This is a genomic window from Alkalihalophilus marmarensis DSM 21297 (assembly GCF_000474275.2).
GTDB lineage: Bacteria > Bacillota > Bacilli > Bacillales > Bacillaceae_D > Alkalihalophilus > Alkalihalophilus marmarensis.
In genome coordinates, this window is record NZ_ATAE01000038.1 from 56118 (window position 1) to 113501 (window position 57384).

General features: G+C 41.4%; 61 protein-coding genes, 2 pseudogenes and 2 riboswitches (2 of these 65 running past the window's edge). Of the genes and pseudogenes, 12 read left to right on the top strand and 51 right to left on the bottom strand.

Annotated features, from left to right (window positions below; genetic code table 11):
- The 4 genes from A33I_RS14140 to A33I_RS14155 all read right to left on the bottom strand — a co-directional run.
- A protein-coding gene (locus tag A33I_RS14140) for an L-lactate dehydrogenase (RefSeq protein ID WP_022629003.1) crosses the window boundary here: on the bottom strand, positions 1-263 show its 5' end (the start). Its footprint begins 685 nt before the window's first position; 263 of the gene's 948 nt are visible here — the first part of the coding sequence; its start codon is at positions 261-263; its stop codon lies beyond the left edge, outside the window.
- A gap of 251 nt (positions 264-514) precedes the next feature.
- On the bottom strand, positions 515-1363 hold the full coding sequence (gene dapF, locus A33I_RS14145) for a diaminopimelate epimerase (RefSeq protein WP_022629004.1): 849 nt from the start codon (positions 1361-1363) through the stop codon (positions 515-517).
- Between the two features lie 28 nt (positions 1364-1391).
- Positions 1392-1631 carry a hypothetical protein gene (locus A33I_RS14150; protein WP_022629005.1) on the bottom strand — a complete coding sequence of 80 codons (240 nt, stop codon included), beginning with the start codon at positions 1629-1631 and terminating at the stop codon, positions 1392-1394.
- A 115-nt stretch (positions 1632-1746) separates the two neighbouring features.
- Positions 1747-1983 carry a YuzB family protein gene (locus tag A33I_RS14155; RefSeq protein WP_012960307.1) on the bottom strand — a complete coding sequence of 79 codons (237 nt, stop codon included), beginning with the start codon at positions 1981-1983 and terminating at the stop codon, positions 1747-1749.
- 222 nt (positions 1984-2205) lie between these two features.
- Between A33I_RS14155 and A33I_RS21475 the strand changes: the two are divergent.
- A pseudogene (locus A33I_RS21475) lies at positions 2206-2367 on the top strand (TetR/AcrR family transcriptional regulator); the annotation flags it as partial.
- A gap of 411 nt (positions 2368-2778) precedes the next feature.
- Positions 2779-3849 (top strand): FAD-dependent oxidoreductase, encoded by a 1071-nt coding sequence (locus A33I_RS14160; protein WP_031311672.1) that lies wholly within the window; start codon positions 2779-2781, stop codon positions 3847-3849.
- A gap of 605 nt (positions 3850-4454) precedes the next feature.
- Here the strand turns inward: A33I_RS14160 and A33I_RS14165 are convergent.
- Positions 4455-4760, bottom strand: coding sequence for a YuzD family protein (locus A33I_RS14165; protein ID WP_022629007.1), 306 nt, complete (start codon positions 4758-4760; stop codon positions 4455-4457).
- Between the two features lie 81 nt (positions 4761-4841).
- On the bottom strand, positions 4842-5594 hold the full coding sequence (locus tag A33I_RS14170; RefSeq protein WP_022629008.1) for an SDR family NAD(P)-dependent oxidoreductase: 753 nt from the start codon (positions 5592-5594) through the stop codon (positions 4842-4844).
- Between the two features lie 133 nt (positions 5595-5727).
- Between A33I_RS14170 and A33I_RS14175 the strand changes: the two genes are divergently transcribed.
- On the top strand, positions 5728-6021 hold the full coding sequence (locus A33I_RS14175; RefSeq protein WP_411809986.1) for a NifU family protein: 294 nt from the start codon (positions 5728-5730) through the stop codon (positions 6019-6021).
- A 73-nt stretch (positions 6022-6094) separates the two neighbouring features.
- Here A33I_RS14175 and A33I_RS14180 read toward each other — a convergent pair whose 3' ends face one another.
- The 5 genes from A33I_RS14180 to yutH all read right to left on the bottom strand — a co-directional run bounded on the left by A33I_RS14180 (position 6095) and on the right by yutH (position 10969).
- A complete protein-coding gene (locus tag A33I_RS14180; RefSeq protein ID WP_022629009.1) occupies positions 6095-6325 on the bottom strand; it encodes a transcriptional regulator SplA domain-containing protein in 231 nt (76 codons plus the stop codon).
- An 89-nt stretch (positions 6326-6414) separates the two neighbouring features.
- Entirely contained in the window at positions 6415-7335 is a 921-nt protein-coding gene (thrB, locus tag A33I_RS14185; protein ID WP_022629010.1) for a homoserine kinase, read from the bottom strand.
- Positions 7332-8396: a threonine synthase gene (gene thrC / locus A33I_RS14190; RefSeq protein ID WP_012960314.1), complete on the bottom strand. Its 1065-nt coding sequence runs from the start codon at positions 8394-8396 to the stop codon at positions 7332-7334. The genes thrB and thrC overlap by 4 nt, the downstream gene beginning before the upstream one ends.
- A 3-nt stretch (positions 8397-8399) precedes the next feature.
- On the bottom strand, positions 8400-9695 hold the full coding sequence (locus A33I_RS14195; protein ID WP_022629011.1) for a homoserine dehydrogenase: 1296 nt from the start codon (positions 9693-9695) through the stop codon (positions 8400-8402).
- 236 nt (positions 9696-9931) lie between these two features.
- Positions 9932-10969 (bottom strand): spore coat putative kinase YutH, encoded by a 1038-nt coding sequence (gene yutH, locus A33I_RS14200; RefSeq protein ID WP_022629012.1) that lies wholly within the window; start codon positions 10967-10969, stop codon positions 9932-9934.
- Between the two features lie 145 nt (positions 10970-11114).
- Between yutH and A33I_RS14205 the strand changes: the two genes are divergently transcribed.
- Positions 11115-11621 (top strand): phosphatidylglycerophosphatase A family protein, encoded by a 507-nt coding sequence (locus A33I_RS14205; protein ID WP_022629013.1) that lies wholly within the window; start codon positions 11115-11117, stop codon positions 11619-11621.
- Between the two features lie 313 nt (positions 11622-11934).
- Here the strand turns inward: A33I_RS14205 and A33I_RS14210 are convergent, their stop codons facing one another.
- From A33I_RS14210 to A33I_RS14220, 3 genes are all read right to left on the bottom strand, one after another.
- Positions 11935-12702 carry a TIGR01457 family HAD-type hydrolase gene (locus tag A33I_RS14210; protein ID WP_022629014.1) on the bottom strand — a complete coding sequence of 256 codons (768 nt, stop codon included), beginning with the start codon at positions 12700-12702 and terminating at the stop codon, positions 11935-11937.
- Between the two features lie 50 nt (positions 12703-12752).
- Positions 12753-13403, bottom strand: coding sequence for a helix-turn-helix transcriptional regulator (locus A33I_RS14215; protein WP_031311675.1), 651 nt, complete (start codon positions 13401-13403; stop codon positions 12753-12755).
- A gap of 95 nt (positions 13404-13498) precedes the next feature.
- Positions 13499-13945, bottom strand: a complete 447-nt coding sequence (locus tag A33I_RS14220; protein WP_022629016.1) for a DUF86 domain-containing protein — start codon at positions 13943-13945, stop codon at positions 13499-13501.
- Between the two features lie 244 nt (positions 13946-14189).
- Here A33I_RS14220 and glpX point away from each other — a divergent pair, with 244 nt between their 5' ends.
- From glpX to A33I_RS14235, 3 genes are all read left to right on the top strand, one after another.
- Complete coding sequence (glpX, locus tag A33I_RS14225; RefSeq protein ID WP_012960322.1) at positions 14190-15161, top strand: class II fructose-bisphosphatase; 972 nt, start codon at positions 14190-14192, stop codon at positions 15159-15161.
- A 65-nt stretch (positions 15162-15226) separates the two neighbouring features.
- Positions 15227-15493: a DUF3055 domain-containing protein gene (locus A33I_RS14230; RefSeq protein ID WP_012960323.1), complete on the top strand. Its 267-nt coding sequence runs from the start codon at positions 15227-15229 to the stop codon at positions 15491-15493.
- Between the two features lie 51 nt (positions 15494-15544).
- Complete coding sequence (locus A33I_RS14235) at positions 15545-15841, top strand: hypothetical protein (RefSeq protein ID WP_022629017.1); 297 nt, start codon at positions 15545-15547, stop codon at positions 15839-15841.
- Between the two features lie 28 nt (positions 15842-15869).
- Here A33I_RS14235 and A33I_RS14240 read toward each other — a convergent pair whose 3' ends face one another.
- Positions 15870-16199: a YutD family protein gene (locus tag A33I_RS14240; protein WP_285839997.1), complete on the bottom strand. Its 330-nt coding sequence runs from the start codon at positions 16197-16199 to the stop codon at positions 15870-15872.
- Between the two features lie 151 nt (positions 16200-16350).
- On the opposite strand from A33I_RS14240, the gene A33I_RS14245 reads away from it, so the two are divergent.
- On the top strand, positions 16351-16992 hold the full coding sequence (locus A33I_RS14245) for a YhcN/YlaJ family sporulation lipoprotein (RefSeq protein WP_022629019.1): 642 nt from the start codon (positions 16351-16353) through the stop codon (positions 16990-16992).
- 524 nt (positions 16993-17516) lie between these two features.
- On the opposite strand, the gene A33I_RS14250 is transcribed toward A33I_RS14245, so the two are convergent.
- Both A33I_RS14250 and lipA read right to left on the bottom strand, forming a co-directional pair.
- The gene (locus A33I_RS14250; RefSeq protein WP_022629020.1) at positions 17517-18809 is read right to left on the bottom strand and encodes a homocysteine synthase; all 1293 of its coding nucleotides are present in this window, start codon (positions 18807-18809) and stop codon (positions 17517-17519) included.
- Positions 18810-19170: 361 nt separating this feature from the next.
- Positions 19171-20085 carry a lipoyl synthase gene (lipA, locus tag A33I_RS14260; RefSeq protein WP_022629022.1) on the bottom strand — a complete coding sequence of 305 codons (915 nt, stop codon included), beginning with the start codon at positions 20083-20085 and terminating at the stop codon, positions 19171-19173.
- Between the two features lie 196 nt (positions 20086-20281).
- Here lipA and A33I_RS14265 point away from each other — a divergent pair, with 196 nt between their 5' ends.
- A complete protein-coding gene (locus A33I_RS14265) occupies positions 20282-21301 on the top strand; it encodes a M23 family metallopeptidase (RefSeq protein ID WP_022629023.1) in 1020 nt (339 codons plus the stop codon).
- Positions 21302-21339: 38 nt separating this feature from the next.
- On the opposite strand, the gene A33I_RS20305 is transcribed toward A33I_RS14265, so the two are convergent.
- The 12 genes and pseudogenes from A33I_RS20305 to A33I_RS14320 all read right to left on the bottom strand — a co-directional run bounded on the left by A33I_RS20305 (position 21340) and on the right by A33I_RS14320 (position 33467).
- Positions 21340-21456: a methionine/alanine import family NSS transporter small subunit gene (locus A33I_RS20305; protein ID WP_012960333.1), complete on the bottom strand. Its 117-nt coding sequence runs from the start codon at positions 21454-21456 to the stop codon at positions 21340-21342.
- Positions 21456-22985, bottom strand: coding sequence for a sodium-dependent transporter (locus tag A33I_RS14270; RefSeq protein WP_022629024.1), 1530 nt, complete (start codon positions 22983-22985; stop codon positions 21456-21458). Before A33I_RS14270 ends, A33I_RS20305 begins: the two co-directional genes overlap by 1 nt.
- A 341-nt stretch (positions 22986-23326) precedes the next feature.
- Complete coding sequence (locus A33I_RS14275) at positions 23327-24874, bottom strand: Na+/H+ antiporter NhaC family protein (protein ID WP_022629025.1); 1548 nt, start codon at positions 24872-24874, stop codon at positions 23327-23329.
- Positions 24875-24999: 125 nt separating this feature from the next.
- Positions 25000-25176: riboswitch (Lysine riboswitch) on the bottom strand.
- A 68-nt stretch (positions 25177-25244) separates the two neighbouring features.
- Positions 25245-25991: a sporulation protein YunB gene (yunB, locus tag A33I_RS14280; protein WP_022629026.1), complete on the bottom strand. Its 747-nt coding sequence runs from the start codon at positions 25989-25991 to the stop codon at positions 25245-25247.
- Between the two features lie 72 nt (positions 25992-26063).
- Positions 26064-26549 (bottom strand): dihydrofolate reductase, encoded by a 486-nt coding sequence (locus A33I_RS14285; RefSeq protein ID WP_022629027.1) that lies wholly within the window; start codon positions 26547-26549, stop codon positions 26064-26066.
- Positions 26546-27340: a thymidylate synthase gene (locus tag A33I_RS14290; protein WP_022629028.1), complete on the bottom strand. Its 795-nt coding sequence runs from the start codon at positions 27338-27340 to the stop codon at positions 26546-26548. The genes A33I_RS14285 and A33I_RS14290 overlap by 4 nt, the downstream gene beginning before the upstream one ends.
- A 15-nt stretch (positions 27341-27355) precedes the next feature.
- Positions 27356-28456 (bottom strand): HD-GYP domain-containing protein, encoded by a 1101-nt coding sequence (locus tag A33I_RS14295; RefSeq protein ID WP_022629029.1) that lies wholly within the window; start codon positions 28454-28456, stop codon positions 27356-27358.
- A 148-nt stretch (positions 28457-28604) separates the two neighbouring features.
- Entirely contained in the window at positions 28605-28916 is a 312-nt protein-coding gene (locus A33I_RS14300; protein ID WP_022629030.1) for a YunC family protein, read from the bottom strand.
- 81 nt (positions 28917-28997) lie between these two features.
- On the bottom strand, positions 28998-30368 hold the full coding sequence (locus tag A33I_RS14305) for a bifunctional metallophosphatase/5'-nucleotidase (protein ID WP_022629031.1): 1371 nt from the start codon (positions 30366-30368) through the stop codon (positions 28998-29000).
- Between the two features lie 13 nt (positions 30369-30381).
- Positions 30382-31206, bottom strand: a complete 825-nt coding sequence (locus A33I_RS14310; protein ID WP_022629032.1) for a sulfite exporter TauE/SafE family protein — start codon at positions 31204-31206, stop codon at positions 30382-30384.
- Between the two features lie 44 nt (positions 31207-31250).
- Positions 31251-32099, bottom strand: coding sequence for a DUF72 domain-containing protein (locus tag A33I_RS14315; protein ID WP_022629033.1), 849 nt, complete (start codon positions 32097-32099; stop codon positions 31251-31253).
- 1038 nt (positions 32100-33137) lie between these two features.
- Positions 33138-33467, bottom strand: a pseudogene (locus A33I_RS14320) (HNH endonuclease).
- Between the two features lie 751 nt (positions 33468-34218).
- Here A33I_RS14320 and A33I_RS14325 point away from each other — a divergent pair.
- Entirely contained in the window at positions 34219-34794 is a 576-nt protein-coding gene (locus tag A33I_RS14325) for a hypothetical protein (RefSeq protein ID WP_022629037.1), read from the top strand.
- Between the two features lie 49 nt (positions 34795-34843).
- On the opposite strand, the gene A33I_RS20630 is transcribed toward A33I_RS14325, so the two are convergent.
- The 19 genes from A33I_RS20630 to A33I_RS14415 all read right to left on the bottom strand — a co-directional run bounded on the left by A33I_RS20630 (position 34844) and on the right by A33I_RS14415 (position 53949).
- Positions 34844-35143, bottom strand: a complete 300-nt coding sequence (locus A33I_RS20630; RefSeq protein ID WP_152976480.1) for an ArpU family phage packaging/lysis transcriptional regulator — start codon at positions 35141-35143, stop codon at positions 34844-34846.
- A 742-nt stretch (positions 35144-35885) separates the two neighbouring features.
- The gene (gene sufB / locus A33I_RS14340; RefSeq protein WP_012960344.1) at positions 35886-37283 is read right to left on the bottom strand and encodes a Fe-S cluster assembly protein SufB; all 1398 of its coding nucleotides are present in this window, start codon (positions 37281-37283) and stop codon (positions 35886-35888) included.
- A 54-nt stretch (positions 37284-37337) separates the two neighbouring features.
- On the bottom strand, positions 37338-37775 hold the full coding sequence (gene sufU / locus A33I_RS14345; protein WP_012960345.1) for a Fe-S cluster assembly sulfur transfer protein SufU: 438 nt from the start codon (positions 37773-37775) through the stop codon (positions 37338-37340).
- Complete coding sequence (locus tag A33I_RS14350; RefSeq protein ID WP_022629040.1) at positions 37765-38985, bottom strand: cysteine desulfurase; 1221 nt, start codon at positions 38983-38985, stop codon at positions 37765-37767. Before A33I_RS14350 ends, sufU begins: the two co-directional genes overlap by 11 nt.
- Entirely contained in the window at positions 38985-40292 is a 1308-nt protein-coding gene (sufD, locus tag A33I_RS14355) for a Fe-S cluster assembly protein SufD (protein WP_022629041.1), read from the bottom strand. The genes A33I_RS14350 and sufD overlap by 1 nt, the downstream gene beginning before the upstream one ends.
- Positions 40293-40377: 85 nt before the next feature.
- Positions 40378-41163 (bottom strand): Fe-S cluster assembly ATPase SufC, encoded by a 786-nt coding sequence (gene sufC / locus A33I_RS14360; protein ID WP_012960348.1) that lies wholly within the window; start codon positions 41161-41163, stop codon positions 40378-40380.
- Positions 41164-41413: 250 nt separating this feature from the next.
- On the bottom strand, positions 41414-41563 hold the full coding sequence (locus A33I_RS21590; RefSeq protein ID WP_180316873.1) for a YuzK family famiily protein: 150 nt from the start codon (positions 41561-41563) through the stop codon (positions 41414-41416).
- A gap of 219 nt (positions 41564-41782) precedes the next feature.
- Entirely contained in the window at positions 41783-42169 is a 387-nt protein-coding gene (locus tag A33I_RS14365; RefSeq protein WP_012960349.1) for a carboxymuconolactone decarboxylase family protein, read from the bottom strand.
- Positions 42170-42277: 108 nt separating this feature from the next.
- A complete protein-coding gene (locus A33I_RS14370) occupies positions 42278-43132 on the bottom strand; it encodes a MetQ/NlpA family ABC transporter substrate-binding protein (protein ID WP_022629042.1) in 855 nt (284 codons plus the stop codon).
- A 13-nt stretch (positions 43133-43145) separates the two neighbouring features.
- On the bottom strand, positions 43146-43814 hold the full coding sequence (locus A33I_RS14375; RefSeq protein ID WP_012960351.1) for a methionine ABC transporter permease: 669 nt from the start codon (positions 43812-43814) through the stop codon (positions 43146-43148).
- On the bottom strand, positions 43807-44832 hold the full coding sequence (locus A33I_RS14380; protein ID WP_012960352.1) for a methionine ABC transporter ATP-binding protein: 1026 nt from the start codon (positions 44830-44832) through the stop codon (positions 43807-43809). Before A33I_RS14380 ends, A33I_RS14375 begins: the two co-directional genes overlap by 8 nt.
- Positions 44833-45007: 175 nt before the next feature.
- Positions 45008-45120, bottom strand: a riboswitch (SAM riboswitch).
- Between the two features lie 71 nt (positions 45121-45191).
- Positions 45192-46466 (bottom strand): MFS transporter, encoded by a 1275-nt coding sequence (locus tag A33I_RS14385; RefSeq protein ID WP_022629043.1) that lies wholly within the window; start codon positions 46464-46466, stop codon positions 45192-45194.
- 121 nt (positions 46467-46587) lie between these two features.
- A complete protein-coding gene (locus A33I_RS14390; protein ID WP_012960353.1) occupies positions 46588-46824 on the bottom strand; it encodes a YusG family protein in 237 nt (78 codons plus the stop codon).
- Between the two features lie 108 nt (positions 46825-46932).
- Positions 46933-47322, bottom strand: coding sequence for a glycine cleavage system protein GcvH (gene gcvH / locus A33I_RS14395; RefSeq protein ID WP_022629045.1), 390 nt, complete (start codon positions 47320-47322; stop codon positions 46933-46935).
- Between the two features lie 124 nt (positions 47323-47446).
- Positions 47447-47803: an arsenate reductase family protein gene (locus A33I_RS14400; protein WP_012960355.1), complete on the bottom strand. Its 357-nt coding sequence runs from the start codon at positions 47801-47803 to the stop codon at positions 47447-47449.
- Positions 47804-47839: 36 nt separating this feature from the next.
- Complete coding sequence (locus A33I_RS20905) at positions 47840-48007, bottom strand: hypothetical protein (protein ID WP_012960356.1); 168 nt, start codon at positions 48005-48007, stop codon at positions 47840-47842.
- Positions 48008-48526: 519 nt separating this feature from the next.
- Positions 48527-50311, bottom strand: coding sequence for an acyl-CoA dehydrogenase family protein (locus A33I_RS14405; protein ID WP_022629046.1), 1785 nt, complete (start codon positions 50309-50311; stop codon positions 48527-48529).
- A gap of 48 nt (positions 50312-50359) precedes the next feature.
- Positions 50360-51541, bottom strand: coding sequence for an acetyl-CoA C-acetyltransferase (locus A33I_RS14410; RefSeq protein WP_012960358.1), 1182 nt, complete (start codon positions 51539-51541; stop codon positions 50360-50362).
- 26 nt (positions 51542-51567) lie between these two features.
- A complete protein-coding gene (locus A33I_RS14415; protein WP_022629047.1) occupies positions 51568-53949 on the bottom strand; it encodes a 3-hydroxyacyl-CoA dehydrogenase/enoyl-CoA hydratase family protein in 2382 nt (793 codons plus the stop codon).
- A 430-nt stretch (positions 53950-54379) separates the two neighbouring features.
- On the opposite strand from A33I_RS14415, the gene A33I_RS14420 reads away from it, so the two are divergent.
- Both A33I_RS14420 and A33I_RS14425 read left to right on the top strand, forming a co-directional pair.
- Complete coding sequence (locus A33I_RS14420) at positions 54380-54688, top strand: hypothetical protein (protein WP_022629048.1); 309 nt, start codon at positions 54380-54382, stop codon at positions 54686-54688.
- A 48-nt stretch (positions 54689-54736) separates the two neighbouring features.
- The gene (locus A33I_RS14425) at positions 54737-55108 is read left to right on the top strand and encodes a spore coat protein (protein WP_022629049.1); all 372 of its coding nucleotides are present in this window, start codon (positions 54737-54739) and stop codon (positions 55106-55108) included.
- A gap of 264 nt (positions 55109-55372) precedes the next feature.
- Here the strand turns inward: A33I_RS14425 and A33I_RS14430 are convergent, their stop codons facing one another.
- The 3 genes in view from A33I_RS14430 to A33I_RS14440 are tightly spaced (at most 13 nt apart) and all read right to left on the bottom strand, a layout consistent with a single transcriptional unit that may run on beyond the window.
- Positions 55373-56509, bottom strand: a complete 1137-nt coding sequence (locus tag A33I_RS14430) for a mannitol-1-phosphate 5-dehydrogenase (RefSeq protein WP_022629050.1) — start codon at positions 56507-56509, stop codon at positions 55373-55375.
- A 1-nt stretch (position 56510) separates the two neighbouring features.
- Positions 56511-56945, bottom strand: a complete 435-nt coding sequence (locus tag A33I_RS14435; protein ID WP_022629051.1) for a PTS mannitol transporter subunit IIA — start codon at positions 56943-56945, stop codon at positions 56511-56513.
- Positions 56946-56958: 13 nt separating this feature from the next.
- On the bottom strand, positions 56959-57384 hold the end of the coding sequence (locus A33I_RS14440; RefSeq protein ID WP_022629052.1) for a BglG family transcription antiterminator. 1716 nt of this gene lie beyond the right edge of the window; the window shows 426 of its 2142 coding nt (coding positions 1717-2142); its start codon lies off the right edge, out of view; it ends in the stop codon at positions 56959-56961.

Consider the following 57384-nt stretch of genomic DNA (forward strand, 5'->3'; position numbering starts at 1 on the left):
GGACCTTGGTTAGCTCCAGCACAATTTACGACAAGATCAGCATCCTTGCAATCCTCGTAGGTTCCAGCCCATATATTCATTGGAGAAGAAAACGGCATGCCGTGAAGAAGATCAATCGCATCTCCTTCCGCTTTTCCGTGATTTAGATCGATGATTACTAAATCTCTGACAAATCCTTGATTTAGTAAAGCAAAGGCGTAACTTGCTCCAACAGAACCTGCCCCTATTAAAACTACCTTCATGCTTTTCAACTCATTAATCATGTCATACCTCCTCGTAAATATCCCTTAACTCCCCCTTAGTCTATGTTAAAAAATGTCTAAAATCTACCACTTCATATAAATAGTTACGTCTAACTTGTGAAACATTTCACAAACATAAATGTAAAAAAGGAGCCTTCTTGGATATGGGGTGTCAAATCGTAACCGAATTGACACCTAACTTAGATGACCAAGAAGGACTCGATAAATATTTTAAATAAAACCAGAAACTAAATCAAGTCATAACAGACAACTTATTTACGTTCAAATACACCTTCACAAATAACTTCAGCTGCACCGGTCATTAACACATCTCCTGACTCGGTCCATTCAATCTCAAGGTCTCCCCCGAGCAGATGCACCGTTACAGATTCCCCTTTATTAGAATGTCCATTCAGGATTGATGCAACGACTGCAGCACATGCTCCCGTCCCGCAAGCCTGCGTAATTCCTGAGCCTCTCTCCCACACACGAAAATGGAGCTCTAACTCGCTAACAACCTCTACAAATTCTACATTTACCCATTCCGGAAAACGTTCATCTTTTTCAATAATCGGCCCTAATGTATCAACTGGTGCTTGGTTAATATCTTCTACAAAAAACACTCCATGCGGATTCCCCATTGACACAGCTGTAAGCTCAAGCTTCGTTTCAGCGACTTCGAACGGCTCTGCTACTATTTTATCCGTTGATGGACCTAGCATCGGAAGACTCTCTCTAGTTAGACGAGGCTTGCCCATATTGACCGTCACCGTATGAACGCGCTCTCCTTCTGTATGGACTGTTGCCGTAACAAGCCCGCCTAATGTTTCAATTTGGAATGTTTGATCTTTAACATATCCATGTTCATAAGCAAATTTTGCCACACAGCGAAGGCCGTTACCACAATTTTTTGCTTCTGACCCGTCATTATTAAATACTCTCATTTTCACAGGCGCAACGTTTGAAGGGCATACCAGGATCATCCCGTCAGAACCAATTCCTTTATTTTTGTCAGCAACTTCTACAGCTAATCGAGCCAATTGCTCTTCTTCTAATGTTTCTTTAAATAAATCTACGTAAATATAGCTGTTTCCAAGGCCATGCATTTTCGTGAATTTCATCTAGATCCCTCGCTCATTTATTTACTGGTTATTTTCTTAATGGCTCATCTGCCCAAAAATAATCGTCGTCTGCTTCTAATATCGTAATTTTACTACGGCAGCACGGCATAATTAAGATCGTTTTGACACCTTCTATAGCTTGCTTATAATCACGAGGCTTCATATGGGTCAAGACTTGCTCTTCCTCACAGAACGGACAAGAGCTCACATAAATGTCCTCAAATTGCCGCTCATATGGCAATGTATGTTGAAAAGGTATCACATCCATATTCCACACCTACTCTCTTCTCTTCAATTGGTCGTGTTCTTTTGTTCGCTGTTCGTTATATAGATTCAGCTCCAGACGTACAAAAGAAGCTTCTAGATTGTCTAGAAGCTGACTATTAAAACATAGGATTTTCCTCTAAATACGTGTAGATATTTTCTACAAGCTCTTCATTTGTTTCACCAGAAATATATTCTCCATTTACAAGCGCAAAAGGTGTGACAGCACAACTGCCGCAATTTCCTAGACATCCGTATTCAATAATATCTAGATTAGGGTCACGCTCTAGCTCTTCCATCGCCTTTTGAGTGCCGCTTGCAAGATTACTTAAACAAAATTCGATAATAGGACGCATCACTTTCACCTCAAATTTCTTGTCTATAATCCTACTCGGATGCGAACTATAAGTCAATGATATACGTTTATATTCTATTTATAATATGAAGGAAGATTTTAACGCCTAATTTTAATGTATTTAATATTGTCTTCGTCTAAAAAAATTCACAAATTTGTTGTTATTTATTGTATAACTCGTTATAATCAAAACTGACCAGGGTCATTTTTAAGGAGCGACGACATGAGTGAGAGAGCAAAGAAAACACAAACGAAAAAAAGAATTGAACAAGCAGCCAGAGAACTATTTCTTGAAAAAGGTTTCTCTCATACGACTGTCTTAGAGATCACAAAGGCAGCTAATGTCGCAAAAGGTACGTTCTTTAATTATTTTCCTACTAAAGAATCCATTATGCAATCGCTTGCAACCGAACGGATACAAGCTGCGCTTCCATACATTGAACAGCCTAATCTGAGGACTCTTCCTCTCGGGGTGCGTATTCGCTCTTATCTTCAATTTATTTTAAGTGATTATGACATTCACCCTGCATTAACCATTCAAATTTGGAAGCATGTGATCGAGGATGAACAGCTGCTTCTCCCACATTGGGAAACCCTGTTATCTCAAGCAGAAGAATCAGGTTATATTCGTTCTTCTATTCCTATTAAAACGTGGTCCCACATTATAAACAGCCATGTTTCGTATGGTTTACAAACGTTTGCGAAAGAACCTACAAAAGCTCAGTTACTTTCTAAAATTATGGACCTGATCCATGCCAGTTTAGAATCTATTACAGAGCAAAGGAGATACTCACTTATGAAAAAACTTGTTGTTTTAGGTGCAGGCTATGGCGGTATGCGTATTTTACAGCGCCTCTTACCGAATGATCTGCCAAATGACGTTGAGATTACACTGATTGATCGACTGCCTTATCACTGTCTGAAAACGGAATACTATGCTCTTGCAGCAGGAACAGCAGCAGATCATCATCTGCGCGTTCAATTTCCAGAAGATTCTCGTCTGAACATTAAATACGAAACGATTACCGAAATCCATTTAAACGATAAAACTGTTGAATTAAGCAACGGAGAGTTTGTTCCTTATGACCAGTTAATTATCGGTCTTGGCTGTGAAGATAAATACCACGGTGTGCCAGGCGCTAAGGAGCACACATACGGTATTCAAACGATGGAAGCAACAAGACGCACGTATGAAGCCCTCAACAATATCCGCCCGCAAGGTGTCGTATCAATTGTCGGCGCTGGCTTAAGCGGTGTAGAGCTCGCTAGTGAACTTCGTGAAAGCCGTCCTGATCTAACAATTAAATTATTTGACCGTGGCGAGATCATTCTATCTATGTTCCCTCGCCGCTTAAGTACGTATGTCCAAAATTGGTTTATTGACCACGGCGTAGAAGTGATTAATAAATCGAATATCACAAAAGTAGAAGAAGGTGCTCTTTACAACCATGATGGACGAATCGACAGCGATGCTGTGATTTGGACTGCCGGTATTCAGCCCGTAGACGTGGTTCGCAATTTAGATGTCGAAAAAGATAAGCAAGGACGAGTCGTTTTAACTCCTCAGCACTTCCTTCCAACAGACGAAAATGTCTTTGTTGTAGGGGACTGTGCGAGCCTTCCGCATGCACCAAGCGCACAGCTTGCGGAAGGACAAGCAGAACAGATTGTAACGATCTTAAAGAAGCAATGGAACAACGAACCGCTTCCTGAGGAACTCCCGCGCATCAAGTTAAAAGGAGTACTCGGATCATTAGGTAAAAAGCATGGCTTCGGACTAATGGGCGAACGCACCCTGCTAGGCCGAGTGCCACGCGTCCTAAAAAGCGGCGTCCTCTGGATGTACAAACACCACTCAGGGTCATAAGAAAAGTGGAGGCGAGTGGGCTGGCTTGCAGAAATATGAGGGGCAGGGATATGAAGTCGCTCTTTGACTTCATTCGATGCACCGTTATTTCCCGCAAGGCAACGAGCCGGAACTAGACATTAAGAAAGGTGGAAGGGTTCGTTTAGGTATGAGGAGGATGGAGCTTTGGCAATGAGAAGCGCTTTTTGCTTCGTTTGACAAAGTGAAGCCACCGATTACCTGAACCCTGCAGCTAGACAAGAAAAACGGAAGGGCATGTTCTGGCATTCGAAAACTTAGGGGAAGCAAAAAGAGGCGCTTTTTGACTTCGTTTGGTTCACAAAAGTTTCTCGAAGGACAATGCCCTGAAGCTAGACACGAAAAAGCTGTCCCATTTATGCGGACAGCTTTTTCCTGTTTACCAATTAACGCATATACGCTTTGAAATAAATCAATTTCTTTAAACTTAGACGCATAAAAAAGGTTGAAAAGACGCAAATAGCTTTGATTGGCGCAATTAAGCAGACTAGCGACGCAATAACATTGCGGACCTGCACAATTAGCTTTTCAACCGACGCATAAACGCCTTACAAGGACGCAATTAAACACCAAGACACGGACCACCCTTATCGACTCGCTTCAATCTTCTCATAGATAGTCTTCAAACGCGGATTTCCTTCCCCTACTACTTCATCGTTAAATACAATAAGCGGATAAAAATATTCATCCTCTAAAATAGCATTAACGTAAGACTGATGCTCTTCACCGTAGGTTCCGTGGATATCTACATAGTCCACTTTCACATTCTCCTGTTCATACTTTCTTGACAGAGCCGCTTCTAGCCACTCTTTGGTCTCATATGCAGTGGGTAAATTAATGCAGCTGGCACATTTCTCTTCTGCTCCGTACACGACAAGTCTAATTTCGCTCATAACAGCACCCCTCTTCGTTTACCTATCCTAACCATATCTGTACTTTTAGCATATAGGAAACGATAGCGAAAGATCAATCTCTTACTTTAAGGAATGGCCTCCATCGGCAATCAAGTTATGGCCGATCACATAGGAAGCATCTTCTGAGGCAAGAAAATAAATAATGGAGGCGATCTCATCTGGAACTGCCCCATACCCTCTTGGGTGCTTTTCGCTAACCTTTTTAAATGAGCATTTTCCTCCATACAGCCAATGAGCGAGCGGGGTATCTACAAGTCCAGGTGATATGGTATTAATTCTTATTCCCTGCTTAGCGTAGCGAGCGGCTAATGATTTTGTTAACGAAATGAGGGCCGCTTTTGATGAATTATAAGCAGCTAGTGCAGGGGGATATGTAGTAGATCCCATAGCAGAAGCTACATTAATAATCGCTGCTCCTTTTTTTCGATCCATCTGTTTCAACCCATGTTTCATCATCAAAAAAGCAGCTTTCACGTTTGTGTTAAACAACTCGTCCCATTCATCTTCCTGGATTTTCTCAATCATCCCTGCAGCTGGCTGAACCACTCCTGCATTGTTAACGAGCACATCAATCGATCGAAATGTCATAGAAAGCTCTGCGTACAATCTCTCCACTTCATTTTCACTCTTAATATCGGCTTGAAAAAAATCGACATGTCCCTTGTACTCACATCGATCAATTTCACTAATAAAGAACGAGCCTTTTTCATAAGATTTACTGACAGCAATCACATGATCTCCTTCTTTAGCAAAGCGATGAACGGCTGCTTTTCCGATTCCAGAGGTAGCTCCTGTTATTAACACCGCTCTCATCATCATCCCCTCCACAAAATATGTACTTTAATTATACATAACTTATACAAAATATGCATGTTTTTCTTAGAGATGGTTGTGGTTCGTTTTACAAAAAATATTCAGCCCATATTTAAATGATCATGGCAGATTCATGGATTTTTTTCGTGCTGGCTATTATAATATAGATAGAAAGGGGTTGTTAATAATGGCAACAAGTACTGAAATGGTTGAGCAAGTACAGGAAGTATTAGATAAGCTTCGTCCTTTCTTGCTTCGTGATGGCGGGGACGTTGAACTTGTAGAAGTTGAAGATGGTATCGTTAAAGTTCGTCTTCTTGGTGCATGCGGTTCTTGCCCAAGTTCAACAATTACGCTAAAAGCAGGAATTGAACGCGCTCTTCTTGAAGAAGTTCCTGGCGTAAAAGAAATCGAGCAAGTATTTTAATGTAAGCTATTCGTATTGAGTAAGATCGATACTGCTTCATAATAAAAAGCCCGCAGCTGCGGGCTTTTTTCATTTACATAAAATAATCATCGTAAGAGGCTTCTGCTTCTTCATAGGAAGAAAAAATAGCATCGTCTTCTTCAATGGGATGGTAATAATCAAATAAGACAAGAGACATCTGGCCTGGATTCATTGGATCTAGGGCAATCGTTGCCTCTTGAATAGAGGAGACAGTCGGCGTGTGAGGATTCCTATAGATCACATATACCGACTGCCCTTCATGTAATTGATTCATATCAAGCATAGCGGACACTCCTTTTCATGGCTGATGATTATGGTTTGCCCGACTATGCTTGAACTATTCATATGAAAATGTTTAGGCTGGAACTTAGATTAAGCTTCTCGTAAATAGCTCGGAACCTTGACACAGACCCCGTGCTTAGCAGGGGCTAAAACATCAATTTCAAAGTCTGGGAAACGTTTCGAGAGTACTTCTTTCACTGCTTCCCCGCGATTTAGAGGGGCTAAGCAGAAAATTGTTGGACCAGCACCGCTTAATGCTGCACCATATGCATCCGTATCCTCGCGCACGACATCAATCACATCTTGCAGGTGCGGGACCAGCTCTCCTCGGTATGGATGATGAAAGATGTCTGCACTCATCATCTCTCCAGCTAAGCTGAAATTGCCCTGAAGAAGCGCAGCGACTAACACATTAGCTACCCCGCTCCCTCTGACAGCTTTTTTGTACGGAAGGGATTCAGGCAGCACCCCACGAGCTTTTTTCGTTAACAGCTCGTGCTTTGGAATGACAACGACTAGATCAACTTCAGGCACTCCTCCATACAGAACATGCGTCGCTTCCTCTGTGTGAGTGCCGATAATAAGTCCTCCATATACAGAGGCTGCTACATTATCAGGGTGACCCTCCCAAAGACTCGACAGGCGCACTTTCTCTTCAGGAGATAGAACATTATTCATTTGTTGATTAGCAAGCTCTATTCCAGCTACAATCGCAGCAGCACTGCTTCCTAGACCTCTTGTTAACGGAATATCGCTTGTCATCTCGACTTCACAAGGGGTGAGCATATAGCCGTATGTATCAGCTACTTGTTTTGCCACTTTGTAAATAAGGTTCTCTTCATCAGTTGGAACGCCTTTGAGATCCGGTGATTCAGAATAAAACGACCAAGCATCTGCGGGTTTTGCGACTAACGTTAAATATCGATCAACCGCAAGTCCTACAGAATCAAATCCAGGGCCTAGGTTTGCCGTGCTGCCAGGAACCGTAATCATAAAAGGTTCAACGCTCACAGCTTAACCCCTCCTTTAATATGAGATAAGAATGCATCCTTTTCATTAGGAAGAACCGTTGGTTTAACAGCTACTGTATCCATTGCTGTGCTTGGATCTTTTAAGCCGTTTCCTGTTAACACACATACAATCTTTGAGCCTTTCTTTAATTCACCTGAAGCAAGCTGCTTTTTCACACCTGCTAATGAAGCGCAAGATGCCGGTTCAGCAAATACCCCTTCACGCTTAGCTAAAAGTTGATACGCCTCTAAAATTTCTTCATCTGTTACATAATCAATGGCTCCATTTGAATCATTAGCTGCAGTTACCGCTTGAGACCAGCTGGCAGGATTTCCGATACGAATGGCTGTAGCAACGGTTTCAGGCTCTTCAATAACTTCATCACGAACAATCGCGGCTGCTCCCTCTGCCTCAAACCCACGCATTTCAGGAAGGCCCGTACCTTTCTTTTCGTGGTATTCGTTAAACCCTTTCCAGTACGCTGTAATATTTCCGGCATTTCCTACAGGGATTGCAAGTACATCCGGCGCTTGCCCAAGTGCATCACATACTTCAAATGCAGCCGTTTTCTGCCCTTCAATTCGATAAGGGTTTACCGAGTTTACCAGCGTAATCGGCTCCGTTTCACTGATTGCACGAACAATTTCAAGCGCATGATCAAAGTTTCCTTTAATCTCGATGACTTCAGCCCCGTACATGACAGCTTGTGCTAATTTACCAAGAGCAATTTTGCCTTCAGGGATAACGACAATACATCTCATGCCAAGACGCGCACCGTAAGCCGCAGCCGCTGCTGACGTATTTCCTGTTGAAGCACAAATAATTGTGTCACTGCCTTCTTCCTTTGCTTTCGCAACAGCCATGACCATTCCGCGATCTTTAAAAGAACCAGTCGGGTTTGCCCCTTCTACCTTAACGTATAGCTCCACTCCCCATTCCTTTGACAGATTTTCAAGAGGGATCAAAGGAGTATTTCCTTCTTTTAACGTTAACATTGGCGTTTTGTCATTTACTGGTAAAAATTCTTTATATTCATGAAGTAACCCATTCCATTTGCTCATTATTTATTGTCCTCCCTCAACACGGTAGCTGCTCTCTACGTTTTCTACAACCTCAAGCGCTTGTAAACGTTCATATAATTCCCGATAATTCTCTTTGCTTGTATGATGCGTAATAACAATAACTTCAGCTTCTTCTCCCCCATCTAGCGGAAGCTGCAGAAGCTTCTCAAAGCTGACTTCATATTCTGCAAATAACGAAGTAATAGCAGAGAATGTACCTGCTTTATCTGTCACTCTCATTCGTAAGAAATACTTAGAATCAATTTCCTTATCTTCTTTAAGTACCTTCTCATGAAGCGGCGCATGAACGGTATGACCATTCACTCCTAAGCGCATGTTCTTCATCACTGTCACTAAATCTGAAACCACTGCTGTTGCTGTCGGCAGCGAGCCAGCACCTGGGCCATAGAACATTGTCTCTCCAACTGCTTCTCCGTAAACATAAACAGCATTGTATTCATTATTTACAGCAGCTAGCGGATGGTCATTTGGCAGAAGTGTGGGTCCTACACTTACTTCAATTCGGTCATCATCACGCTTAGCGATACCGATTAATTTCATTGTATAACCAAGCTGTTCACAGTAATGAAGGTCGCGATCCGTTACTTGTGAAATCCCTTTGACTGAGACATCTTCAAGACTAACATCCATCGAGAACCCTAAAGTAGAAAGAATTGCCATCTTTCTTGCAGCATCTAATCCTTCCACATCAGAAGTCGGATCACTTTCTGCAAAACCTAATTCCTGTGCTTGAGCTAACACATCTAAGTATTGGCTTCCTTCTTGCGACATCTTTGTTAAGATATAGTTTGTTGTCCCATTCACAATCCCCATCATCTTTGTAATCCGATCAGCCGCTAAGCCGTCAGCTAAGCTTCTCAAAATAGGAATTCCTCCAGCTACACTTGCCTCATAAAACAGGTCACAGCCGTTTTCTGAAGCGAGATGCAAAAGCTCTGCTCCGTACAGTGCCATTAAATCTTTATTTGCAGTTACGACATGCTTTTTATTTTTTAGGGCATTGGCAAGATGTTCTTTCGTATCTTCAACACCGCCCATCACTTCAATCACCACATCAATCTCTGGGTCGCAGCATACTTCCGCAGGGTCTGTTGTCAGCCAGTTTTCCTCAACTTCAACTCCACGTTTCTTATCTATATCACGAACAAGCACCTTGGCCACATTTACAGCGCATCCTACTTGATGCTTTAATTCCTGCTGATGCTGTTTAATAATCGAAATAACCCCTGTTCCTACCGTTCCAAGTCCTAATAACCCTACATTGATGCCTTGTTTCATTTCTGCTCCACTCCAATCCAAACTATACGATCTGTTTCTCTGTTTTGTTCCTCTAAAAAGAACATTTGTATTTGTATAAAGGACATTATAAGATGAATTTCCATTTAAAACAAGGGGTATTTTGTAAATGTTCAAACAATTTCAATATATCATACCACATTATCCATTTATCGCCCTCAATTAAATACACGCACTAAAAAAACCGCCTATAAAAAGGCGGCTTCCTTTGCATTTGACTATAACCATTCTACATTTGGAGTTCTTGAGGAGGTTTTAGGAATCCGTATCATCTCTGAAAATTGCTTTAAAAATTGTTCGTTTTCTCCTTCTTGTTCAATTAAGGAGAAAAACACCTGACCATGCTCTTGTTTATCCTCATTTATTTGGGCCCGGTAGTAGTTCTCAATCGACTCAAAATAATGTACAGGGAAAAGCAGCCGAGCATAGGTTAATCTCCAAGCATACGTGCTTAAAGGTTCATATTGCTCATAGCCTTCAATAAATGAATGCACATCTTCCCAATTATTATTACGGCTTAGCGCCTGATCGTAGCGCTTTTGTCTAATCCACTCTGCGATATCTCGGCAAGGATGATCATATACAAATTCTGTCGGTCGTTTTATGATGCCGCCTCGTGTAGATGTCACAAGCCATGTTTGATCTGTAAATCGTCTATGACATACCGTCCCTTGCTCCTTGTCATGAGTAGGATCATCAAGCCTTGCATCGACCGCATATTGAATCGCATTTTCTGTAAGACCCATATAATATGGGTAAGAGTACAAAAATGCCTCATCAACATAGGATCTTGGCTGCTCATAACTAATCTGTTGATACCAGCCCTCAAGCTGCTCAAGTCTCTTCTCCCATAACTTATGCCACTGTCCAAAATAGTCATGCGATTTCCTCGTTTGAGGCATTTGCTTTCCGTAATAATGAATCGTAGCTAAGTGACCGCCAATGTCATAACTAGATTCTAAGTGGAGGCCTCCATTTCGCTCAGGTTCAGGCATTTCAAATAAATAAACTTCCTGCCCGTCAATCAGTCCGACATTTCCGTTTGATTTCGTTTTTTGCAAAGTGAGCATAGAAGCATCGCCAATCGAACGGTAATATTCAGCATAATCAAGCATTTCTTGTTCTTTTGAAGCACAATCTTCTTTTGGAAAGAATACATACGACTTCCCGCCGGCTTCAAATCCTTCAAAGTCTCCTAAAGCAAAACGCGAGTCACAATAAAGCCCGTACTGATCATATACATTGCGCTCAAACACACTTTTCCCCTCCTTGCCATACATACCTTTTATCTAGTCTATGACCCATCTGCATAAAATGTGTTCAACTCCCGTAGACTAGTAATAATCATTTTGTCTCCACACCAAGTGTTGATAAGGTGAACCGAACGCTGGAGGGGATTTTATGTCTGAGAAAAAACCACAACCTATTGATGAAGTTGAAAAAAGAGCTCGTGAAGCACTTGAAGAGCGCGGCGTAACGATTAACGACATTGCCGATCTTGTCTATTTTCTTCAGGAAAAATACCATCCCAATTTAGAGATGGATGACTGCATTCATAACGTCAATCGAGTGATCCGCAAACGCGAAATTCAAAATGCGATATTAACAGGAATTCAATTAGATGTATTAACAGAGCAAAATAAGCTCGAAGAACCGCTTCAAGGGATTATTGCAAGAGATGAAGGGTTATATGGGGTCGATGAAATTATTGCATTGTCTATCGTAAATGTGTACGGCTCAATCGGATTTACAAATTATGGCTATATCGATAAACAAAAGCCTGGGATTTTAAAGAAATTAAATGACAAGTCAAGTGGGGAGTGTCACACGTTTCTAGATGATATTGTAGGTGCGATTGCAGCAGCTGCTTCAAGCCGCCTCGCTCACCGTGCTGCAAATGTAGAGTAAGGTGCTAAGGGATGGATTAAAATATGCTTCCTAGTTTACTACACCAGATCAACATACCCTAGATTCGGCTGCCACTTAAGTGATTAGTCGGATCTATTACATATGCCTGCAAATTGTCCCCCGAGGATAATTTTCCAGTATTTTGCTCCGTTTGTTCGAAATATCGCTAAAGTTGTTCGAAAAAATATAAAAGTTATTTGAAATAACTGCGACTTTATTCAAATAACCGAAAAAATTGTTCAAAAAAACCAACCGGCAGGGGATTACCCACTAAAAAGGCTCATGCACATGCATGAACCTCTTAAACAAACGTTTAATTAAACTGCCATTCAGATAATGACGGTAAAACATACGTCGGTTTATCGTCAACATCTTTTAAATGCTCCTCTTTGCTTACTCCCGTTAGTACCATAAGTGTATCAACATCGGCATTGATTCCGGCTAGAATATCCGTGTCATAATTATCACCAATCATCAGTGCCTCTTCTTTTTTAACCCCTATCTTCTCAAGTGCCTGTTCGATCATGATCGGCTCAGGCTTTCCAATAAAGGTCGGTTTCACTCCAGTAGAAGTCGTAATCACTGATATAAGTGAGCCGGCACCAGGCATTAACCCTTTTTCAGTTGGTAAGGCACGATCTCCATTTGTTGCAATAAACGCAGCACCACTTCGAACAGCCAGTGCTGCTTTTGCTAACTTTTCATATGTAATTTCTCGATCTAATCCCATCACAACATAGTCGGGGTCCACATCAACCAATTCATGTCCCTCATCAAGAAGACTTTGCTTTAGTCCATTTTCTCCTACCATTAAAACTTTTGCATTCAGCTTAAGGTCTTTAATCACACCAGCTGCAGCCATACTTGTCGTGAAAATATGTTCACTTGTCGCAGGAACCCCCATATTCTGTAATATCCCTGCTGCTTCTCTTGGAGTTTTTGTAGAATTGTTTGTCACAAATAAATAAGGATAACCCATTTGTTCTATTCTTTTCACAAAATCAATGGCTTCAGGAATCGGTTCAGTGCCTCGGTACATTGTTCCGTCTAAATCAATTAGAAATCCTTTATATGCTTTCATTTTCTACTCCTTATAAGAAACAACCACCTTTAGGCAAGGTGGCTGTCGTGTTATTTTTTACTTTTCTCTTTTAGAACGTACACACAGCCCGCCGTATCCATCTTAGCCATGCACTCTTCCCTTTCGATCTCATCCGTATCAAGCAGAGACTTAAACAGTTTCTGTTCACAGTTGCACGCAACAGGATAAGCCGTTGCGACTTGCGCGATCGGGCAGTTGTATTCTACAAACCGATATGTTCCATCATCCTGCTTCTCAACCTCAACCATATACCCGCTCTCATTTTGAATACGAGCAAGTGTCTCAACACGCTCTTCAAAACTGCCTGTTACAGCAGTGCTGTATTTATCAAGCAGTCGTTCGCGGCGCTGTTCAAATAACTTTTCAATCATTTCCGTCCCACTTAATTGTTCGAGGTCTTGTAAAAATTCAAGCGAGAGATTGCCGTAATTCCTTGGGAAGCTCTCTTCTCCTTTAAGGGTTAAAGAATATTTATGTGTAGGGCGGCCCATCGGCTGTCTTTCAAGCCTTGATTCGATCAGCCCTTCTTTTTCTAATCCTTGTAGGTGTCTGCGCACCGCCATCTCTGTAATTTCTAATTGCTCAGCTATTTCTGAGACGGTTAGCTGCTGGCTTTTTTTTAACATCACTAAGATGACTTGCCTTGTGGAGTTGGTATTATTATTCACGACCATCACCATCCTTCACCTCATTGTAAGCGATGTGTGGTCAATTGTAAATTTATGTGTCAATTTAAAACTATTCTTACATTGACCTTGAACACTTACCTGAATTATTAATTCTGTTCAGGCAAAAACGCAGAAACAGGACCAAGCTCCTCGACTAAATAGCGTCTAACATGGCTTGAGAAAGACTCTAGAGCCTTTCTTTCTGTTTGAATGACAGCTTGTACATCTTCATGCTTAATTTGTATGTAGTCTGTTACAAGCGGCTTTCTTAAACTGACCACTTTTTTTAGGGCAGCCGCATCTTCTTCTTGGAGCACTTTTTCATCAAAAAGGATTTCTACAATGTCTTCATAGCTCCCAGGATCACGCATGATAAAGCCATCAATCATACTATTTCCAACATCAATAATTGATTCAATGACAACCGTTGCAAACCGCTCATAAGCAAGCTTATCCTTTACGGTTTCAAGTGGTTGATTCTCCTCAAATTCTGTTAACAATTGATCCATATATGTAAGGGTATCTTCAATTTTTTCACGATTCACAAAATACATAGGAACACCTTCTTTTTTTGAATTAGTATAACACATTAAACGTTTTTTTTAGATAAAGTTAAACACATCAAAAGAAATGATTTATTCTTTACGGCGTTTTTGTTATGATAAAGAACGTAAATGATTCGACAAGGACCTGATTGATTGTCGAACAAATGAAAAGTAGTGAATGCTACACACATTATGCTACTACAAAAAAATTAAGCTACACAAAACTTTTTTACTCAAATGGAGGAGAAACAACTTGGATCGTGAACTAGCCTTAGAAATCGTCCGTGTAACGGAAGCAGCAGCCCTAGCTTCATCTCAATGGATGGGCCGCGGGAAGAAAAATGAAGCAGATGATGCTGCAACGAGTGCCATGCGCACAATGTTTGATTCAGTAAACTGCAGAGGTACTGTTGTCATTGGTGAAGGAGAACTTGATGAGGCACCAATGCTCTATATTGGCGAAGAAGTCGGCAGTGGGCATGGTCCTGAAGTTGACATCGCGGTTGACCCGCTTGAAGGAACAAACATCGTAGCAAAAGGACACCCTAATGCGATGGCTGTTATTGCGGTAGCGGATAAAGGAACGCTGCTTCACGCACCAGATATGTATATGGAAAAGATCGCAGTCGGACCTCTTGCCGCTGGACTTGTCCGTCTTGATGACCCTATTGAAAAAACAATTGATATTGTGGCTAAAATGACAAATAAACGAGTTCGTGATGTAACAGTGATTATCCAAGAGCGTGAGCGTCATGCTGAATTAATTGAACGCGTTCGCCAAAAGGGTGCTCGTGTTAAATTATTTGGTGACGGTGACGTTGGTGCTTCTATTGCCACTGCCTTGCCGCAAACGGGTATTGATTTGTTTGTTGGAACAGGCGGAGCTCCAGAAGGTGTTATTTCTGCTGCTGCGCTAAAAGCTTTAGGCGGTGACATGCAGGCTCGTCTTGTACCAATGAATGATGAAGAATTTGAACGCTGCAAAAAAATGGGGCTAGAAGATCCTCGTCAAGTATTACAATTAGACGATCTTGTTCGCGGTGATGATGCTATTTTTGCTGCAACGGGAGTATCTTCTGGTGAATTAGTTGAAGGCGTACGCTTTTTAGGCGGAGACCTTGCTGAAACTGACTCCATTGTTATGCGTGCTAAGACAAGAACAGTCCGCTACATTAAAACACATCACCATCTTGACCATAAACCTCATTTAGTGATGAACGACTAAGTATCGCATCCCCTCTTGTGGCATGATATGATAAAAAAAACAATGTTACTTGGGGGGCAAGAAGAATGTCTGAGCGCTTTTATTTATATGATGACACAGAAGAAACAAGGACCAGATTTGTAAGCTTTATGGGTGAGTCACAACGTTTTGACTTAGCCATCATCACCTCTTCCCGCTATTACGGGAAAAAGCTGGTTCTAGATGTATTATCTAATCGGTTTGCCATTATTGGTACAGACGATTTAGAAGAGCCTGGCTATCTTGAGCACGCTTATCAAATCAGTGAAGAAGAAGCTGGCGAATTACGTTCGTTTTTATATGAAGTCATTTAATAGTAAAAACCATCTCTTCCGGTAAAACTAACGGCAGGAGGTGGTTTTTTTATGCCAGATTCACGTGATAAAGAAACGGAAGATTACACTGACTTCTCAAACGTCGAAACGATGCGCAATTTCATTTTGCCAGAAATTACTCCAGAAGGCCCTTACGGCTCATCAATCAATAAGGATAAACCTGTTGAAAATAAAAGCACCCCTTGGAAGCCTGGGCAGCGTTATTACAGCGCTTTCAATTATGAGTTTAAATCTTTGCACCAAAACCTTCCGCGTAAATATCCAGGACATCACCCAACTCATGATGATCCTGATAAAAACGAAGAACCACCTTACACGACCACTTAAACAAAGAGCCCTTTAAAAGGGCTCTCCCCTATTCTTCACTTAATGCCGCTGCCTCTTCTGCAGGTACAGGCTGTTTTTCTTTTTCCCTATCCTTTTCTTTCGTTTCCTTCACTTTCTTAAGCACGAAATAAGCGCAGCCAAAATTACAATACTCGTATAAATAATCAGGAAGAGTACTGATCTTCGTATCAAAGGTCGACTTTTTATGGCGGTCTTCAAAAAAGCCGCGTAAACGCAATTGGCTGTAACCCCAATCACCAACAATATAATCGTATTTATTTAACACATCACTGTAACGTGCCTTAAAGGCTTCTTCATTCCAGCCCTCTTTTATGTCTTCTATAACTTCATACTGCATTCCTTGAATGCGAACCACTGGGCTCACCTCACTTTTCATACCCTTATTATACCACACCCGAGCCTCCCTACAGTAACCTTTGTGGCATCATTTTCTATCAGTAAAAACATTTCTTTTTGGTCATTCTTAAAGTAGAGGGGGAATGAACATCATGATAAAAAAATCAATGGTGATCTCTGGTGTCGCAGCTTTAATGCTTATGACCGGCTGCCAGATGAATGATGTGGGGCAACAATCGATGCAGCGTACAGCTAATCCGAATTACGGCCCTATGCAAACGAATCATGGCTATTATCCAATGGGAATGGGTCAGCAAACTCAAAATAATGACTACAACCATTATGGGTACACAAGATATCAAAAACAACAGGTAGAAGCAAACGGCAGACAACAATCAACACCTATGTTTGACCGGACAGAGCTTTCTGATACGGTAACAAGAATGGTCTTAACGAACGAAACGGTGAGCGAGGCCGCAACGCTTGTTACAGATAAGTACGTATTAGTTGCCTATGACTGCGATACGAACGACCGCGATTACGTAGCGGACCAAGTAAAACGCAGTGCGATTTCTGTAGTTCCGCGTTACTATGAAGTCTATATTACAGATGATCATAGTCATTTCGAAGACATTGAACGCTTCCAAGATGGCTCCACAACAGCTGGAAATTTAGACGGAACGCTTAAACAAACGATCCAAGAAATGCGCCAATCTCCACAAGGTGCCTACAACGAGGACACCGACAACAACATGAATGTCATGGAAAAGAAACAACAGAAATTAAAGGATTAAAGGAAAGGCGGAGGCGAGTGGGCTGGCATGCGGAAATATAAGGGGCAGCGATATGAAGACGCCTTTTGTCTTCATTCGATGCACCGTTATTTCCCGCAAGGCAACGAGCCGAAGCTAGACATCTTGAAAAGCGGAAGGGTTCGTTTAGGTATGAGGTGGGTGGAGCTTTGACAATGAGAAGCGCTTTTTGCTTCGTTTGGCCAAGTGAAGCCACCGATTACCTGAACCCTGCAGCTAGACACGAAAAGCGGAGGCGACTGTTTAGGCATGCGGTAAAATAAGGGGAAGAGAAGATTGTATATATTCAAGCCTTTTATGCGTCAATGTATATGGCCATTGCGCTCCTCTCTCGCCTTATTGCGTTACTTGCCGGCTTTATTGCGCCGATGTAGTTTAATTGCGCCTAATCAAACGTTATATGCGTCTGTAGCAAGCGTATATGTATCACTTCGGCTAATAATAGCGCCAGCCTTTACTCCAAACCCAAAATAGAGCAGCTCCCTAACTCAGGAGCTGCTCTATTTTTATTGCTGGCTTTTTTCAATCGCTTGGCCAAGATCGCCTAAAATGTCTTCAATCGCTTCTGTTCCGATTGAAAGACGAATCATTCCAGGTGTCACTCCTGCTGCGAGCTGTTCTTCTTCAGTTAATTGCTGATGAGTTGTACTAGCAGGGTGAATAATTAATGATTTTGAATCCCCTACATTGGCTAAGTGAGAGAACAAATCAACAGAATGAATAAGCTTCTTCCCAGCCTCTACTCCGCCTTTTAATCCAAATGTTAAAATAGCTCCCTGCCCTTTTGGCAAATATTTTTGAGCGAGGTCATAGGAGGAATGAGATTCTAACCCAGAGTATGAAACCCAGTCAACTGACTGATGCGCCTCAAGAAATCTTGCTGTCTCCAACGCATTCTCACTATGCTGCTTCATTCGCAAATGAAGGGTTTCTAGCCCTTGCAGAAGTAAAAATGAGTTGAACGGTGCAATAGATGCCCCTAAGTCCCGAAGAAGCTGTACTCGAGCTTTTATAATATAGGCAATTGGACCAACGGCTTCTGTGTAGACAACCCCGTTATAACTTGGATCAGGCGTCGTAAGCCCAGGATACTTATCTGTTTTTGTCCAATCAAACTTTCCACTGTCTACGATCACCCCGCCAATTGAAGTACCATGGCCACCGATAAATTTTGTGGCAGAATGAACAACAATATCCGCTCCATGCTTAATTGGCTGCAGTAAGTAAGGACTTGGGAAGGTATTATCGACTATGAGAGGAAGATTGTGCTCATGAGCAATATGAGCCACTGCCTCAATATCTAGCACATCTCCTTTTGGATTCCCTACCGTCTCTGCATAGATGGCTTTTGTTTTATCAGTGATAGCTGCTTTAAAGTTAGCAGGATCAGTTGGGTCAACAAAATGAACCTTGATGCCAAGCTTCGGTAATGTTGTTGAAAATAAATTATATGTACCCCCGTATAAACTGGCTGCTGACACAATTTCATCTCCAGCCTCAGCAATATTTAAAATAGAGTACGTAATTGCAGCCTGTCCTGAAGCAGTCGCAAGAGCCGCTGCCCCGCCTTCAAGTGCGGCTACTCTTTTTTCAAATACATCGGTAGTCGGGTTCATTAAGCGTGTATAAATATTACCAAATTCACTTAGCGAGAATAAATTTGCAGCATGATCTGTGTCTTTAAATCCATAAGAGGTTGTTTGGTAAAGCGGAACCGCGCGTGAAAACGTGGTTGGATCAATCTCTTGTCCCGCATGAATAGCTAATGTTTCCGGCCTGAAATGATTCTCTTCACTCATCTGTATTCCCCCATTGACTTCGTCTTTTTAATAGTAGCACGTATTGCTTCAATAATATTCACACTATTCCGACTTGTCAAGAGAGAATACATGGCGGTTTCTGACTTATTATTTGACTGCTTCTCATTGTTTATTGCGCCTATTCCACTTTTTATTGCGTCGATGCAGTTACTGATTGTTCTTATTACCATCTTTATTGCGTCAATTGAATTGAATTGCATCAGTCTGAACGTTATTTATATTCCTTTTAAATATAATTGTCACTAGTTTCCTTAGAATTGCGCCAATTTCTCCCCGGCACGCCCTCGCCCCTATCCACTGGCAATCAAATAAAAAAGAGCGCCACGGCGCTCTTTCCTCATTAATTATGTGTTTTTGCTACTTTGTTCGCTTCTTCTCTTACCTGTGCTTCGTTTACCTGCTCATCGGCATGGTATGAAGAGCGTACAAGCGGACCAGATTCACAGTGGCTGAAGCCTTTTTCAAGAGCAATCTCTTTAAATTCAGCAAATTCTTCTGGTGTGTAATACTTTTGTACTTTTAAATGCTTTTTCGTCGGTTGAAGGTATTGTCCAATAGTCATGATATCCACGTTGTTGGCACGAAGATCCTCCATTGTTTCAATAATCTCTTCTCTTGTTTCACCAAGGCCGATCATCAGGCTTGATTTTGTAGGGATATCTGGGTTCATTTCTTTAGCGCGGCGCAAGAACTCTAATGTACGGTCATACGTTGCACGTGCGCGAACTCTTGGCGACAGGCGGCGAACCGTTTCAATATTATGGTTCATAATATTCGGTTTCGCATCCATTAACGTCTTCAGGCTATCAAAATTACCTAACATATCAGATGGCAGTACTTCAATCGTACAGAATGGATTTTTACGGCGTACGGCACGAACCGTTTCAGCAAACACAGCCGCCCCTCCGTCTTTTAAATCATCGCGTGCGACAGCTGTAATAACAGCATGCTTTAATCCCATCATTTCTACAGAATCTGCTACACGTTCTGGCTCTTGCAGGTCAAGTTCATTAGGAAGACCTGTTTTAACGGCACAGAAACGGCAGGCACGTGTACATACATCCCCTAAGATCATAAATGTAGCCGTCTTACGAACAGCCCAGCATTCATGGATATTGGGACAACGCGCTTCTTCACAGACTGTATGTAGATTTTTCTCGCGCATCATCTTCTTTAGACCAGTGTAAGTCTCATTTGTGTTTAATTTTATTTTCAGCCACTCCGGCTTACGTAAATGTTCTTCTTTCTTTGCCATGCTATTCACTCCATCCGCTTTCCCATATTCTGCATACGAAAATCGACAAACCTCGCTGCATTTATCTTTCTATACTTTATCATGATTATTCCCAAATGACCAAACTATCGCTCGAAATTTCCATTGATTCACTCATATTTTTCTCTAAAAACTTTGCACACTAGAGAAGAAGAGAATTCCTAGAGGAGGGAATAAAGTGAAACGAGCTAAACGGTTTTTACAAATACTTATGCTGACCTTATTTATAATCAGTTCTGCTCCGCAGATTACTTTAGCAAATACGACCGAAGAAATGTCACAAGAAGAAATATTCAATGCACGGATGGAGCTGTATCAAAAAATGGAGGCCATTACCCAAGTCCCGTGGCATTATTTAGCTGCAGTTGATACGTATGAGCGTGGACTGCGCCGTGCTCAGCGTGACCGGCCGAGGGAAGAAGGATTTATTTCTATCTTTTATGATCCGGAAATATGGGCAGGTCCGATCAATCCAAATAAAGAAGACACAGACCCGTTATCCATTAGTTTATTTAATGGAATAGGGCTAGATGGAAATGGTGATGGCGTCGCAAGTCCTACAGACGATGAAGATGTTCTATACACATTTGCTCATTACTTAGAACAATACGGATTTGACGAAGATGACTTTAGAATTGCCCTATGGGATTATTACCAGCGCGAGCAGTCTGTTTCTATTATCCACGGTCATGCAGCTGTGTATGAGCATTTTGGAACACTTGACTTAGATGATCATGCGTTTCCTATCCCTCTCAATTATAATTACAGCTACAAAAACACATGGGGGGACCGCAGAGGTTGGGGCGGAAGGCGGATCCATGAAGGAACGGATATTTTCGCCGGCTATAATGTGCCTGTGCGTGCTACAGCTTACGGTAAAGTAGAAGTGAAAGGCTGGAATATGTACGGCGGCTGGCGCATCGGTATTCGGGATTTAGATAATATCTATCATTACTACGCTCATTTAAGCGGCTTTGAGAAAGGAATTGAAGAAGGAAGCATTGTGTCTCCTGGCGATGTGGTTGGTTACTGTGGAAGCTCGGGTTACGGTAAGCCCGGCACCCAAGGCAAATTCCCGCCGCATCTTCATTACGGTATGTATAGAGATAACGGCTTTACTGAGTGGTCATTTGATCCATTCCCTTCATTAAAACAATGGGAGCGTAAAGCGTATCAAGACCGCAAAAAGAAGAAATAAGGAGCCAGCTTATGCTGACTCCTTGTTTTTTTTACTTTTTAAGAAGAAGCTTTTTTCTGCTTTGCTACTCTAACTGCATTTGCAATACTTAGAGCCATGCCGCCCCAAATAATCAACATGCCGACAAGCATCATAACAATTGCGCCTGTACTCATTATAGCTCAGCTCCTTTATCATTTGAGTCTGCCGGAACATCAAGATCGTTCTTCTGCCATTTGAATGCCGCAAAGACGAATCCAATGACAACCGCTCCGATTGCTACTACCCAGCCCCAGCTCACAACAAGCGATGTTGGATAGTCTTCGTAATTAGATGTGATATTTGTAATCGTATTTTGAATCGCCATGTAACCAAGGACAATCGGCGTGATAATGCTTAAGCATACTTTCCACCATAAGCCTGTTTTAAAGTCAGATACACCGTTTGCATGACTTTGTAATTCAGGAAGCTTACGGATGAACCATGATACGGCAATAACAGATACAAGACCGGCTAATGCTACACCAAATTGGTTAATGAAGTAATCTGCTGTATCTAGGAAGAACAACCCGCCTTGTGTCGCAAAAAGCAATGAAATCAAGGCTGATAATCCGCCCCCAAACGCAACGGCTTTTGTACGAGATACTTTAAACTTATCTTGAATCCCCGCTACAAATGTTTCCACAATTGAGATAAGTGAAGATAAACCTGCAAGCACTAAAGATCCGAAGAATAAGACTCCGAAAAATGCATTCATGCCAGGGAATGTATTAATGATCTCTGGGAAGACCACAAAGGCTAGCCCAATCCCTGCACTTGCTACTTCATCAACGCCGACACCAGATGCTGTCGCCATGAAACCTAATGCTGCGAAAACCCCGATACCTGCTAATAACTCAAAGCTCGAGTTACTAAAGCCTGTAATAAAGGCATTGTTGTTAATATCTGATTTCTTCCCAAGATAACTTGAGTAGGTAATCATGATCGCAAATGCAATCGATAAACTAAAGAAAATTTGCCCGTAAGCTGCAACCCATACACCAGGGGACATGATTTCACTCCAGTTTGGTGCAAAGAATGCATCTAAACCAACCATTGCTCCTTCAAGCGTTAACGCGCGAATAACAATTAATAAGAACATGACAAGCAACGTCGGGATAAAGATGCGGTTGGCCATTTCAATACCGCGTTTAACCCCTTTAAATAATACGCCGAGCGTTACGGCCCATACAACTAATAACGGAATGAATACACCAGGTACAAGGGAACCAACTTCACCTAACGCACCGCCTGATAAGTCAATACGCTGCAAGTACTCTCCCATTAAGAATCCGCCGGTATCTTCTCCCCAGCTTTGATTGAAAGCAAAATACGTGTAGGCAATCGCCCAAGCAATAATAACTGCATAGTAAGTGGAAATAACAAAGGCAATCGCTACCTGCCACCAGCCGATCCATTCGGCTTTTTTGTTTAACCTAGCATATGAAAGCGGTGCAGAGCCACGATACTTGTGACCTAATGTAAACTCCATAATAAGTAGCGGAATTCCCGCTGTTAATAGTGCAAAAAGATAAGGTAAAAAGAATGCCCCCCCACCATTTTCATACGCTACATAAGGGAAACGCCAAATGTTACCCAAACCGACTGCTGAACCGATCGCTGCTAAAATAAATCCTGCTCGTGTTCCCCATTGCTCTCTAGCCATCGTCGATAACTCCTCTCTGTTGTGAACTAAGTTCCTTAAATTGTATTCAAAAGATTCTGTAAATAGTAGCCGCACTAAAAATATTTTTCATCAAAATTATTTGACAATTATTTCGACAAGTCTATTTAGCGCATCAACGTGTAGTAGTATCCGTTTTTGTAACCCCTCCATTTTTTAGAGTTATCTGACTATTCACTTTTTGATTATAATGATTTGCTTGGTGTTTGTCAAAATATTTTTAAGAAAATTGTCACATTTTTCGAAGGTTCTCTCAAAATTTGTATAGTAATTAGGCAATATGATCCAAAAAAGGCTTCTGCTTGGAAGCAGAAACCTTTTCTTTAGGACTCGATCGGTGTTGATAACTTTTTCAATATAAGAACTGTGATTACTAATAATACAAGAGCTGTCACAAGCGTTAAGATGACACTTCCTGTTCCACCTAGTACTAGGTAGGAAATCAATGTAATAACGGCTGCCACAATCGCATACGGAAGCTGCGTCACCACGTGGTCAATATGATGACTTCCTGCTCCTGTAGAAGATAGGATTGTCGTATCTGAAATTGGTGAACAGTGATCTCCAAAGATCGCACCTGCAAGAACGGCTGCAAGCATAGGAAGCATCATTGTGATATCAATAACAGCAGCCATCTCTCCGGCAATCGGAAGAAGCAGCCCAAATGTACCCCATGATGTACCCGTTGAAAATGCTGCAAATCCAGCAATTAAGAAAAGGATTGCAGGTAAGAACATTGGGTGAATATTACCATCTACAAGAGAAGCTAGATATTGACCTGTTCCTAAGTCGCCGATGATTGAAATAATCGTCCATGCAAATAGTAAAATATAGATCGCTGGAAGCATCGATTTAATCCCGGCCCAAACCGTTGCACCAAGGTCACTTGCTTCGGTTTTCTTAACAATATTAAGCACAAGAGCCACTGCAAAACCGATGATACCACCATATAATAATGATGATGCTACATCAGTATTTTCAAATGTAGAAAGAATCGTTGCGGCACCTTCTGATGCTTGAATACCTGTAATAATCATAAAAGCAACTGTTCCTAAAACTAAGGCAACAATCGGCCATACAAGATCGCCGACACGGCCTTTATCACTAACTTTAAGGTCTTCTTGATCTCCTGGAATTGCACCAGAATCAGGGTCAACAAGCTCACCAGTTTTCAATGCACGTTCTTCATGTACTCTCATAGCTCCAAAATCAAGCTTAAAGAATACAACCGCTAGAACCAGTCCGATAGCAACTAGTGCATAAATGTTCATCGGAACCATCAGCATAAACGCTTGTAAGCCTTCATACTGCGTCAAACCATGTGTAGCTAAAATGCCGGCAATAATCGTAATGATGTATGCTCCCCAGCTTGATACCGGTGCAATAACACACATAGGTGCTGCTGTAGAGTCAACCAAGTAAGCAAGCTTTGCACGAGATACACGGTGACGGTCTGTTAACGGTCTAGACACGTTACCTACTGTTAAACTGTTGAAATAATCATCAATAAAGATAATAATCCCTAACATGACTGTTACAAGCTGCGCGCCAACACGAGTTTTGACGCGCTTTAATGCCCATTCTCCAAACGCACGGCTCCCTCCAGAACGAGTAACGAGCGCCGCCATCATACCAAGCAGTAATAGGAAAAAGATAATATAAAGTTCCCAATCATTAATAGCGCCGTCTACGACAAAGATTGCCGCAACAATTGATACAATTTCAGCTACACTATCAACAGGATTATACCCGTTTAACATTAGTGCACCGACGATAATACCGACACCAAGTGACAATAGCACGCGTCTAGTTAAGATAACCATCGCAAGTGCTAGTATCGGTGGCAGCAGCGATAAAATTGAACCTTCCATTTTGGTCCATCCCCCTTTTTTGAGTTTGTTGATACAGGGATGCAGCCTATACTCAGAATAAAAGAGTATAAAAAAAGCCGATAATGGCTACCCATTATCGGCTTAATAAGCACAGGTATCCCCATCACAACAGTAGTTCTCCACAGTCTATGGACTGTGACAGTGTTACACTTATTCAATGCAACCCCAGCAGAAAAGGTCTGACTCCTCTTTTCCACTTCGGCAAATGATCCTTTTCACACTTCTCTACGTTGTCATCCTCCAAGTGTGTACTTATCTGCATTCGCGCCTCTACCCCACCATGTTGATGAGGCAACTTCATATTAAGTTTGCCGAATTATCTTATCATAGTTTTACAAGGTTGACAATGTTAATTATCGCCACCGCCTAAGGAATTACCTGGTGCTGGTATAATCATGCTGCCGCCGTTCCCGCCGTAGTATTCAGGAACTTCTCCTTGAATGTTAATGAGACCAACTGGAATTGTCGTCTTAATCGCTTCTGTATTCGTGGCAAAAGGAATGACAATCTTTACATCAACCACGACATCAAAATTGACCGACATCGTCGTATTATTAATGCCTGTGTTAAATGTTTTTAAATTTAAATCCGTTTTCACATCCCCAATCGCTGAGAAACGAACAGGGACTTGCGGTCCTAGATGAGCAAGTAAGGCATTATTTGTTGCCTGCCCTAGCGGAATCGTATAAATAATTCCCCCGTCTGAGGTGACAGCCTCTTCATTATCAAACGAAACATCAAACGCCTCGCCTTGTTCAACCGCCTTTAAATGGCGCTGTACGCGGTTTGTTGCTTCTGAGAGAATACGGTTGTACATTTGCGTATTAAATTGAATCGTATTATCAGCATCCCGAATAAACAGCTCTTCTTGATTAAGATCTGATGCGATCTTTTTAGATACCGCATCGTTTATCGCTTTTGTTGCAATGACTCTCGTTTCTGTTGTGGCAATATGAACAAGTGTCGGTCTGATTCCTTTCTCAATGATCCAAAGGCCTTGGACGGTTAAAATAACAAAGATTAAAAAGGATAAGAGCAGTACATAGCGAAATGGCAAGGGACCTTTCCGGGGTCTCGATCGTTTGCCGAATCTCATGTTGAAAACCCCCTTTGCAAAAACTATATGCAGCAAAGGGGGACAAATTGACTTCTATTTAATTATGCTTGATTACTTTTTACGCTCATACGTACAAAAAGTATGAGGATAGCGGTTTTTCTCATCGACTGTACCTGCCTCATCGGATACCTTCTCCCACTCGCTTTCTTTTATTTCTGGGAAGTAAGTGTCTCCTTTAAAGGTTTCGTCAATGTGAGTAATGTAGAGCCGGTCCGTATCATTCCAAAACAGCTTGAATAATTCGGCCCCACCGATAATGAAACATTCCTCTTCTTGTTTGGCGATGTCTAATACTTCTTCTAATTGATGAACGACCTCACAGCCCTCTGCGTTGAAATCTTTATTTCTCGTTAAGATCACATTTCTGCGCTTTGGAAGAGGCCGGCCGATCGATTCATACGTTTTACGCCCCATTACAATGGTATGCCCTGAAGTCACTCTCTTAAAATGAGCTAAATCAGCAGGCAGATGCCAAGGAAGATCGTTATTTGCTCCGATTGTACGCTTGTTATCCATCGCTACAATGTAGGAAATCATACCGATACCTCGCCTTTAATATGCGGATGCGGATCATAATCTGTTAACTCAAAGTCTTCAATTGTAAAGTCAAAGATCGATTTCACTACTTTATTGATTTTCATTTTAGGAAGTGCTCTTGGTTCTCTTGTTAACTGAAGCTTTACTTGCTCAACATGGTTCGAATAGATGTGAGCATCTCCAAATGTGTGAACAAACTCACCTGGCTCAAGATCTGTTACTTGTGCAATCATCATCGTCAACAGTGCATAAGAGGCAATATTAAAAGGCACGCCTAAGAAAATATCGGCACTGCGCTGATATAACTGACAGGAAAGCTTGCCATCATTTACGTAAAATTGGAACAAACAGTGGCAAGGAGCAAGCGCCATTTCATCAATTTCTGCTGGATTCCAGGCACTGACAATCAGCCTTCTAGAATCCGGATTATGTTTAATTTGTTCGATCAACTCAGAGATTTGATCAACTACTTTGCCATTTGCGCCTTCCCATGAACGCCATTGCTTACCATAAACAGGTCCTAGATCGCCATTTTCGTCGGCCCATTCATTCCAGATTCGAACGTTATTTTCTTTAAGGTATCCAATATTGGTATCACCTTTTAAGAACCACAATAATTCATGGATGATCGAACGAAGGTGAAGCTTTTTCGTCGTTATTGCCGGAAATCCTTCCGATAGATCAAATCGCATCTGATAGCCGAACGTACTAATCGTGCCAGTCCCCGTACGATCTGATTTTGTTTCACCATTTTTTAGAACATGCTCACATAAAGCAAGATATTGATCCATTTATGTTCAACTCCTTTATTTTACGGTTGCAAGTGTTGCTTCTGTTTCCACGATGGTCACATCTAAAAATTCCATTAGATCAATGTCGTAATAATGTTTAATTCGCTGCCCATTTTCGTTAAATACCCGTACTACAGGGCGGGTGCTCATTTGTTTGTTCTGTTTGACCACAATCGCCATACGAGCGTCACTTAATTTTACCGTGAGTCCGATTGGGTAAATCGAAATGGTTTCACGAAACGTTTCAACAAGCTTTTTATCGAAAATCTGCCCTGCCCCGGAATAAAGCAGTTCAAGCCCTTCATGAGGCAGCATCGGCTTTCTATAAACTCGATGAGAAGTGACCGCATCAAATACATCAGCAATGCCAATAATTTTAGCATACTGATGAATGTGTTCGCCTTTTAACCCACGCGGATACCCGCTTCCATCTATGCGCTCGTGATGCTGCAGTGCACAGTGAGCTGCTAAAAGCGGGATATTCGGTACTCCCCGCAGCATATCATAGCCTGCCATCGCATGCGTCTTGATGATTTCATATTCATCATCATTTAATCGGCCTGGTTTATTTAAAACCTCAATCGGAACGGACACTTTACCGACGTCATGCAGTAAGGCACCGACCCCGATTTCATTTAATTTCTTCGATGAATAACCGAGCTTCATCGCAAGACCTAACGTATAAACCGTCACATTTAACGAGTGAGTAAATATGTAGTTGTCATGCACATAAGCTTCCTGCAGCATAGCAAGCGCATCTTGATTTTCTTTAATGTCTTTTAAAAGGGTATCAATAATTGATGTAAAGCTCTTGCTGAGATGGTCCAAATTAATCGTTTTATTCAGCTTTGTTTCCACACTTATCGCTTTGAACTCTTCTTTAATCGTTTGAACCGCCTTGTGCCTAGTATCCTCACGAATCACCGATTCAATGACAACATCTTCTGTGATCTCATCTTCTATGTAGATATAATAGATCCCCATATCAACAAGGCGGGCTTTTAGACGATCTGTCAGGGCAACTCCTTTAAAAAGCAAGATCTGGCCGCTGTCATTATAAATATCCCGGCCGAGCGTTGCTCCAGACTCTACATGCTTAACAGAAACTAACCTCATACTAGTTCACCTTGATTCTTGTGTATTTAACACGCAACTATAACAAAGTGTACCGCAAGCCTGCCTATTTGTGAACAACCTCTCTGTGACAAAAACAAAAAGCCCTTGATCGGCTGCCTTTTGTCAGCGGCCGCCAGAGGGCTTTCTTTTATGAATCGTATTTCATTTTCAATAAAGCCTCTTTCCCTGTCGTTCCCACGGTAATTCCAAGCTCTTCGGCTTCAAGCGTTACTGACTCAAGAGGAGCCTCTAGCAGCTGTTCAATTGTTCGCACACCTACTGCCCTTCCCGCTACAATTTTACGCTCTTTCAGCTTATCGTTTAACAACCCTACATCAAGCGCTCCGCACATAATATAGCCGACATCATTTGTGACAGCCATAAAATTGGTTTTCGGCAGCTTTAAAGTGACCGCTATAAACGTCTCGCCTTCGATAGTAATAGGTGTCATTTCAAGCATTTTACCCCACTCCTTTTTCAAATCCAGTCATCCGTTTTCCTTATTACGATATGACCTTTCAAAGGAATGGGTGAGCATCAGTTATGCCCAAATTTGTCCTAGCTTCCAACTAAGAATGTCCCGCAAAAGCTCTGGCATATAGTAGGTTTTCTTTTTAGCATCAGCAATGGCCGGATAGAGGTGGCCAAACGTATACATATCAAGCGTTGCAATTGTATAGGTTTGGTTAAGATCAAGCGGCTTGCCTAAAATAAGGATCTCAGTCACTTGTTCATTTTTATCAAGCTCCACTTCAATCCCAGTAAAAATCATCCGTCCTAATACTTTGCCTCGAAAGCCAAATCCCTTTAAAGCCAATGTTCTCATCTCTGTACTAAAAGAGCGGATAATTGTGCTTCTAAGGGCTGCTCCCGTTAATTCAACAACACAGGGATTAATCGGATGCGGACACGATCTATGGACATCCTGCATCGTCACAGGGCCTTCTGTAAATGTTTCAAGAAGAACGCCTGCATTCATCATTCCAATCTCTTCTTTGCACCATTCAGTCAGCGCATCACAAAGGATTTGCGAGGCTTCTGATTCTTCTTGCCATGAAACAGGCAATACTCTAGGAAGATTAGCAATATGTTTGGCTAAGGCTGTTTCTGAGTCTTGATTTAATTGATCCAACAAAGCAAGCGTCGCATCATCTTCTTCCAATAATGAAGCCGGATCAATCAATTCAGCCTCATCGGCTGCGACGGTTTTTGTTTTAAGGTCGACATCAATCGTTACTTTTCCAAGATACGCACCGTGCTTGCCAGCTTGTGCAATTAACGTGCCGTAACGTCGTTTCCCTTTTTCAAGAACATGATGAGTATGTGCCCCTAAGATCACATCAATTCCTTCAACTACTTCAGCCAGTTCCTCATCACGAAACAAGCCTAAGTGCGATAAGACAATGACAACATCTACCTTGTCTCTTACTTCCTCTACACACTGTTTAATCGCCTGAATCGGTGGAGTGATTTTCCAGTCCAGCTGATGATAAAATTGCTTAAAAGGAGCAGTAGCCCCGATCAGAGCAATTTTCACCCCATTTTTCGTTTGGTGGATAGCATAAGGCTTTGTCCAGCTCGGCCGATTGCCTTCAGCAGTAAATAAATTGCTGATTAACACCTTAAATTGTGCATTCGTATATAAAGAATCAAGCTCGTCATGTGAAAACGTGATCCCTTCATTATTACCGATGGTTGCATACTCCACCCCTGCCTCATTTAAAAGAGATACATTCCCAGCACCGCTTGTCGCTTCTGTAATCGGATGACTTCTATCTGCATGGTCGCCTAAATCGACATATAAACTGTTAGGATCCTTATGCTGCTTTATGTAGGCAACAAGCTTGGCCCACGTATCAAAACCGCTATGAATATCATTTGTATGATAAATCGTAATTCTCTCTACTGACATCGCTTCCTCCTCCCTATGCTCCTGTAATCCCTTGATAAATCAATCGTATAGCGGCAATGATTAAAAAGATACGAAACGCTATTAACAACGCATTACTGGATAATCGTTTATTAATTGCAGCCCCAGCTATTCCCCCAAGGTAGGCTCCAGGAATTAACGCAAGAGCATACAACCAGTTCACATTACCAAGCACAATATGTGAAACCGAGCTTGTTATCGCTGAAAGCAAAATCATAAACATCGACGTCGCCACTGCCATATGAGGAGGAAAATGAAATAACATAATCATCGCCGGCACCATTAACGAACCGCCGCCAATACCGAAAAGGCCCGATAGCATACCAACAACAAACGAAATCGAGATCGCAACAGCCGGCCGATAGCCATATTCAAATGACTCACCAAGATCGTTTACATATGTACGCTTAACCCCTTTTTCAGATAACGGGATCGGCTTTAAATATGGCCTTATGATTAATACAATCGCAACCACAATCATAAATAAGCCAAAATAAATTAAAAATGGCTCCACTTCAAGGTAACGGTTTAACCAGACTCCAACAAGTGCACCCGGGCCGCTTCCAAGAAAAAAGAGCAGACCGCTCTTATAATCAACTTTCTTCTGTTTAATATACGCAAGAGTTGATGATAAGCCTGTAAAAATCATAATTAACAGCGAGGTTCCAACCGCTGTTTGAGGGGTGATCCCTGCTAATATACCGACTGTGGAACTTAATAATAACAGGGCCGGCACGACAATAATTCCCCCGCCAAGCCCGAGTAAGCTTCCAAACGTACCTGCAACAAGCCCAACAATAACGAGCAATATCCACTCCATAAAAGGAACCTTCCTTTATTCTGTCTTTAATTAATTTTACTATATTATTCCGAAAATAAGTCCAATTGTCTAGGGGCAAGGCCTGTGTATTCAATATCAAGCATCGAGATCATCTCTTGTGCGTTCCCTGCTGCATCCCCGCCAGAATTATTATTAAAAATCATATAGATCGTCTTCGATTCTTTTTCAAGCTGGGAGAGATTCTTTTGCCATTCTTTTAACTCGTGTTCCTTATACTGATACAAGTACCGAACATCGCGCCACTTGCCGTTGCCTGGATCATTCCAGCCATGTCGGTTGCGGCCATGCATGCGAATTAATGTTGCTTCTTTATTTGTCGCCTGCAATACAGCAGGGATAGAGCCTACGCCTGCTTGCGGCTCATCACAAATGCTGTGAATCCAATTTTCTTCTTTCATAAAGGAAAGAGTTCTCTCTTTCATATCTGAGGTAAACCATGTCTGATTCCGAAATTCGAGTGCACATGGAATATCCTTTAACTGCTCTTTTACATAACGTAAATACGCCACATGCTCTTTCTTACAATCAAACCAAGGAGGAAACTGACATAAGACCATTGCAAGCTTCCCTGCTCGCTGGAGCGGCTCAAGCGATGCTCTAAAGGCCGCAAACATTTCTTCTCGCGATTCAAACGGCTCTGAGCTTTTCTGATGACCCGTCATGCCTTGATAGGCTTTTACGACAAATTTAAAAGAAGACGGTGTCACTCTTACCCATTTCTCCATGTTGCGAAGGGGCTGAACTGCATAAAAAGAAGAGTCTAATTCCACAACAGGAAAGAAACTAGCATACGTTTCAAGCTTTTGATTGCTAGGGGTCCCTTCATATAAGTCATCATGGTCTCCCCATCCAGCTAATCCAATGTAGATCAATGAACTCACCTTCCTTTTGAAGAAGATCGATATGGGTGCTGCGAGCTGTGTGGCTGTGCAGCTGTTTGGCGCGTTACATTTGCGTCACTTCAGGCATTTATTGCGCCGGCATCTGAGTTATATGCGCGGGTTAAAACAATAATTGTATTCGTCTAGATGATAATTGCGTCACTCTGCCGGAGAATCGCGCCTATTCAGCTTGCTATTGCGTCGGTTCACCGCATAATTGCGCCGGTTGCCGCCTGCCCAGACTGCCACCTGCCCTATTATGTAGAAAAGAAAAGCGAATCCATGATGGATTCGCTTTTCACTACGTGCATAGCACGTATCATTCATTATCCAATCCTTAACCGATCGAACCTTCCATCTCGAACTTGATTAATTGTAGGTATTATAACAAATTATAACACTAAGCGATAGGATTTAAATAAAGGTTTTGTGACTTCTGCTTCTTTATCGAATTATATAAGCTTTTATAGAGTAGGCACAAATACAAGGAGGTATAAATCCGTCTTTGTTTGTGTATAACTCCTTTATTCAGTCTGACAATAAACCATCAATTTAGGTTTCGTTCTAGGAACATCATAAACCTTCGATTCGACTTTAATATCTTTCTTCTTCTTTTCACAATGATTATCCTTCCTGATCAGATCCTTCGCGTACTCCGAAAAATTCCCTTTTGCTTCTGCTATCTTATAAAGTTCCAATTCACCGAACTTGAACGTTACTTGCTTTTTTTATGTAACCACCCAATAGAAGGAACTCCAAAAGCAACAGTTGAACCAATACCCACAAGCAGCTGCATTAGCATAGGCATTAATTGAACTAAGATATATGAGAGCTTGCCGCATTTCTTCTTTCAAACTTTCAATAGCGCATTCTTTAAGATATCTAATTAACCCTTCCACTTGTCCCCCTCCTAAATCTCATTTAAAAGACTCATAGAAAGACTTTCTTCCCTTCGAATATAAATTAAATTACACTAGAAACGTTTTAATCTTTATGTATCGTCCTTTTATGAGTTTATAGGCATATCCTTCACCATCGTTTATCATTCCACTTGCTAACTTTCTTCTTACCGAATCCCTTTTCAGGATGTTCTTTATTATGACAACTCAAGCACAAGGTTTCTAAGTTGTCTAAGACAAGAGCAAGTTTAAGATAGTGTTCGATCTCGTACTTGTGATGGACGTTTAGTTCTATGCTCTTACGTTCACCAGTAACCTTCCTAGAATCAACGTGAACCCTTCCTTGCCATTTGCATTCCTGACATTCATAGTTATCTCGCTTCAATGCTTCCTGCCTTAATAATTCCTAGGCGCTTGATTTGTAGAACGCCCTCTTTTGTTCAAGGCTCTTGTATGCCATTTCATCACCTTCTTTTTGTTTAGAAGTTTAAGAGAAAAAAGGACATTATCTTTTATTTCTTTTCTTTTGTGTACTTATTACATACATTAATTACACTTGATTGAATGTATATAATTATATAGAAAAACAACTCCTTTTATTGGATAATGTAGGACGTGAAAGGGGGAGTGTTTATGTTTGAAGAGACGCTCCCCAGATCAAAGGAACGCCTCTCAACAATACTCGCTCGAATTTAAAAGAGTATTTCGGATCGACTAAGGTCTCCCTTAATCAATTTCCAAATAATATAAATTTACTATGTTTTAAGGCAAAAAATACTTTTAATGAATATTTCTTTTTAAATTTAATTTACGTTATGCTTTTTCAGAAACTTATTTATAAACCATTTATTCTAATGATAATTATGCACCTTTTGATAGTGAAAAAAGTTTACTAAGAAAAAACGATATCCTAACATTATGGATATATCATACTTTTTAATCATTGAATAACTGGGATATTATTGTAATAATGTTTATTGCGGGAAAACACATTGAATTTTAATTTTAAATAAGGAGTGTTACATCTATGGAATCCAAAGCGAAATTTTTGATCGGCCTAGTATTAGCCATTTCTATTATTTTTATAGGTTTAGTAGTGTATGGCATTAATTTATTTTTCAAATCATAAAACCTATTGATTTTTTTCATTTAATAGTCTATGATATTTTTTTGTAATATATTACAAAAGAAGTTAATTAATAGGAGGAATTATGAAAATTTTCAAGCTCTCAATTATTTATGTGTCCATCTTAGCAATGTTATTCACTTCAATGGGATCTGTTAGTGCAGATACAAGTTCTTCATTTGAAGATTACACAAGTCAAGAAATTAAAGAAGCTTCTAAAATTCTATTAGATGATGATTATCTAAGTTTATTTCAACAAACATTCTTAGAAGCCGTTTATGAGAAAAACGGAAAATTTCACTTTGATATAAAGATTGCTCAAGAATTAAGTATGACAAAGGAACAAGCAAAGAATCTTAATGATTTAGTAACAAAATCCTTCTCTTATAGCGAAGTACAAGATATGTATACATACTTAGAGAATACTGAAACTTTGACATTAGGGTTAATTGGAACCGAAGAAGAAGCATTTACGATTATGAATGTTTTTACGGATAGATTAGCTAAAATTTTCTACGCTGCAATTGTTGTTTATGTGGGTACACAAATCGCTAATCAGGTAATAGCAGATTTATACAGACTTGGTGCTATTGGTATGTGTAGAAAATGGGAGAGTAATAAACATGTAAAAACAGCTTGTGAAGCATTAGGATATTTGTAGTATAAAAAGGAGAATGTTAATTAGCAATTAGCTAATTAACATTCTCCTTTTAAATATCCTTAGTTCCAGCAATATTTAAGATTAAGGCCAACTTATAAAATGCTTTCCAACGGATTTTATTATAGTAAGTAGAGCTGATTGGTGGATTGAATTTAAAAGCATAGACATTGTGATCTGTTAAATAATCCGAGTCGGCTGTCATATAACGTTCCTCAATTAATGTACGCTCCATTGGTGGCAATCTCCTAACAGCTCTTTCAACACGATCACAGAAGGTCTTTCTCTTCTCTTGCTGTTCTGCATTATAGAGAGCAATCTGAGCAGTTTGATCACTCGTTTCATTTCGCAACACATGACCTTGAAATATTAGAAAAGGTCCTTCAATAAAATTAAAATTCCAGTTAAAGAAAAGGCAGCAATAGAAAAGAACGTAAAATATCTTTCTTTAGATGAACTTAATACCTTATTACGCTATATGGAACAGTATAAATATCAACGATTAAAAGAATATCGTCTTTATTTCATGCTTATATACTTCCTAAGTCAGACTGGATTGAGAATTAGAAGCTCTAGCTTTGAAATGGGAAAATATCGAAGGTAACAAACTCATTGTGGACAAGCAGACAAGTAGAGGGAATAACAATAAAGTCATAATCACTTTTTTGAAAAATTCATCAAGCTATAGAGAAATTCAGTTAAATGAGGAATTAGTTCGAGAGCTAAAGAAATTTAAATTAGTTCAAAATGAAATGTCCCTCAAACACCCTTCTTACAAAATGAATAAAGAAGGCTAACATCGATTATAAGGGTACTCATGGCTTTAGACACACACATGCGGTTTTGTTATTAGAAGCCGGGGGGCTAGTATAAAGTGTGTATCTAAACGATTAGGACACAAATCCATAAAAACTACTGCAGATACTTATTTAGATATCACTCAAAAAAATAGAAGAAGGCGAACTTAAAAAGTTCGCCTCCTACACAAAAAGAAAATATTGAAGTTGATACGAGTAGGCACATAGTAGGCACGCGCTAATTCTCGTATCAACTATCCTCTTGAAAAAACCCCATGTTATAAGGTTTTCCTACAATTAACCGATCGAACCTTCCATCTCGAACTTGATCAGACGGTTCATTTCAACGGCATATTCCATTGGAAGTTCTTTTGTAAATGGCTCGATGAAGCCCATTACGATCATTTCTGTTGCTTCTTGCTCAGAAATACCGCGGCTCATCAGGTAGAAGAGTTGATCTTCAGATACCTTTGATACCGTAGCTTCATGCTCAAGTGTGATGTTGTTATTTAAGATCTCATTGTATGGAATCGTATCAGAAGTTGATTCGTTATCCATGATAAGCGTATCACACTCGATTTTTGATTTAGACCCTTCAGAGCGGCGTCCGAAGTGACAGATACCACGGTACGTTACTTTACCGCCGTGTTTAGAGATTGATTTTGAAACGATTGTTGATGAACAGTTTGGCGCTAAGTGGTGAACTTTTGCACCCGCATCTTGGTGTTGTCCTTTACCCGCAATAGCGATTGAAAGGATCGTACCTTTTGCACCTTCACCGCGCATTACAACAGCTGGATACTTCATCGTTAATTTAGAACCGATGTTACCATCAACCCATTCCATTGTTGCACCAGCATCTGCTACCGCACGCTTAGTTACTAGATTGAAGATATTAGGCGCCCAGTTTTGGATCGTTGTGTAACGGCAGTATGCGTTCTTTTTAACGATGATTTCAACAACCGCACTATGAAGTGAGTTTGTTGAGTAAACAGGTGCTGTACAACCTTCAACATAGTGTACAGAGCTGTCTTCATCAGCAATGATCAACGTACGCTCGAATTGACCCATGTTCTCTGAGTTGATACGGAAGTACGCTTGAAGAGGCGTATCCGTTTTAACACCTTTTGGCACGTAGATAAATGAACCACCAGACCATACAGCAGAATTTAATGCTGCAAATTTGTTATCAGATGGAGGGATAATTGTACCGAAGTGCTCTTTAAAGATCTCTTCGTGTTCACGAAGTGCTGTATCTGTATCTGTGAAAAGAATACCTAGCTCAGTTAAATCTTCTTTCATGTTGTGGTAAACAACTTCAGATTCATACTGTGCAGATACACCTGCAAGATATTTTTGCTCAGCTTCTGGAATTCCAAGCTTATCAAATGTGTTTTTGATTTCTTCAGGAACTTCATCCCAAGATTTCTCAGACTTCTCAGACGGCTTTACGTAGTACGTAATTTCGTCAAAGTTAAGTTCAGATAAATCTCCGCCCCACTGAGGCATAGGCATTTTATAGAATTGTTCTAATGACTTCAAACGGAAATCAAGCATCCATTGCGGCTCTTTTTTCATACGTGAAATTTCTTCTACGATCTCACGAGTTAAACCACGCTTTGAACGGAAGATGGATACGTCACGATCCGAGAACCCGTATTTGTATTCACCGATATCAGGCATTTTTTTAGCCATGTCGGAAACCCTCCTTAGATAGTTGCTTACCCCTTTTTGCAAAAGGCTAAGCCGTTATTCTTTTTCGTTTAGGCCCTTCTCCATTGCTTTCCATGCAAGAGTTGCACATTTAATTCGCGCTGGGAACTTTGAAACCCCTTGAAGAGCTTCAATATCACCTAAATCAAAACGATCTTCATCGTATTCTTTGCCAAGCATCATGTTTGAGAAAATCTCAGACATTGCGATGGCTTCTTCTGCTGTTAATCCTTTAACAGCTTGAGTCATCATCGATGCAGAAGCAAGGCTGATTGAACAGCCTTCTCCTACAAACTTCGCTTCAGAAATACGATCGTCCTCTAACTTCATTTGAATCTGTATACGATCTCCACATGTCGGGTTGTTCATGTTGACTGTCAGTGTGTCACCATCAAACTCACCACGGTTACGCGGGTTTTTATAATGATCCATAATCACCTGACGATACAAGGTATCAAGGTTATTAAAAGACATCTCCGAAGTACTCCTTTGTTTTTACTAAGCTCTCTGCAAGGGTATCAATATCTTCTTTTGTATTGTAAATATAGAAGCTTGCACGAGCCGTTGCAGTTACATCCAGCCATTTCATAAGCGGCTGAGCACAGTGATGACCTGCGCGAACAGCAATTCCTTCCGCATCTAGAACAGTTGCAACATCATGCGGGTGTACATCATCTAAATTAAAAGTAACAAGTCCTGCACGATGTTTTGGTCCATAAATAGTCATGCCATCTACTTCTGACAAGCGCTCAAGTGCGTACTCTGCTAGTTCATGTTCATGCTTTTCTATTTCATCAAGACCGATCTCAGTTAGAAAATCAATCGCAGCACCGAGGCCGATCGCTCCTGCAATAATCGGAGTCCCGCCTTCAAACTTCCAAGGCAGCTCTTTCCAAGTTGATTCTTGCAGTCCAACGAAGTCGATCATTTCTCCGCCAAATTCAATCGGTTCCATATTGTTTAAAAGCTCTTTTTTACCATACAATGCTCCGATTCCAGTCGGTGCACCCATCTTGTGACCAGAAAATGCGAAGAAGTCACAGTCAAGATCACGCACATCAACTTTCATATGAGGAGCACTTTGCGCCCCGTCAACAACCATGATAGCCCCGTTGCGATGGGCAATCTCAGCAATTTCTTTTACTGGATTGATCGTTCCAAGTACGTTTGATACTTGCATGATCGATACTATTTTTGTTTTCTCGCTGATCGTTTCCTCTACATCTTTAAGATCAATGGTTCCGTCAGCTTGAAGAGGTAAATACGTTAACGTAGCACCTGTTGCACGAGCCACTTGCTGCCAAGGAATGATGTTGCTGTGATGCTCCATCGGGGTAATGACAATTTCATCTCCAGCCGATAAATTGCTTCTCGCATAACTTCCGGCAACAAGGTTCAGAGCTGTTGTTGTTCCTCTAGTAAAGATAATTTCTTCAGCGGAGGAAGCATTAATAAACGAACGAACCTTCTCACGTGCTCCTTCATATTCATCTGTCGCCATCGTACCTAGTGTATGCACACCACGGTGTACATTAGAATTATAACGACGATAATAATCATCAAGCTTTTCAATGACAGACAACGGCTTTTGAGAAGTCGCTGCACTGTCAAGGTACACGAGAGGGTGGCCGTTTACGTTTTGGTCAAGAATCGGAAATTGCTTCTTGATCTCAGCTACATTCATTACAGAACTTTCCTTTCAATTGCTTCGCGCAATTGCTCTTTCACTGACTCGATCGGCAGTTGTGACACAACAGGAGCTAAGAAACCGTGAATAACGAGTCTTTCTGCTTCCTTACGCGGAATACCGCGGCTCATTAGATAGAACATTTGAAGCGGATCAATACGGCCTACAGAAGCTGCGTGACCTGCCGTTACATCATCTTCATCAATTAGAAGAATTGGGTTGGCATCTCCACGAGCTTTTTCACTTAGCATAAGAACGCGCTCAGTCTGTTCACCGTTTGATTTTGTTGCACCATGCTCAATCTTCGTAATACCGTTAAAGATTGCTGTTGCAGCATCACGCATAACACCATGCTTTAAGATATATCCTTCAGAATGCTTTCCGTGATGGAAGATCTGTGTTGTAAAGTTTTGTTTTTGGCTGCCGCGACCGATTGTTACAGTCTTAGTGTCAGCCCAAGAACCGTCACCTACAAGATGAGTCGTGTTCTCTGATACGGTATTTCCGTCGTTCATTTGACCAAGTGCCCACTCAAGACGAGCATCGCGCTCAACGTGTCCACGACGTACTACATAGGTTGTTACATTGCTTGAAAGATTATCAACTGCACCGAACGCTACTTTTGCGCCTTGTGCTGCATAAACCTCTGCCACAATATTAGCTACCGCCTCATCTTCTGATAACGAAACATAGTTTTCAACGTATGTTACTGAACTATTCTCTTCTGCTACGACGATGACGTGGTTGTATAAACCAGCATCCTTTGCACCAAATGCATATACAGCTTGAAGCGGTACTTCTACATCTACATTACGAGGCACATAGATGAACGTACCGCCGTTTAATAATGCAGCGTGAAGAGCTGTTAGACGGTTTTCATCCATTTGAACAGCTTCACCGAAAAGATATTTCTTCACTAGATCTTCATGCTTTTCTAGTGCAGTAGCAAGATCTGTGAAAATAACGCCTTTATCTGTCAGCTCTTTTGAGACCTTCTTATAAACCGTAGAACCGTCTTGCTGTGCTAGAAGGTTATCTACTTTATCTTCATCGCCAACTAAGTTACGGATTCCTTCAGCAAGTGCTGCTACATTGTCCGCTGCTTTTACTTCAGCAAGATTGTAGTTAGCTGCTGTGAAATTCCATTTATCGATTTTTGTTTTATCAGGTTTAGGGAGCTCAAGCGTATCGAATAGCTCTGCTCCTTTTAAACGGATGTCTTTAAGCCATGCCGGCTCATTGCGTCCATCCGAGAATGCTTGAATCTGTTCTTTGTCGAACGTTACTTTTGTCTCGATTGACATACATACCCACCCTTTACTGTTGATTCGCTCATTTGCTTCTTTTCTTGCTGTGCAAATCATGCACTGCAGATAAAACTAGACTGACTTAAGCTTCTTGGTTTACGCGCTCGTCTTCAATGCCAAGTTCTTCTTTAATCCAGTCGTAACCTTCTGCCTCAAGACGTTCAGCTAATTCAGAACCACCAGATTTCACGATACGGCCTTGCATCATAACGTGTACTTTATCAGGCTTGATGTAGTCAAGAAGACGTTGGTAGTGAGTGATGATTAGACATCCAAACTCAGAACCACGCATTGCATTAACACCTTTTGATACGACTTTAAGTGCATCGATATCTAGACCTGAATCGATCTCATCAAGGATTGCAAGCTTCGGCTCAAGCATCATTAATTGAAGAATCTCGTTACGCTTCTTCTCACCGCCAGAGAATCCTTCATTTAAGTAACGCTGTGCAAACTGTTGATCCATTTCAAGAAGATCCATTTTCTCATCTAATTTACGGATGAATTTCATTAAAGAAATCTCATCACCTTCTTCGCGGCCTGCATTAATAGCAGAACGTAAGAAGTCCGCGTTTGTAATTCCGCTGATCTCAGATGGATATTGCATCGCTAGGAATAGACCTGCTTGTGCACGCTCGTCTACTTCCATTTCAAGCACATCTTCACCGTTCATTGTTACAGATCCGCTTGTGATTTCATATTTCGGATGACCCATGATTGCAGAAGCTAAAGTTGATTTACCTGTACCATTTGGTCCCATGATTGCGTGGATTTCTCCACCGTTAATTTCAATACTGAAGTCTTTAAGAATTTCCTTTCCTTCAATTGAAACGTGTAAGTTCTCGATTTTTAAGAATGGTGCTGACATCTTTATGACCTCCAATTTATCTTGCTTATAACAAGCAGTGTGATTTCGATGATTAAATCGAATTATTCTCAATCTATTCTCATTACAATCTTATAACAAATCCAACATAAGTTCAAGGTAACGAGACTAGTATGTACAATTGCGTTTCACGCAACATTCTTCATTATAATATAGATTGGTTCATACACAAAGGGAGCGGCGCCAGTTATGGGCCACTCCCTTATGTCATTTTATTCTATCCTAACAGAACTTATAGATGGTGTTGATTGAATTCCCTTACCATTTCATTGCAGCGTTTGTATTCTTTATCACGAGCTCTCTCAATTTCCATTCTTTTATCGAGGCTTCGGTTGTATTCCTCATAACCTACTCCATGTGCAGAATGCATTGCCTTTTCCATATCACTCGTATACGCAGCGTCTAATGACTGGATAATGAATCAATCCCTTCTCTTTTGATACATGTATCTTAACATGAACGCTTTAATTGACCAAAGCGCAAAAAAGAGGCTGAGGTTCCTTTACAGGTTATCAGATCACCTATGCCATTGTCAGAAAACTTACCAACACGATAACTCTTATTTCCACCGTTTTTCGACTTGACCCAATATTTGAAAAATTTACTGCTGCATCTGACTGCCTTTGCCGCTAAGATCGGTCATTGCTTCTTGGACAAGAGTGACAGCCTGGCTCATCGCTGCCCCGCCGCCGAATGCTGCTGTAACGCCCACTGCTTCTAAAATTTCATCTTCAGTACAGCCTTGGTCGAGGCATCCTTTTGTATGATAAATAATACAATACTCATCTTGTGAAAATACACTAATACCAAGTGCGATCATTTGCTTTTCTTTTTGAGAAAGCTTGCCTTTTGCAAAACATGCTTCTGTGAACGCATTATATTTCTTAGCAATATCAGGCATCTTCTCTGTGAAGTGTCCTAATCCTTCTTTATATTCAAGTAGTGCCATCTCAACTGCACTTTGGTTCTGCTGTTGCTGCTGTTCCATCATTCATCCCTCCTAAAATTGAATCCACTTCAAAGGTAGTATTCGATTTCAGGAATTCATTTATACAAAAAAGAACGCCATTTAGGCGCTCTTTATCTGTTTTTCATCTTATTCTTCAGTTAAAGGAATAACAGCTCCATTATACTCTTCGTTGATGAAGTTTTGGATCTCTTCAGATTGAAGAACTTCTAAAAGCTTTTGTACTTCTGGACGCTCTTCATCTTCTGCACGAACAACGATCAGGTTAGGTTGAAGTACATCTTCTTCTTCAAATGCAATTCCGTATTGCTCAATATCTACTCCGCCCTCAAGAGCGTAGTTTGTGTTGATGACAACAGCATCACCCTCGCCGCTTTCAAATGAAGGAGCAAGCATACGAGCTTCTACTTGAGTTGAACCAAATTGTAAGTTCTTCGGATTAGATGAAATATCATCGATTGTTGCTAATTGACCTTCTTCAACATCTAGCTCAATTAAGCCTGCACGCTCAAAGATCGGCAGAATACGGCCGTGGTCACTGATTGAATCACTCATAATAATTGACGCGCCTTCAGGAAGCTCATCAAGGCTTGAATATTCTTTAGAGTACACACCGATTGGTTCTGCATGGACTGCACCAACGCTGACAAAGTCATAGTCGTTCTCATCAATTTGCATTGCTAAATAACCAGGCGTTTGGAAATAGTTCACATCGATGTCGCCATCACGTAACGCTTGGTTTGGCAAGATGTAATCTTGGAAAACTTGGACTTGAAGGTCAATGCCTTCTTCAGCAAGCAATTCCTGTGCTGCTTCAAGGATTTCTGCATGCGGTACAGCAGAAGCACCGACTGTTAATGTCGTTGTTTCACCTTCAGCACCCTCACCAGCTTCGTTATCTGTTGTTTCTTCCTCTGCACCGCCGCATGCCACTAATGATACAGACAATGCTGCAGCTGCTACTACGCTTAAAAACTTTTTCATCTCTCTTTTCCCCCTACCGTTTATCTGTTTTATTTGTAAAATAATCACCAATCCACTGGATCACAAAAACGACCAATAGAATTGCGATTGTTGCTACCAAAGTAATCTCGCTGTTATTGCGCTGGAATCCTTCTAGGTACGCGAAATGGCCCAGACCGCCTGCACCAATGACCCCTGCCATCGCTGTATAGCTGACAAGTGCAATCGCTGTAACGGTGATTCCAGAAATAAGTGCTGGCAAGGATTCAGGAATTAAAACTTTCCGAATGATTGTCCAGTTGCTCGCTCCCATTGATTGTGACGCTTCAATAACCCCTTTATCGATCTCACGCAGGGCAATCTCCACCATACGCGCATAGAACGGGGCAGCTCCAATGATTAATGCAGGAAGCGCTGCATTTGCCCCAAGCATCGAACCTGTCAGGGCCCTTGTAAATGGAATTAATAAAACAATTAATATGATAAATGGGATTGATCTAAAAATATTAACGATAAAGCTTGCCACCACGTTAACAAGATAATTCTCCCATAGATTCCCTTTGGCTGTCAGATAAAGAACTAATCCTAAAATGAGTCCAAGTACAAATGTAGCAAAGACAGAAATAGACGTCATATAGAGCGTTTCAAGCGTCGCATCCCATAAGCGGTCCCATTTCACATCAGCTAGAAATTGATCATTCATACGTGATCACCTCCACTTCCACTTTCTTGCTGCGGATAAAGGCAATCGCGCGCTCGACTTCATCAGTCTCTCCGTTTAAAGCAACAAATAACGTCCCGTATGACCCTTCTTGGATCTTCGTGATCTTTCCTTGCACAATATTTACTTCAATATCAAATGAGCGAATCAGCTGCGTAATTAATGGGCTTTCCGCCTCTTCACCGACGAAGGTTAACTGAACAATTTTACCTTCAGGGTGATCTGCGAGTAATTGCTTAATCGCATCTGTCGTTTCTTCAGGCTCTGTAATTTGCTTAACAAATTCCTTCGTCATCTCTTCTTTTGGCTTACGGAATACTTCTAGCACCGGTCCCTGCTCAACTACTTTACCGGCTTCCATCACAGCCACTTGATGACAAATTTTACGAATGACGTGCATTTCATGTGTGATCAGCACGATCGTTAAGCCTAACTTTTGATTAATATCAACGAGCAAGTCCAAAATCGAATCTGTCGTCTTAGGATCTAGTGCGGATGTTGCTTCATCACATAACAGCACCTTAGGATTGTTAGCAAGCGCACGTGCAATACCGACACGCTGTTTTTGTCCGCCGCTCAATTGCGATGGATAGCTGTCTCCGCGTCCTTTAAGCCCTACTAGCTCAATTAACTCATTCACTCGTTGTTCACGTTTGGCTTTTGGCACACCTGCAATTTCAAGAGGAAACGCGATATTATCTCGCACCGTACGCGACCAAAGCAAATTAAAATGCTGGAAAATCATCCCGATTTCTTGACGGGCTTTTCTTAATTCTTTTGTTGAGAGTGCTGAAAGCTTTTTGCCAGCTACAACAACCTCTCCTTCTGTTGGACGTTCAAGCATATTTAACATACGAATTAACGTACTTTTACCTGCGCCGCTATATCCAATCACACCGAATATCTCACCCTCGCCGATATTTAAATCAACGCCATCGACGGCATGAACGGTGCCATTCTTCGTTTCAAATCGTTTACGAATCGATCGAAGTGAAATCATTAATTACTCCCTACTTTCTCTATAAATCCCAAACCACGTTTTAAGCTTTACTGAAGTTATTTAGTAAAGCATGAAAGGATGAGGATCTCCTAACTCTAACGTACGACAAACTCATACACAATAAAAAAGCCCTTCTGTTTATGATGAACAGAAAGGCGTAAATTCATTATCCCTTCTCTCATCTACCAAAGCTCATGCTTTGCAGGAATTAGCACCTTCTAGGTCAACATATGACTTAGTGGTTGCTGGGTTTCATCGGGCCAGTCCCTCCACCTCTCGCGATAAGAGATATAAAGTTGTTGTCGTTCGCTTTTACATGAATGCATCATAGCACGCGGGTTTTTTAGCTGTCAACGATTTTATGCCGAAACATTTGAAGAAGATATTTCCGCTTCTTTTTTCTCCCTAAATACTAGAAAAAAATAGACCGAACCGATGAGATACAGGCTTGCTGTGATCGTGAATACATACGCATACCCGTAGTAGGAACCATGAATCATTACAAGGGTAGTTGAAACAGGACCCATTACCGCCCAGCCAAGCTGGAACACCATCTGGCCCACTGAGTTAGCAAGACCTTTCATCGAGTCATCTACCTTCCGCATCATCAATGCCATCTGGATTGGATTCCCTGCATTCATTAATGCCTGCCTAAATAAGAAACCTATAACAGCAACCCACAATATTTCTGTGTAGGCAGTTAATAGAAGAAACGGCAAGGAGGACAGCTGCAAAATGACCACCGCTTTTACTTCACCCACTCTTCGCACGACACTTGGACCGATCATTAGCGCAATCGCCGTCATTGCCTGGCCTAAAGAGAGAATAATACCGACAACCGAATAACTTACATCAAAGCGGTCGGTAAAATAGAGATTCAGGTAAGGGATAACGAGACCAGATCCAAAGCCAATCAATAAGTTAGCTACAGCGAAAAGTCCGATCACTTTCAGACTGGAACGATGTGTCGTAAATAACTTCCCTAGAGAGCTTGCTCCTGTTTTCTCTTTGCGGACTTTTTGTTCCTCACGAATCTTTAAAATTGGAATTAACGCTATAAAAAATAATGCTGCCCCAAACAACAAGGTGATTCGTACACTTGTTAACATGGCGAGGCCAAATACATTATGAAATAAATCAGACATCGTCCCGCCTAATGTGTTTCCGATTACGTTTGCTACCATAATAAGAGCAAAGTTAAAGCTGAACAGGTGCACCCGTTCTTTTTCAGATGAATTTTCCGCAAGGAGTGGAATAGAAGAAACTTGGATAAACGCCATAAAAAGTCCTGTCATAAAAGCAGTTGCTAATAGAAGTGTTTCAGCTGTCAGCACCCCTCTTAGTAAAAGACTGACGGCTGCAAAAACGGCTCCAAACAAGATGACTTTCTTTCGGCCGATCTTATCACTCAACAAGCCAGCAGGCAAAAGTGCAATCGCACTAGCCATAGCCTGCATCGCAATGACTCTGCCGTTGACTTGATCAACATAGCCTAACTCACGTATATAATAATTATAAATAACCATAAAAATCCCCATCCCAATATTAGCTAGGACAGAGGCTAAAAGAAACAAACGCACATTTCGATTATATGATTTAAGCTGTCTTGACCAGTCTCCCATAAGACGCGCCATATCGACCATCACCTTTTCATTATTTCGATCCCCTAAATATAATAGTCGATTTCACCCAAAATAAAAAGCCTTTCGTCAAAGTTTTCAGACGAAAAGCTTACATCATCTAACACCAGTTCTTCTAACACCAGCCCTCTTCACAGCTGTCTACATAGGAAGTCACTTGGTTAGGGTCGGTCTGTTCATATCTATATACTTTATCCTCTTCAAATACATATCCAGCACTCATAATATGCTGCAAGCCCGCTTCTGTTTCCGTTACTTGTCCGATGCGAGCATCATCCACATACAGGTTCATATGGCCGTTTTCATACTTTCCTTTTACCTTGCTTGTCACATCCACTTTTACTAAATCCATACCGTTTCCCCTCCAAATGTATGGTGTAGCTATAGTGTATGCCGCACGGTGTGTTCTACTCAAGGAAAAAGAAAGAGAAGGAGGCAGGTTCCTCCTTCTCTAAAATGATTAATCTTCGCTGATCATTTCTGCATACTCAGAATCGTTCATCAGCTTGTCCACTTCATTTGAATCCTTAGGCTCAACAACGATCATCCATGCTTTTTCATACGGTGATTCGTTTACAAATTCAGGGGAATCATCAAGATCTTCGTTGATTTCAACGACTTTCCCGCTAATTGGTGCATATAGTTCAGAAACAGTCTTAACTGATTCTACACTACCGAAAGGCTCGTTTGCTTCGATGTCGTCTCCAACTTCAGGAAGCTCAACGAAAACGATATCTCCTAGTTCTGATTGAGCGAAGTCTGTAATTCCGATACGTACTTTATCGTCTTCAACTTTCACCCACTCATGCTCTTCTGAATACTTTAATTCCTTTGGTACATTTGCACTCATGTGATAATCCCTCCATCAATTTGGTACATACTCACTCTATTATACCTTTTTTGCCATATAAACTAAATGCTTAGTCGAAAGATTTTGTCTTAATGTGTCATGATCAACGTGATTTTGTATAGGATTATTTCCATGTTTGCTCAAATTGCTCTTCTTTAAAGCCTACCGTGACAAGATTGCCGTCCGTTGTAATCGGGCGCTTAATCAGCATGCCATCAGAAGCAAGCAGCTCAAGTTTCTCCTCATCACTCATATCTGCCAGCTTATCTTTTAAGCCAAGCTCACGATATTTTTGACCGCTTGTGTTAAAAAATTTCTTAAGCTCAAGTCCGCTTTTTTTATAAAATGATTCAAGCTCTTCTTTAGAAGGAGGTGATTCTACAATATGTACTTCGTTTAATTCAACTCCATTTTCTTCGAGCCACTTCTTCGCTTTACGGCATGTCCCGCATTTCGGATAATGATAAAACGTTACTAACATAAAAAAACTCCTCTCCTGCTTGGATACTTTACGTCATTATTGCTTATTTTTTCTATTTCTACAACTGTTACGCTCATGATCATCTATATCACTTTCCCACATTTGCTGAATGGCTGCTTGAGTTGTATCTTCTGTAAGATCCGTCGCAAACTCCTCTACTCCAGTTAATGGTCCTGTATACTCAATCTTCGGCTGCTTTTTCATCGTAATCCCTTCCCTTGTTGTTAAATTTGATTATAGGATGCTACGAATGAGCCGAAACGATTCTGGAAGTTTAGAGGGGGCTGATAGTACCGAATGGGGGCAAGTACTGAAAGCTCACGGCGGCAATTGCGTCGGTGCGGCGTTGATTTGCGCTGGTCTGAGCGTTTATAGCGCTGCTCAGAGTGATATATGCGTCGGTGCAGCGGTGTATTGCGTCAGTTGCTCTTTATTGCGCCGGTTCAGGTACTGATTGCGTCATTCTGAAGAACAATTGTATCTACCTTCGTCATAATTGCGCCTGTCTGCATCGATCCGCCGGTCTGCATCGTGTCTCTTTTGCCTGGGACTCCGCTCTTTCCACTCTGGTCCGAGCACTTCCCGCACTAACGACAAAAAAGCCCGCTTCCAGGGCTTTTTTGTACTAGAGAGGAGAATGCTTCATAAGAAAGGAGTTATATAATTTTTGGGGCGGTTAAGCCCCAAAATTGGTTAACGTAATTGGACTAACAGTCGTAACTATTAAACAACGTAGCGTTCTTCTTTAAGAACTTCCGCTGCAATTTCACGCTTAATGCTTACTACATTAATTGGCGTGTGGCGCGTTAATTTGCGCAGGATGGAAAGCATCGTACGAAGAGTATCTCCGCTTTCCATAGTTACTAATGATTCTTTCGCATGAGCTTCAATGCGGTTGAATGCTTCTTGGCAATACACTTGTGTCATGCGAAGCTTTTGAGCTGCTTTTTCTTCGCCAGACTTATTCATTTGCTTTTCTGTACGTAAGATCACAGACTCCATAGAGAAGACTTCGCTTACGATATCAGCCACATTTGAAAGAAGCTCTTGCTCGTGCTGAAGCTTTTGTTGATACTTCTGAGCTCCGGTACCAGCTACCATTAAGAAGATTTTCTTAGCCATGCCAAGCAAGTATTTCTCTTGTTCAAGAGGCGAGTCACCGATTTCTTGCGGCATCATCATCATTAACTCTTCTTGAAGCGCTGTTGCTTTTTGAAGAAGAGGAAGCTCGCCTTTCATAGCTTTACGCATGATCGTACCTGGTACAAGAAGACGGTTAATTTCATTTGTACCTTCAAAGATACGGTTAATACGAGAATCACGATAAATGCGCTCTACTTCGTATTCAGCCATGAAGCCGTAACCGCCGTGGATTTGAACAGCCTCATCGGCTACATAATCAAGCGTTTCAGAACCTGATACTTTATTTAAAGAACACTCAATCGCATATTCAGCAATTGCATTAGCAACGGCACGGCCGTCTTTTTGCTCTTCATCAGATAGTCCGCCAAGACGTTCTTCAAATAATCCGCCCGTACGATAGATGGAGCTTTCAGCAGCATATGTTGCTGTTGCCATGTTTGCAAGCTTTTCTTGGATTAAAGTGAATTTCCCAATTGGTGTTTTAAATTGCTTACGCTCGTTTGCATATTTAGCTGCAAGCTCTAACGCACGCTTTGAGCTTCCTACACAGCCTACTCCAAGCTTGTAACGACCCACGTTTAGGATATTGAAGGCAATGACATGGCCCTTGCCGATCTCACCAAGTACGTTTTCTTTTGGAACTAGTGCATCTTCTAGGATGAGTGTTCTAGTAGAAGATCCTTTGATCCCCATTTTCTTTTCTTCTGGACCAGTTGAAACGCCTTCGTAGTCTTTTTCTACGATAAATGCTGTGAACTGCTCACCGTCGATTTTTGCATAAACAACGAAGACATCAGCAAAGGCAGAGTTTGTAATCCATTGTTTTTCCCCATTTAATACATAGTGCGTTCCTGCTTCGTTTAGAACAGCAGTTGTTTTCGCACCTAGAGCATCAGAACCTGAGCTTGGCTCTGTTAGTGCATAAGCAGCAATGGTTTCACCGCTTGCCAGGCCAGGAAGGTACTTTGATTTTTGCTCGTGATTTCCAAAAAATACGATTGGAAGTGACCCGATTCCAACGTGTGCGCCGTGGCTTAATCCAAATGCACCGCCGCGAACAAATTTCTCAGAGATTAGAGATGAACTGATCTTATCAAGTCCTAAACCGCCGTATTCTTCAGGTACATCAGCACCAAGAAGTCCGATCTCACCAGCTTGCTTTAAAAGCCTTACTGTGTGCTCAAATTCGTGGTTTTCGATCTTTTCAAGATGAGGTACGACTTCTTTCACCGCAAACTCTTCCGTTGTACGGCCGATCATAATCTGCTCATCTGTAAAGTCCTCTGGAGTAAAGACCTTATCTGCCTCAATATCCTCTACTAAGAAGCTCCCGCCTTTTACGACACGTTCTGCTGTGTTACTCATCATAATTCCTCCCTTAATATATGTGATCTAATAATTGTCACCTATTAATTAACCAATTAATTCAAACACACCAGCAGCACCCATACCGCCGCCAATACACATCGTTACAACACCAAACTGCTCGCCGCGGCGCTTCATTTCATGCATCAATGACAGCGTCAGCTTTGTACCAGAGCATCCAAGCGGATGGCCAAGAGCAATGGCTCCTCCGTTGACATTCACCTTATTTGTATCAAGCTCTAAATGACGAATAACTTGAAGTGATTGAGATGCGAATGCTTCATTTAATTCAAATAATCCAATATCAGAAATGTCTAAACCTGCTAGTTTAAGAGCTTTAGGAATCGCTTCTACCGGGCCGATCCCCATAATTTCAGGAGCAACACCTGCAACAGCAAAACTTCTAAACTTAAGCAGCGGCTGCAGGCCGCTTGCTTCTGCTTCTTCACGGTCCATAAGAAGAACCGACGCTGCGCCATCACTCATTTGTGACGAGTTCCCAGCTGTTACAGACCCTTTTGGATGGAAAGCCGGACGAAGTTTCGCAAGACCTTCAAGCGTTGTATCAAGACGAACACCTTCATCTGTATCAAATACAACCTTTTTCTCTTTTAATTTATTGTCAGGTCCAACTGCACGAAGCGTAACATCGACTGGTACAATTTCATCAGCAAAACGATTCGCTTCAATCGCAGCCGCTGCTCGCTTATGACTCTCTACAGCGAAAGCATCCTGATCTTCGCGGCTGATGCCAAAACGATTCGCTACTTCTTCAGCTGTATAGCCCATACCCATGTAATACTCAGGCTGTTCTTCAACAAGCGTAGGGTTAGGAGCAATGACATGCCCGCCCATTGGGATCATACTCATTGATTCTGCACCGCCTGCAATGATCGCTTTTGAGTGGCCCAGCATAATGCGCTCAGCCCCGTAAGCAATACTTTGCAAACCTGATGAACAGTAACGGTTTATCGTAATAGCTGGTACTGTGTTAGGAAGTCCCGCAAGAGCAGAGATGCTTCTTGCGACGTTCATTCCTTGCTCTGCTTCTGGCATTGAGCAGCCAATAATCACATCATCTATTTGTGCTGGATCAAATCCTTCTGCACGTCTTAATGTTTCTTTTATCGTAAGAGCACCAAGATCATCGGGTCTCACATTTGCTAAAGTTCCACGCTTTGCTTTTCCGACTGGCGTACGAGCGCCAGCAACGATTACTGCTTCTCTCATTATCGTATCCCTCCTACCTGTTTGAATTAGTTACGTAACGGCTTTCCTTTTGTCAGCATGTATTGCATACGTTGTTGTGATTTCGGCTCACCAACAAGACTCAAGAACGCCTCACGCTCTAAATCAAGCAAGTATTGCTCATCCACAAGTGTTCCTTTAGGGACGCGGCCGCCCGCTAAGACGAATGCAAGCTTCTCGGCAATCTTTAAGTCGTGATCAGAAATCATGCCGCCAAACTTCATTGTTTTTGCTCCAAGCAACAGTGTCGCATAGCCTGTTTCACCAACTACAGGAATCTTCTTACGCTCTGGCGGACGATAGCCAGACTCTTCTAAGTGAATGACTTGCTGTTTCGCACGGTGAATGACGTGTTCCCCATTCATTACAACCCCGTCGCGTTCACTTAAGAAGCCATTTTCACGCGCTTCATGAGCCGATGTTGCCACTTTTGCCATGGCAATCGTTTCAAATGTTTTATTTGCGATTGCTTGAAGGTCAATTTGTGCTCCTTGCGGCAGGCTTTCAAGGTTGCGAAGGTACAATTCTTTGTTTCCTCCGCCGCCAGGAATGAGGCCGACGCCGACTTCAACAAGTCCCATATACGTTTCATGAGCTGCTTGAATGCTTGCAGAAGGCAGGCAGATCTCTGCTCCGCCGCCAAGCGTCATTCCAAACGGTCCTGTGACAACAGGCTTTGCTGAATAACGTACATTGGCCATCGCTTGCTGGAACTGACGGATAACTAAATCAATCTCAAAGAAATTATCATCTTGTGCTTCCATTAAGATCATCATTAAGTTCGCACCGACACAGAAGTTCTTTCCTTGGTTTGAGATCACAAGCCCTTTAAAGTTCTTTTCTACTTCTTCAATAGACTTATTAACCATTTGAATCACATCAAGGCCGATGGAATTGTTCGGTGAGTGGAATTCAAGCAATGCTACATCATCACCGATATCAATAAGTGATGCACCGCTGTTTTTCATTACCACATTGTCTGGCTTTAATGATTTCAGATGGATGTTTTTAGGGTTTGATTCCACACCCTTATATTCACCCTGGTGGAAGTAGCTTGATCCTTTATAGAATGTTTCGTTTCCTGTCTCAAGCATTTCCTTTACCCAGCCAGGAACCGTTTCGCCTTCTGCTTCCATACGTTCAACAGACTTGGCCACACCGATCGCATCCCACATTTCAAATGGACCAAGCTCCCAGCCGAAGCCCCAGCGCATTGCTTCATCAACAGCTTTAATGTCATTTGCAATCTCATATGCTTTTTCAGCAGAGTATAATAAGGTTGGCTTCACTAAGTTCCAGATCAACTGTCCTGCACGATCATCTGCATAAGCAAGCACCTTTAACTTATCACCAGGCTTTTTCGCTTGTTTTGCTTGTTCTACAGAGGCTGCACGAAGCTTTTTACGCTCTTGGTATTCAAGCGTTACTGGATTAAGTTCTAAAATTTCTTTCCCCTTCTCCGTACGCTTTTGTACAAAGAAGCCTTGGCCGCTCTTGCTTCCGAGCATGCCTTTTTCAGCCATTTCCTTCATAAATGCAGGCGGGTCAAATACGTCTTTTTCCGCACCCTCCACTTCGTCAAACACATTTTTAGCAACGTGTAAGAATGTATCTAGTCCAACGACATCTAATGTACGGAACGTCGCACTCTTCGGACGGCCGATTAAAGGTCCTGTTACAGAGTCAATCTCTCCAACAGAGTACTCCCCTTTAAGCATTTCATTAGCTGTTACTAAAAGTCCGTAAGTTCCGATACGGTTTGCGATAAAGTTAGGTGTATCTTTACACTCAACCACACCTTTACCAAGTGTATCTTCAGCAAACGCTTTCACAAATGACAGTACGTCTGGATTTGTTTTCTCTGTTGGAATCACCTCTAAAAGCTTTAAGTAGCGAGGCGGGTTAAAGAAGTGCGTTCCAAGGAAATGTGCTTGGAAATCTTCTGAACGGCCTTCTGCCATTGCTTCAATGGAGATTCCGGATGTATTAGAAGTGACGATTGTACCAGGTGTACGAACCGCATCCACTTTTTCAAATAACTGACGTTTAATATCTAAGTTCTCAACGACTACTTCAATAATCCAATCAACCTCGCTAAGACGCGCTAGGTCATCTTCTAAGTTGCCTGGCTCAATGTATGTAGCAAGTGATTTAGTTGCAAGCGGAGCTGGTTTTTGTTTAGCCAGACGCTTAATTGACTCTGTACTGATACGATTACGAACGGCTTTGCTCTCAAGCGTTAAGCCCTTTGCTTCCTCTTGTGGTGTTAACTCTCTTGGAACAATGTCTAATAATAATGATGGGATTCCGATATTTGCAAGGTGAGCAGCAATTCCAGAGCCCATAACTCCCGATCCAATGACAGCTGCTTTTTTAATTTGTCTACCCATTGTTCTCCCCCTTAATCGTTAGTTCTGATTGATCCATTAGGATAAATGATTTGTCCAAGCCTTACCTTATATATGATTGCTGTTGATTTCATATGCAGGAAACCTACCGAATGAATACTCATTCATTATTTCCTCAAAAAAAAGGCAACGAGCAATTTGTCGTAACTTCTATCTTTATAATAAATGAATTGTCGTTCAGTTGCAATACATAATTCTGAAAATTATCATCTTTCTTATTGTTTGATCAAATATTATTAATTAAATGTTTGTTTAATGCCTTTATATTTATGGCTCCCCACCTCATATTTCCATTGTTTTGTAAACTGTCCTAGTTGTTCATAGCATATATCTCGCCCTGTTCCCTAACACTAAAGCTGTATCAAAAAGCTTGGTACGCAAGATTTTCTATGATCAAAAGGAGGTTTTCCTTATGCAACAACAACCAACACCACAACAGCAAGCTATGCAACAAGGAAACATGTCTCAATCACAAACGGGGCAAATGCAGTATCCTGAACCGCCGCAAGTGATTACAACAAAAGACTCTCTATATTTAAATGATATGCTTTCGTGGAATTTACTTGCCGCAAAAAAAGCCCATTTTTTTGCTGAGCAATGTCAGGACCAAGAGATTAAGCAAGCACTTGAGAAAGCTGGTATGATGCATCAGCAGCACTATGAGAAAATCTTAACGCATTTGCAGCCGACTCAAGCTCAATCAACTATTCCAATGCAGTAAGCTTTAGCATCAGTTAATTAGCATTAAGTTAATTAGGAGGAATCTCATATGAATCAACAGCAACAGCAACAACAACAGCAAAACAAAATTAAAAATCCAGAGCTTCAAGTTCCTAAAAATACGCAAATGTCTGAGCGTGATTTCATTAACGATCAGCTTGCAACAGAAAAATACATGACGTCTTCTTACAGCATTGCTTTAAACGAAGCAAGCCACGCTGCTTTGTATCAGGACTTAGCCGGCATTTGCCAGCAAACGCAAGACTGTCAGCGCGATTTGTATAATGTGATGTTCCGAAAAGGATTCTATGCGCTAGAAGCTGCTGAAGCACAGAAAATGCAGCAAAGCTATCAACAATTCCAAGGCTACACAAACCAGCTTCCTTATGGAAATGGCAGCGGCAATCCTTCGATGAACTAAAAAAATAGAGCTGCCTTATAGCGGGCAGCTCATTTTTATTGGAATGACGCAATGACTCTGTGAAGCGATACAATTATGCTTTCAATTGACGCATTTTTCTTTGGAATGGGCGCAATTACAATGAATTGACGCAATTTAGTCATTAAGCGACGCAATCACTCGATGAACAAACGCAATCAGCTCACTTACTGACGCATAAACGTCCAGAAAATATACAATTACTTCATCCTTGAGTTGCGCCTGCACTCCAAATAAAGCCGTTTATCATGCTTCTATTTCTGCTTTAATCTGTGTAACCAATGGGTGGTCTGCAGATAATGATGTCACCTCAATAATGGTCTCTGTCACACCTTTTTCCTTCAGCATGCTCTGAATCTTAACGCTCTCTTCATCTGAAGGAACATCAAATTGAAATGCTGCGGCTGCCACTTTAACCAGATGAGGCGCCTTAATCCCACGATTATAAAGCTGCACAAGCGGCCCAATCAGCCTGTCAGAAGCACTTAGCTTTCGTAGGGGATTTCTTCCAACTCGCTCAACAGGATCTGACAGATGTACATTTTCAAATCGGTTGATGATTTTTTCGCGGTATTCCTTTAGTTCTGCTCCATCAAATTGATACTTCTCTTCTAAGAGACGGCTCGTTTCTTTCAATACTTCCTCTAGTTCCTTACGAATCGATTGATCTGCCACCGCCTCTGCAATCGAAGGAATTCCTTGTGCAAATCCTACATACGCCAGGCAGGCATGGCCGGTATTCACTGTATACAGCTTTCGCTCAATATAAGGATTGAGTTCTTCTACATAGTTCACCCCTTGAAGACGCTCTCCTGTCTTCATGCCTTTTGCAGCCACAACCCATTCAAAGAAAGGCTCTACAAGTACATTTAATCCGTCTCTCGTTTGATTAGGAACAATTCGGTCTACAGCGGCATCGGGGAATCCAACGTTCGCTAAGATTGCTTCTTTTGCTTTATTGTCTTTCATCTCATCTAAGACATGTCCTTTTAACGTCGTTGATGCACCAATCGCATTTTCACACGCAATGACATCGACTGCACCAGCTCCTGCTTCCACTCGCTTTAATAACCCTTTTGCAAGAATCGGTGCGATCAGCGGAAGAATATTAACTCCAGCAGACACCGTAATTAAATCAGCTTTTGCTAACGTATCTATGACCTCATCTGCTTGGGTTTGACTGTTCAACCCGTAAACATTTTTGATAAGGACCGTTTCTTCTTTTTCCTGAGCTAAACGAATGTAATACGATTTTTGCTCGTTTAACTGGTCAATTAAAGGCTGGGCGACATCAACAAAGTAAATGTCATAGCCATTTTTATGGAGTACTTCTCCAATAAAGCCTCGTCCAATATTTCCGGCTCCAAAGTGTACAGCAAGCATATTACTCAACCTCGTTGAAGAAGCTCATTAATTCTTCTTTTGAACCTGCATTTAAAATCTGCTGTAGTGTATCCTCTTCAGAGCATGTGATTGCAATATTTGATAGGATTGATAAGTGTTCATCCCCTTTACCTGCAATACCAATGACAAGCTTTACTTCGTTTCCATCCCAATCAATCGGCTGGTCTAGGAGCATAATCGTAATACCTGATTCGATCACTTCTTTTTTCGCATCTTCTGTTCCGTGCGGGATCGCTAAGAAGTTCCCCATATAAGTTGATGTCAGCTCTTCACGCTCCATCATTTTGTTTATATACTCTGCGTTGACATAGCCGTTTTTATGAAGAAGCCCCCCCACAGTCTGAATCGCATCCTCCTTCGTTTGCACATTCTCACCGTGTAAAATATTCTCTAGTTGTAATACTGCTTTAGCCATGTTTGATACACTCCTATTTTTGTAATTTAGTAATTAAATACTCTTTCAGTTTTTTCTCAAGCAAGGTAAAAATCTCTTGCTCATCACCCGTTTCAAATTGACGGATGGATTCGCTGCTTTCTATGACAAGAGCACTAATGAAACTCATTAATTCAAGCCCTTCTCTATTCCATTCCAGCGGGGCGAGCATCAATAAAATCCGTTTCACTTCAGTGTCTTCATTGTCCATTCCACGTAAAAGCATCGATTCTTCTAGCTCATGTACAGTAAACGTCGCAATGTCTACGGCATCACTTCGGGTGTGGAATAGAGCAAGCGTTGTTCCTGGAATGGCAAGGCCTCCTAGCTCTTCCCTTTTCATTAACGCATCTGCAACTAATTCGCTATTACGAACAAGTGAGCTGTCTTCCTGGTCTTTCGCTAATTGAATAATTAACTC

Excerpts from the sequence above, each read along its gene's own strand:
- dapF (WP_022629004.1), bottom strand. The coding sequence starts at position 1,363 with ATGAAATTCACGAAAATGCATGGCCTTGGAAACAGCTATATTTACGTA.
- A33I_RS14150 (WP_022629005.1), bottom strand. The coding sequence starts at position 1,631 with ATGGATGTGATACCTTTTCAACATACATTGCCATATGAGCGGCAATTT.
- A33I_RS14155 (WP_012960307.1), bottom strand. The coding sequence starts at position 1,983 with ATGCGTCCTATTATCGAATTTTGTTTAAGTAATCTTGCAAGCGGCACT.
- A33I_RS14160 (WP_031311672.1), top strand. The coding sequence starts at position 2,779 with ATGAAAAAACTTGTTGTTTTAGGTGCAGGCTATGGCGGTATGCGTATT.
- A33I_RS14165 (WP_022629007.1), bottom strand. The coding sequence starts at position 4,760 with ATGAGCGAAATTAGACTTGTCGTGTACGGAGCAGAAGAGAAATGTGCC.
- A33I_RS14170 (WP_022629008.1), bottom strand. The coding sequence starts at position 5,594 with ATGAGAGCGGTGTTAATAACAGGAGCTACCTCTGGAATCGGAAAAGCA.
- A33I_RS14175 (WP_411809986.1), top strand. The coding sequence starts at position 5,728 with ATGGATTTTTTTCGTGCTGGCTATTATAATATAGATAGAAAGGGGTTG.
- A33I_RS14180 (WP_022629009.1), bottom strand. The coding sequence starts at position 6,325 with ATGCTTGATATGAATCAATTACATGAAGGGCAGTCGGTATATGTGATC.
- thrC (WP_012960314.1), bottom strand. The coding sequence starts at position 8,396 with ATGAGCAAATGGAATGGGTTACTTCATGAATATAAAGAATTTTTACCA.
- A33I_RS14195 (WP_022629011.1), bottom strand. The coding sequence starts at position 9,695 with ATGAAACAAGGCATCAATGTAGGGTTATTAGGACTTGGAACGGTAGGA.
- A33I_RS14205 (WP_022629013.1), top strand. The coding sequence starts at position 11,115 with ATGTCTGAGAAAAAACCACAACCTATTGATGAAGTTGAAAAAAGAGCT.
- A33I_RS14210 (WP_022629014.1), bottom strand. The coding sequence starts at position 12,702 with ATGAAAGCATATAAAGGATTTCTAATTGATTTAGACGGAACAATGTAC.
- A33I_RS14215 (WP_031311675.1), bottom strand. The coding sequence starts at position 13,403 with ATGGTGATGGTCGTGAATAATAATACCAACTCCACAAGGCAAGTCATC.
- A33I_RS14220 (WP_022629016.1), bottom strand. The coding sequence starts at position 13,945 with ATGTATTTTGTGAATCGTGAAAAAATTGAAGATACCCTTACATATATG.
- A33I_RS14230 (WP_012960323.1), top strand. The coding sequence starts at position 15,227 with ATGTCTGAGCGCTTTTATTTATATGATGACACAGAAGAAACAAGGACC.
- A33I_RS14235 (WP_022629017.1), top strand. The coding sequence starts at position 15,545 with ATGCCAGATTCACGTGATAAAGAAACGGAAGATTACACTGACTTCTCA.
- A33I_RS14240 (WP_285839997.1), bottom strand. The coding sequence starts at position 16,199 with ATGCAGTATGAAGTTATAGAAGACATAAAAGAGGGCTGGAATGAAGAA.
- A33I_RS14245 (WP_022629019.1), top strand. The coding sequence starts at position 16,351 with ATGATAAAAAAATCAATGGTGATCTCTGGTGTCGCAGCTTTAATGCTT.
- A33I_RS14250 (WP_022629020.1), bottom strand. The coding sequence starts at position 18,809 with ATGAGTGAAGAGAATCATTTCAGGCCGGAAACATTAGCTATTCATGCG.
- lipA (WP_022629022.1), bottom strand. The coding sequence starts at position 20,085 with ATGGCAAAGAAAGAAGAACATTTACGTAAGCCGGAGTGGCTGAAAATA.
- A33I_RS20305 (WP_012960333.1), bottom strand. The coding sequence starts at position 21,456 with ATGAGTACAGGCGCAATTGTTATGATGCTTGTCGGCATGTTGATTATT.
- A33I_RS14270 (WP_022629024.1), bottom strand. The coding sequence starts at position 22,985 with ATGGCTAGAGAGCAATGGGGAACACGAGCAGGATTTATTTTAGCAGCG.
- A33I_RS14275 (WP_022629025.1), bottom strand. The coding sequence starts at position 24,874 with ATGGAAGGTTCAATTTTATCGCTGCTGCCACCGATACTAGCACTTGCG.
- yunB (WP_022629026.1), bottom strand. The coding sequence starts at position 25,991 with ATGAGATTCGGCAAACGATCGAGACCCCGGAAAGGTCCCTTGCCATTT.
- A33I_RS14285 (WP_022629027.1), bottom strand. The coding sequence starts at position 26,549 with ATGATTTCCTACATTGTAGCGATGGATAACAAGCGTACAATCGGAGCA.
- A33I_RS14290 (WP_022629028.1), bottom strand. The coding sequence starts at position 27,340 with ATGGATCAATATCTTGCTTTATGTGAGCATGTTCTAAAAAATGGTGAA.
- A33I_RS14295 (WP_022629029.1), bottom strand. The coding sequence starts at position 28,456 with ATGAGGTTAGTTTCTGTTAAGCATGTAGAGTCTGGAGCAACGCTCGGC.
- A33I_RS14300 (WP_022629030.1), bottom strand. The coding sequence starts at position 28,916 with ATGCTTGAAATGACACCTATTACTATCGAAGGCGAGACGTTTATAGCG.
- A33I_RS14305 (WP_022629031.1), bottom strand. The coding sequence starts at position 30,368 with ATGTCAGTAGAGAGAATTACGATTTATCATACAAATGATATTCATAGC.
- A33I_RS14310 (WP_022629032.1), bottom strand. The coding sequence starts at position 31,206 with ATGGAGTGGATATTGCTCGTTATTGTTGGGCTTGTTGCAGGTACGTTT.
- A33I_RS14325 (WP_022629037.1), top strand. The coding sequence starts at position 34,219 with ATGAAAATTTTCAAGCTCTCAATTATTTATGTGTCCATCTTAGCAATG.
- sufB (WP_012960344.1), bottom strand. The coding sequence starts at position 37,283 with ATGGCTAAAAAAATGCCTGATATCGGTGAATACAAATACGGGTTCTCG.
- sufU (WP_012960345.1), bottom strand. The coding sequence starts at position 37,775 with ATGTCTTTTAATAACCTTGATACCTTGTATCGTCAGGTGATTATGGAT.
- A33I_RS14350 (WP_022629040.1), bottom strand. The coding sequence starts at position 38,985 with ATGAATGTAGCTGAGATCAAGAAGCAATTTCCGATTCTTGACCAAAAC.
- sufD (WP_022629041.1), bottom strand. The coding sequence starts at position 40,292 with ATGTCAATCGAGACAAAAGTAACGTTCGACAAAGAACAGATTCAAGCA.
- sufC (WP_012960348.1), bottom strand. The coding sequence starts at position 41,163 with ATGTCAGCACCATTCTTAAAAATCGAGAACTTACACGTTTCAATTGAA.
- A33I_RS21590 (WP_180316873.1), bottom strand. The coding sequence starts at position 41,563 with ATGGAAAAGGCAATGCATTCTGCACATGGAGTAGGTTATGAGGAATAC.
- A33I_RS14365 (WP_012960349.1), bottom strand. The coding sequence starts at position 42,169 with ATGGAACAGCAGCAACAGCAGAACCAAAGTGCAGTTGAGATGGCACTA.
- A33I_RS14370 (WP_022629042.1), bottom strand. The coding sequence starts at position 43,132 with ATGAAAAAGTTTTTAAGCGTAGTAGCAGCTGCAGCATTGTCTGTATCA.
- A33I_RS14375 (WP_012960351.1), bottom strand. The coding sequence starts at position 43,814 with ATGAATGATCAATTTCTAGCTGATGTGAAATGGGACCGCTTATGGGAT.
- A33I_RS14380 (WP_012960352.1), bottom strand. The coding sequence starts at position 44,832 with ATGATTTCACTTCGATCGATTCGTAAACGATTTGAAACGAAGAATGGC.
- A33I_RS14385 (WP_022629043.1), bottom strand. The coding sequence starts at position 46,466 with ATGGCGCGTCTTATGGGAGACTGGTCAAGACAGCTTAAATCATATAAT.
- A33I_RS14390 (WP_012960353.1), bottom strand. The coding sequence starts at position 46,824 with ATGGATTTAGTAAAAGTGGATGTGACAAGCAAGGTAAAAGGAAAGTAT.
- gcvH (WP_022629045.1), bottom strand. The coding sequence starts at position 47,322 with ATGAGTGCAAATGTACCAAAGGAATTAAAGTATTCAGAAGAGCATGAG.
- A33I_RS14400 (WP_012960355.1), bottom strand. The coding sequence starts at position 47,803 with ATGTTAGTAACGTTTTATCATTATCCGAAATGCGGGACATGCCGTAAA.
- A33I_RS20905 (WP_012960356.1), bottom strand. The coding sequence starts at position 48,007 with ATGAAAAAGCAGCCGAAGATTGAGTATACAGGACCATTAACTGGAGTA.
- A33I_RS14405 (WP_022629046.1), bottom strand. The coding sequence starts at position 50,311 with ATGAGTAACACAGCAGAACGTGTCGTAAAAGGCGGGAGCTTCTTAGTA.
- A33I_RS14410 (WP_012960358.1), bottom strand. The coding sequence starts at position 51,541 with ATGAGAGAAGCAGTAATCGTTGCTGGCGCTCGTACGCCAGTCGGAAAA.
- A33I_RS14415 (WP_022629047.1), bottom strand. The coding sequence starts at position 53,949 with ATGGGTAGACAAATTAAAAAAGCAGCTGTCATTGGATCGGGAGTTATG.
- A33I_RS14420 (WP_022629048.1), top strand. The coding sequence starts at position 54,380 with ATGCAACAACAACCAACACCACAACAGCAAGCTATGCAACAAGGAAAC.
- A33I_RS14425 (WP_022629049.1), top strand. The coding sequence starts at position 54,737 with ATGAATCAACAGCAACAGCAACAACAACAGCAAAACAAAATTAAAAAT.
- A33I_RS14430 (WP_022629050.1), bottom strand. The coding sequence starts at position 56,509 with ATGCTTGCTGTACACTTTGGAGCCGGAAATATTGGACGAGGCTTTATT.
- A33I_RS14435 (WP_022629051.1), bottom strand. The coding sequence starts at position 56,945 with ATGGCTAAAGCAGTATTACAACTAGAGAATATTTTACACGGTGAGAAT.